54 protein-coding genes (1 of these 54 running past the window's edge) are annotated in these 57,671 nt (G+C 37.6%); 53 read left to right on the top strand and 1 reads right to left on the bottom strand.

Going from position 1 to position 57,671, the window contains the following annotated elements:
- A protein-coding gene (gene rpmB / locus MKY90_RS19625; RefSeq protein ID WP_000124776.1) for a 50S ribosomal protein L28 crosses the window boundary here: on the bottom strand, window positions 1-137 show its 5' portion. It extends 52 nt beyond the left edge of the window; only the first 137 of its 189 coding nucleotides appear in the window; its start codon is at window positions 135-137; the stop codon falls past the left edge of the window.
- 378 nt (window positions 138-515) lie between these two features.
- Between rpmB and MKY90_RS19620 the strand changes: the two genes are divergently transcribed.
- The 53 genes from MKY90_RS19620 (at window position 516) to MKY90_RS19360 (ending at window position 57,660) form a co-directional block, all read left to right on the top strand.
- Entirely contained in the window at window positions 516-878 is a 363-nt protein-coding gene (locus tag MKY90_RS19620) for an Asp23/Gls24 family envelope stress response protein (protein ID WP_002014507.1), read from the top strand.
- 22 nt (window positions 879-900) lie between these two features.
- Window positions 901-2,577 (top strand): DAK2 domain-containing protein, encoded by a 1,677-nt coding sequence (locus MKY90_RS19615; protein ID WP_002014508.1) that lies wholly within the window; start codon window positions 901-903, stop codon window positions 2,575-2,577.
- A 425-nt stretch (window positions 2,578-3,002) separates the two neighbouring features.
- Window positions 3,003-5,051, top strand: coding sequence for an ATP-dependent DNA helicase RecG (gene recG / locus MKY90_RS19610; protein ID WP_063219174.1), 2,049 nt, complete (start codon window positions 3,003-3,005; stop codon window positions 5,049-5,051).
- 88 nt (window positions 5,052-5,139) lie between these two features.
- Complete coding sequence (fapR, locus tag MKY90_RS19605; protein ID WP_000747354.1) at window positions 5,140-5,733, top strand: transcription factor FapR; 594 nt, start codon at window positions 5,140-5,142, stop codon at window positions 5,731-5,733.
- Window positions 5,730-6,722, top strand: a complete 993-nt coding sequence (gene plsX / locus MKY90_RS19600; protein WP_002128828.1) for a phosphate acyltransferase PlsX — start codon at window positions 5,730-5,732, stop codon at window positions 6,720-6,722. Before fapR ends, plsX begins: the two co-directional genes overlap by 4 nt.
- Window positions 6,723-6,736: 14 nt before the next feature.
- Window positions 6,737-7,681, top strand: coding sequence for an ACP S-malonyltransferase (fabD, locus tag MKY90_RS19595; RefSeq protein ID WP_215599386.1), 945 nt, complete (start codon window positions 6,737-6,739; stop codon window positions 7,679-7,681).
- Window positions 7,681-8,421 carry a 3-oxoacyl-[acyl-carrier-protein] reductase gene (fabG, locus tag MKY90_RS19590; RefSeq protein WP_002014514.1) on the top strand — a complete coding sequence of 247 codons (741 nt, stop codon included), beginning with the start codon at window positions 7,681-7,683 and terminating at the stop codon, window positions 8,419-8,421. The genes fabD and fabG overlap by 1 nt, the downstream gene beginning before the upstream one ends.
- A 69-nt stretch (window positions 8,422-8,490) precedes the next feature.
- Window positions 8,491-8,724 carry an acyl carrier protein gene (gene acpP, locus MKY90_RS19585; RefSeq protein WP_002014515.1) on the top strand — a complete coding sequence of 78 codons (234 nt, stop codon included), beginning with the start codon at window positions 8,491-8,493 and terminating at the stop codon, window positions 8,722-8,724.
- A 58-nt stretch (window positions 8,725-8,782) separates the two neighbouring features.
- Complete coding sequence (gene rncS, locus MKY90_RS19580) at window positions 8,783-9,520, top strand: ribonuclease III (protein WP_002033792.1); 738 nt, start codon at window positions 8,783-8,785, stop codon at window positions 9,518-9,520.
- Between the two features lie 148 nt (window positions 9,521-9,668).
- A complete protein-coding gene (smc, locus tag MKY90_RS19575; protein WP_341092382.1) occupies window positions 9,669-13,238 on the top strand; it encodes a chromosome segregation protein SMC in 3,570 nt (1,189 codons plus the stop codon).
- A gap of 14 nt (window positions 13,239-13,252) precedes the next feature.
- Window positions 13,253-14,242 (top strand): signal recognition particle-docking protein FtsY, encoded by a 990-nt coding sequence (gene ftsY, locus MKY90_RS19570; RefSeq protein ID WP_002185064.1) that lies wholly within the window; start codon window positions 13,253-13,255, stop codon window positions 14,240-14,242.
- A gap of 132 nt (window positions 14,243-14,374) precedes the next feature.
- Window positions 14,375-14,707: a putative DNA-binding protein gene (locus MKY90_RS19565; protein WP_002033794.1), complete on the top strand. Its 333-nt coding sequence runs from the start codon at window positions 14,375-14,377 to the stop codon at window positions 14,705-14,707.
- 12 nt (window positions 14,708-14,719) lie between these two features.
- Window positions 14,720-16,069 carry a signal recognition particle protein gene (ffh, locus tag MKY90_RS19560; protein ID WP_002014519.1) on the top strand — a complete coding sequence of 450 codons (1,350 nt, stop codon included), beginning with the start codon at window positions 14,720-14,722 and terminating at the stop codon, window positions 16,067-16,069.
- A 100-nt stretch (window positions 16,070-16,169) separates the two neighbouring features.
- A complete protein-coding gene (rpsP, locus tag MKY90_RS19555) occupies window positions 16,170-16,442 on the top strand; it encodes a 30S ribosomal protein S16 (RefSeq protein WP_000268750.1) in 273 nt (90 codons plus the stop codon).
- A 14-nt stretch (window positions 16,443-16,456) separates the two neighbouring features.
- Entirely contained in the window at window positions 16,457-16,684 is a 228-nt protein-coding gene (locus tag MKY90_RS19550) for a KH domain-containing protein (protein ID WP_002088196.1), read from the top strand.
- Between the two features lie 121 nt (window positions 16,685-16,805).
- Window positions 16,806-17,321, top strand: coding sequence for a ribosome maturation factor RimM (gene rimM, locus MKY90_RS19545; RefSeq protein WP_341092379.1), 516 nt, complete (start codon window positions 16,806-16,808; stop codon window positions 17,319-17,321).
- Window positions 17,321-18,055, top strand: coding sequence for a tRNA (guanosine(37)-N1)-methyltransferase TrmD (gene trmD, locus MKY90_RS19540; protein WP_098167435.1), 735 nt, complete (start codon window positions 17,321-17,323; stop codon window positions 18,053-18,055). The genes rimM and trmD overlap by 1 nt, the downstream gene beginning before the upstream one ends.
- Window positions 18,056-18,201: 146 nt before the next feature.
- Window positions 18,202-18,546 carry a 50S ribosomal protein L19 gene (gene rplS / locus MKY90_RS19535; RefSeq protein ID WP_002014524.1) on the top strand — a complete coding sequence of 115 codons (345 nt, stop codon included), beginning with the start codon at window positions 18,202-18,204 and terminating at the stop codon, window positions 18,544-18,546.
- 100 nt (window positions 18,547-18,646) lie between these two features.
- Window positions 18,647-19,198 carry a signal peptidase I gene (gene lepB / locus MKY90_RS19530; RefSeq protein WP_002066791.1) on the top strand — a complete coding sequence of 184 codons (552 nt, stop codon included), beginning with the start codon at window positions 18,647-18,649 and terminating at the stop codon, window positions 19,196-19,198.
- A gap of 20 nt (window positions 19,199-19,218) precedes the next feature.
- Window positions 19,219-20,109 (top strand): ribosome biogenesis GTPase YlqF, encoded by an 891-nt coding sequence (gene ylqF, locus MKY90_RS19525; protein ID WP_002014526.1) that lies wholly within the window; start codon window positions 19,219-19,221, stop codon window positions 20,107-20,109.
- A 55-nt stretch (window positions 20,110-20,164) separates the two neighbouring features.
- Window positions 20,165-20,938 carry a ribonuclease HII gene (locus tag MKY90_RS19520; protein ID WP_098167436.1) on the top strand — a complete coding sequence of 258 codons (774 nt, stop codon included), beginning with the start codon at window positions 20,165-20,167 and terminating at the stop codon, window positions 20,936-20,938.
- Window positions 20,939-21,131: 193 nt separating this feature from the next.
- Window positions 21,132-22,292 carry an ADP-forming succinate--CoA ligase subunit beta gene (gene sucC, locus MKY90_RS19515; protein ID WP_002014529.1) on the top strand — a complete coding sequence of 387 codons (1,161 nt, stop codon included), beginning with the start codon at window positions 21,132-21,134 and terminating at the stop codon, window positions 22,290-22,292.
- Window positions 22,293-22,311: 19 nt separating this feature from the next.
- Entirely contained in the window at window positions 22,312-23,214 is a 903-nt protein-coding gene (gene sucD / locus MKY90_RS19510) for a succinate--CoA ligase subunit alpha (RefSeq protein ID WP_000115186.1), read from the top strand.
- 88 nt (window positions 23,215-23,302) lie between these two features.
- The gene (gene dprA / locus MKY90_RS19505; protein ID WP_078184340.1) at window positions 23,303-24,172 is read left to right on the top strand and encodes a DNA-processing protein DprA; all 870 of its coding nucleotides are present in this window, start codon (window positions 23,303-23,305) and stop codon (window positions 24,170-24,172) included.
- Between the two features lie 144 nt (window positions 24,173-24,316).
- The gene (topA, locus tag MKY90_RS19500) at window positions 24,317-26,395 is read left to right on the top strand and encodes a type I DNA topoisomerase (RefSeq protein ID WP_002088184.1); all 2,079 of its coding nucleotides are present in this window, start codon (window positions 24,317-24,319) and stop codon (window positions 26,393-26,395) included.
- A 48-nt stretch (window positions 26,396-26,443) separates the two neighbouring features.
- Window positions 26,444-27,748: an FADH(2)-oxidizing methylenetetrahydrofolate--tRNA-(uracil(54)-C(5))-methyltransferase TrmFO gene (gene trmFO, locus MKY90_RS19495; protein WP_002014534.1), complete on the top strand. Its 1,305-nt coding sequence runs from the start codon at window positions 26,444-26,446 to the stop codon at window positions 27,746-27,748.
- 71 nt (window positions 27,749-27,819) lie between these two features.
- Window positions 27,820-28,719: a tyrosine recombinase XerC gene (gene xerC, locus MKY90_RS19490; RefSeq protein WP_078184477.1), complete on the top strand. Its 900-nt coding sequence runs from the start codon at window positions 27,820-27,822 to the stop codon at window positions 28,717-28,719.
- Window positions 28,720-28,761: 42 nt separating this feature from the next.
- Entirely contained in the window at window positions 28,762-29,304 is a 543-nt protein-coding gene (gene hslV, locus MKY90_RS19485; protein WP_002014538.1) for an ATP-dependent protease proteolytic subunit HslV, read from the top strand.
- Between the two features lie 22 nt (window positions 29,305-29,326).
- Entirely contained in the window at window positions 29,327-30,718 is a 1,392-nt protein-coding gene (hslU, locus tag MKY90_RS19480) for an ATP-dependent protease ATPase subunit HslU (RefSeq protein ID WP_002167751.1), read from the top strand.
- Between the two features lie 77 nt (window positions 30,719-30,795).
- Window positions 30,796-31,575, top strand: a complete 780-nt coding sequence (gene codY / locus MKY90_RS19475) for a GTP-sensing pleiotropic transcriptional regulator CodY (RefSeq protein WP_002014541.1) — start codon at window positions 30,796-30,798, stop codon at window positions 31,573-31,575.
- A gap of 354 nt (window positions 31,576-31,929) precedes the next feature.
- On the top strand, window positions 31,930-32,631 hold the full coding sequence (gene rpsB / locus MKY90_RS19470; protein ID WP_002088178.1) for a 30S ribosomal protein S2: 702 nt from the start codon (window positions 31,930-31,932) through the stop codon (window positions 32,629-32,631).
- A gap of 103 nt (window positions 32,632-32,734) precedes the next feature.
- Window positions 32,735-33,622, top strand: coding sequence for a translation elongation factor Ts (gene tsf / locus MKY90_RS19465; protein ID WP_002088177.1), 888 nt, complete (start codon window positions 32,735-32,737; stop codon window positions 33,620-33,622).
- A gap of 66 nt (window positions 33,623-33,688) precedes the next feature.
- On the top strand, window positions 33,689-34,411 hold the full coding sequence (gene pyrH / locus MKY90_RS19460) for a UMP kinase (RefSeq protein WP_002014544.1): 723 nt from the start codon (window positions 33,689-33,691) through the stop codon (window positions 34,409-34,411).
- A 3-nt stretch (window positions 34,412-34,414) separates the two neighbouring features.
- Window positions 34,415-34,972, top strand: a complete 558-nt coding sequence (gene frr, locus MKY90_RS19455) for a ribosome recycling factor (protein ID WP_000531506.1) — start codon at window positions 34,415-34,417, stop codon at window positions 34,970-34,972.
- Between the two features lie 85 nt (window positions 34,973-35,057).
- On the top strand, window positions 35,058-35,834 hold the full coding sequence (locus tag MKY90_RS19450) for an isoprenyl transferase (RefSeq protein WP_002014545.1): 777 nt from the start codon (window positions 35,058-35,060) through the stop codon (window positions 35,832-35,834).
- Window positions 35,835-35,851: 17 nt separating this feature from the next.
- On the top strand, window positions 35,852-36,643 hold the full coding sequence (cdsA, locus tag MKY90_RS19445) for a phosphatidate cytidylyltransferase (protein WP_002088171.1): 792 nt from the start codon (window positions 35,852-35,854) through the stop codon (window positions 36,641-36,643).
- A gap of 23 nt (window positions 36,644-36,666) precedes the next feature.
- Complete coding sequence (dxr, locus tag MKY90_RS19440) at window positions 36,667-37,809, top strand: 1-deoxy-D-xylulose-5-phosphate reductoisomerase (protein ID WP_002014547.1); 1,143 nt, start codon at window positions 36,667-36,669, stop codon at window positions 37,807-37,809.
- A gap of 17 nt (window positions 37,810-37,826) precedes the next feature.
- The gene (rseP, locus tag MKY90_RS19435) at window positions 37,827-39,083 is read left to right on the top strand and encodes an RIP metalloprotease RseP (protein ID WP_002088169.1); all 1,257 of its coding nucleotides are present in this window, start codon (window positions 37,827-37,829) and stop codon (window positions 39,081-39,083) included.
- A gap of 109 nt (window positions 39,084-39,192) precedes the next feature.
- Window positions 39,193-40,893, top strand: a complete 1,701-nt coding sequence (locus MKY90_RS19430) for a proline--tRNA ligase (protein WP_002128803.1) — start codon at window positions 39,193-39,195, stop codon at window positions 40,891-40,893.
- A 124-nt stretch (window positions 40,894-41,017) separates the two neighbouring features.
- On the top strand, window positions 41,018-45,319 hold the full coding sequence (locus MKY90_RS19425; protein WP_060749551.1) for a PolC-type DNA polymerase III: 4,302 nt from the start codon (window positions 41,018-41,020) through the stop codon (window positions 45,317-45,319).
- 333 nt (window positions 45,320-45,652) lie between these two features.
- Entirely contained in the window at window positions 45,653-46,123 is a 471-nt protein-coding gene (gene rimP / locus MKY90_RS19420; RefSeq protein ID WP_002088165.1) for a ribosome maturation factor RimP, read from the top strand.
- Window positions 46,124-46,140: 17 nt separating this feature from the next.
- Window positions 46,141-47,247 carry a transcription termination factor NusA gene (gene nusA / locus MKY90_RS19415; RefSeq protein ID WP_002014554.1) on the top strand — a complete coding sequence of 369 codons (1,107 nt, stop codon included), beginning with the start codon at window positions 46,141-46,143 and terminating at the stop codon, window positions 47,245-47,247.
- An 11-nt stretch (window positions 47,248-47,258) separates the two neighbouring features.
- Window positions 47,259-47,531, top strand: coding sequence for an RNase P modulator RnpM (gene rnpM, locus MKY90_RS19410; protein WP_002088161.1), 273 nt, complete (start codon window positions 47,259-47,261; stop codon window positions 47,529-47,531).
- Window positions 47,532-47,843, top strand: coding sequence for a YlxQ family RNA-binding protein (locus tag MKY90_RS19405; protein WP_002033679.1), 312 nt, complete (start codon window positions 47,532-47,534; stop codon window positions 47,841-47,843).
- Window positions 47,844-47,847: 4 nt separating this feature from the next.
- Entirely contained in the window at window positions 47,848-49,914 is a 2,067-nt protein-coding gene (gene infB / locus MKY90_RS19400) for a translation initiation factor IF-2 (RefSeq protein WP_002014558.1), read from the top strand.
- The gene (locus MKY90_RS19395; RefSeq protein ID WP_063219178.1) at window positions 49,911-50,192 is read left to right on the top strand and encodes a DUF503 domain-containing protein; all 282 of its coding nucleotides are present in this window, start codon (window positions 49,911-49,913) and stop codon (window positions 50,190-50,192) included. Before infB ends, MKY90_RS19395 begins: the two co-directional genes overlap by 4 nt.
- A 15-nt stretch (window positions 50,193-50,207) precedes the next feature.
- Complete coding sequence (rbfA, locus tag MKY90_RS19390; protein WP_000776437.1) at window positions 50,208-50,564, top strand: 30S ribosome-binding factor RbfA; 357 nt, start codon at window positions 50,208-50,210, stop codon at window positions 50,562-50,564.
- Window positions 50,565-50,654: 90 nt separating this feature from the next.
- Window positions 50,655-51,578, top strand: coding sequence for a tRNA pseudouridine(55) synthase TruB (gene truB, locus MKY90_RS19385; RefSeq protein ID WP_002014562.1), 924 nt, complete (start codon window positions 50,655-50,657; stop codon window positions 51,576-51,578).
- A 43-nt stretch (window positions 51,579-51,621) separates the two neighbouring features.
- A complete protein-coding gene (ribF, locus tag MKY90_RS19380; protein WP_002128800.1) occupies window positions 51,622-52,593 on the top strand; it encodes a bifunctional riboflavin kinase/FAD synthetase in 972 nt (323 codons plus the stop codon).
- Window positions 52,594-52,693: 100 nt separating this feature from the next.
- Window positions 52,694-52,963, top strand: coding sequence for a 30S ribosomal protein S15 (gene rpsO / locus MKY90_RS19375; protein WP_001229392.1), 270 nt, complete (start codon window positions 52,694-52,696; stop codon window positions 52,961-52,963).
- Between the two features lie 161 nt (window positions 52,964-53,124).
- Window positions 53,125-55,278, top strand: a complete 2,154-nt coding sequence (gene pnp / locus MKY90_RS19370; RefSeq protein ID WP_002033682.1) for a polyribonucleotide nucleotidyltransferase — start codon at window positions 53,125-53,127, stop codon at window positions 55,276-55,278.
- A gap of 154 nt (window positions 55,279-55,432) precedes the next feature.
- Window positions 55,433-56,332: a polysaccharide deacetylase family protein gene (locus MKY90_RS19365; RefSeq protein WP_063219179.1), complete on the top strand. Its 900-nt coding sequence runs from the start codon at window positions 55,433-55,435 to the stop codon at window positions 56,330-56,332.
- An 86-nt stretch (window positions 56,333-56,418) separates the two neighbouring features.
- Window positions 56,419-57,660 carry a M16 family metallopeptidase gene (locus MKY90_RS19360; RefSeq protein ID WP_002088150.1) on the top strand — a complete coding sequence of 414 codons (1,242 nt, stop codon included), beginning with the start codon at window positions 56,419-56,421 and terminating at the stop codon, window positions 57,658-57,660.
- The last annotated feature ends 11 nt before the right edge of the window (window positions 57,661-57,671 follow it).

The raw sequence follows: 57,671 nt of genomic DNA, 5'->3' as shown, positions 1-57,671 counted from the left end.
CGTTGAACTTTTCCGTCGATGCGTACGCGAACTTTTTGAAGGTTAGCGCCCCATTTACGTTTTGTAGCGTTCATTGCGTGAGAACGAGAGTTACCAGAACGAGCTTTTCTTCCAGTGATAGCACAAACACGAGCCATTTATATTTCCCTCCCTTAACTACCGTAACATACGTAATTTTTCAATATTAGTCTTTTATGCGATGCTAAAAACACTACTATAATTTAACACAACTAAAAAGAGAATGCAACACCGTAGGAAAAAGAAATCAAGAAAAAATACTTGACACTATATGTCAATGAAGAAAAGGTGAAATCAAGAAAAATTGCTTGACATATTATAGTGGTACATGTTGTATAATAACAATGGACTATTTTGCTCATCATAAAAAAATGTAATTTAAAACATAAAATATGAGAGTGAAAAAGAAAGAACGATGGAATTTTCTTTAAAAAGATTATATGATAGTAACTAAAGTAGTCTAGCTCACTTTCACCATTTATGAAGGGGGAAACGAGATGTCAATTGAAATTAAAACGAAGTACGGTCAAATTGATATTAGTACAGATGTAATTGCAACAATTGCTGGAGGTGCCGCAGTAGATTGCTACGGTATCGTAGGTATGGCATCAAAAAATCAGTTAAAAGATGGATTAACAGAAATTTTACGAAAAGAAAACTTCACTAGAGGCGTTATTGTTCGTAAAAATGAAGATGAAGTACATATTGATATGTATATTATTGTGAGCTATGGTACGAAAATTTCAGAAGTAGCACATAACGTGCAGACTAAAGTGAAATATACATTAGATCAAACTGTAGGACTAGCAGTAGATTCTGTAAACATCTACGTACAAGGAGTTAAAGTAATAAACTTGTAATGTGCATTAAGGAGGAAAATCTGTGTCAATTCAAAAAATTGATGGAAAACGTTTATCACAAATGATCATTCAAGGAGCCAATAATTTAACAAATAATGTTCAGCTTGTTGATGCATTAAACGTATTCCCAGTTCCAGATGGCGATACCGGTACAAACATGAACTTATCAATGACTTCAGGCGCACGTGAAGTGAAAGCAAATCCTTCGCAGCATGCTGGTAAAGTCGGTGTAAGTTTAGCCAAAGGATTATTAATGGGAGCTCGTGGTAACTCTGGGGTTATTTTATCTCAGTTATTCCGTGGTTTCTCTAAATCCATTGAACAAAAAGAAGAATTAACGACAGTTGATTTTGCTGCAGCTTTAGAAGCTGGAGTAGAGGCAGCTTACAAAGCGGTTATGAAACCAATTGAAGGAACGATTTTAACGGTTGCAAGAGAAACGGGTAAATATGCAGTGACAGTTGCGAAAAAACAGCGCGACTTTGTTTTGTTTATGGAAGACGTTGTAAAAGAAGCAAACGCATCGTTAAATCGTACGCCAGATTTATTACCTGTATTAAAACAAGTTGGCGTTGTAGATAGCGGTGGTAAAGGTCTTGTTGTTGTATATGAAGGATTTTTAGCTGACTTAAAAGGAGAAACGATTTCTTCTGATATGCCTGCCCAACCATCTATGAATGACATGGTACGTGCAGAACATCACCGTAGTGTACAAAGCCAATTGAGTACAGAAGATATTAAGTATGGATATTGTACGGAGTTCATGGTGAAATTAGAGCCTGGAAAAATGAAGGAACATAATTTCTCTGAACAAAAATTCCGTGAAGATATTAGTGTGTACGGAGATTCACTACTTGTTGTATCGGATGATGAGGTTGTAAAGGTTCATATTCATGCGGAACATCCTGGAGATCCTATGAACTATGGACAACGTTACGGTAGTCTAATTAAGATCAAAGTAGAAAATATGCGTGAACAGCATACTGCTTTATTAGATGAACCTAGCATGGTACCTGAACAAACGAATCAGCCAATAGAGAAACAACCGTATGGTATTGTAACTGTAGCTATGGGATCGGGTATTAAAACTCTATTTGAGAGCATTGGTGCAACGAAAGTTATCGAAGGTGGCCAAACGATGAATCCGAGTACGGAGGATATTGTGAAGGCGATTGAAGAGGCGAATGCTGAAAAAATCATCATCTTACCAAATAACGGGAATATCGTGATGGCAGCAGAACAAGCAGCGTCAGTTGTAGAACAAGAAGTTATTGTTATTCGTTCAAAAACAGTTCCTCAAGGTATGGCTGCAATGTTAGCATTTAATCCAGTTGGAACGCTAGAAGAGAATGAAGAAAACATGAAAGAAGCTTTAGCTCATGTGAAAACAGGTCAGATTACGTATGCTGTTCGTGATACGGAAATTGACGGTGTAGCGATTCAAAAAGATGATTTCATGTGTATTGCAGATGGGAAAATTGTATCTACAAATGCTGAGAAAGTAGGAGCTGCAAAGCAATTACTAGAAGCGCTAATTGATGAGGATTCTGAAATCGTAACGATTCTACAAGGTGAAGATGCAACAGATGAAGAAGTGGCTAAATTAGTTGCGTTTGTAGAAGAGAACTTTGAAGATGCAGAAGTAGAAGTACATGCAGGGAACCAACCGGTGTATTCTTTCATCTTCTCTGTAGAATAAGAAAAGATTCGATTTGAAAATAAATGGGTTACTTACTTGCTAATGGATAAGAAATAGTGATATGAAGTTTATTACTAGTTTTTATTCAAAAGGCTAGCATATTGACGATAGAAAAGAGCCTTGCTGCTAATAGTGAGGCTCTTTTCTTACGTATTGTACAACTTTGTTTTATCCCGCTATTTGTGGGCAGTAAAACTTCCACTCCCCTATATTCGGCTGGAGCAAAGAAGTTAAGTGGGAGATTAACTGCCCGTAAGCGCCCACTGATTATAGTTTCACTTTATATAGAGGGATTAGAGTAGTTTCTCTTAGAATGCCTATGATAGAATATATAAGGTGAAAGAGAGCGATTACAGATGTCAATGATAATAATGGATAATCAATAGAATGAATCAAAGAAAATAATGTGACGGAGCGTGAGAATCTTGAATGAAGTTGTACAAGTTCCTGTTACGGATGTAAAGGGAATCGGAGGAGAAACATCTGAGTTGTTACACGAGATGGGAATTTATACAGTTTCTCATCTATTAGAACATTTTCCGTACCGCTATGAAGACTATGCGATGAAAGATCTTGCTGAAGTAAAGCATGACGAGCGTGTAACGGTTGAGGGGAAAGTTCATAGTGCTCCTTTACTGCAATATTATGGAAAGAAGAAGTCACGTCTTACAGTTCGTGTTCTCGTCGGTCGTTATTTAATTACAGCTGTATGTTTTAATAGACCATACTATAAACAAAAGTTAAATTTAGATGAAACGGTAACGATTACTGGTAAATGGGATCAGCATCGCCAAACAATTGCTGTATCAGAACTGAATTTTGGACCAGTTGTACGACAACAAGAAGTAGAACCTGTATATTCAGTGAAAGGAAAACTGACAGTAAAACAGATGCGCCGGTTTGTTGCACAAGCATTTAAGGAGTATGGAGATTCTATAGTCGAAGTGTTACCAGATGGTTTGTTAAGTCGATATAAATTATTATCACGCTATGAAGCGCTCAGAGGGTTACATTTTCCAGTGGGACAGGAAGACTTAAAGCAAGCGCGTCGCCGTTTTGTATATGAGGAGTTTTTCTTGTTTCAGTTGAAAATGCAAACATTACGGAAAATGGAAAGGGAAAACTCGAAAGGGACGAAAAAGGAAATTTCATTAGTAGAATTGCAAGAGTTTACTGATGCGCTTCCGTTTCCATTAACTGGTGCACAACGCCGGGTTGTAGATGAAATAATGAAAGATATGATATCTCCGTACCGAATGAATCGATTATTGCAAGGGGATGTAGGTTCTGGGAAAACAGTTGTTGCTGCGATTGCTCTTTATGCGGCGAAATTGGCTCATTATCAAGGTGCTTTGATGGTTCCTACAGAAATTTTAGCCGAGCAACATTATCAGTCGCTCGCGGAGACGTTTTCACATTTCGGTATGAAGGTTGAATTGCTAACAAGTTCTGTTAAAGGTGCGAGACGTCGAGAAATTTTGTCGAGCTTAGAACAGGGAGAAGTAGACATCCTTGTTGGAACGCACGCTTTAATTCAAGACGAAGTTATATTTCATAGGTTAGGTCTCGTTATTACCGATGAACAGCATCGATTTGGTGTGGCGCAGCGCCGGGTTTTACGTGAGAAAGGTGAAAGCCCAGATGTATTGTTTATGACGGCGACCCCAATCCCGCGTACGTTAGCTATCACTGCATTTGGAGAGATGGACGTTTCTATTATCGACGAAATGCCAGCTGGTAGAAAGGTAATCGAAACGTACTGGGCAAAACATGATATGTTAGATCGTGTCCTTGGCTTTGTGGAGAAAGAGATAAAAAAAGGAAGACAGGCATATGTTATTTGCCCTCTTATTGAAGAGTCTGAGAAGCTTGATGTACAAAATGCTATCGACTTACATAGTATGCTGACTCATCATTATCAAGGGAAATGCCAAGTTGGATTAATGCATGGGAGACTATCATCTCAAGAAAAAGAAGAGATAATGGGACAGTTTAGTGAAAATAAAGTGCAAATTCTTGTGTCGACAACAGTTGTTGAAGTAGGCGTGAATGTACCAAATGCGACTGTTATGGTTATTTATGACGCGGAACGTTTCGGTTTATCACAGCTCCATCAGCTGAGGGGGCGTGTTGGGCGTGGTAGTGAACAATCATATTGTTTATTAATTGCGGACCCGAAATCAGAAACGGGAAAAGAAAGAATGCGCATTATGACTGAAACAAATGATGGATTTGTATTGTCAGAAAAAGATTTAGAGTTACGAGGTCCTGGGGATTTCTTTGGAAGTAAGCAAAGTGGTCTACCAGAATTTAAGGTTGCTGATATGGTACATGATTATCGGGCGTTAGAAACAGCAAGACAAGATGCAGCGATACTAGTTGATTCAGAAGCGTTTTGGCATAATGATCAGTATGCTTCGCTGCGTACTTATCTTGATGGGACAGGTGTGTTCCAGGGAGAGAAGCTCGATTAAAAGTAGTCTGCAAAAGTTTTTGTTGCATTCTACTTTTAATGATTATATACTACTTTTAGTACCTAGTCATAAAAATGGATGGTGCGGTATGAAAAAAAGAAGAAGTAAAAAAGAAAGACAAGAATTATTACAACAAACAATAGAAACGAATCCTTTTATAACGGATGAAGATTTAGCGGAAAAATTTCAAGTGAGCATACAAACTGTTCGTCTTGATCGTATGGAATTATCTATTCCTGAATTAAGAGAACGAATTAAGCATGTGGCTACAAAACAACATGAAGAAGACGTGAAATCTTTACCGTTAGAAGAGGTTGTCGGAGAAATTATTGATATAGAATTAGATAGACATGCGATTTCTATCTTTGAAGTAAAGGTAGAACATGTATTTAAAAGAAATCAAATTGCTCGTGGGCATCATTTGTTTGCACAAGCAAACTCACTAGCTGTTGCGGTTATTGATGAAGAATTAGCTTTAACTGCAAAGTCCACCATTCGATATATTCGTCCTGTAAAATTAGGAGAGCGTGTTGTTGCAAAAGTACGTGTTGAAGATGTGGAGAATGATAAAGGACGGACGGTTGTCAAAGTGCGTAGTTTTGTTGGAGAAGAACTTGTCTTTACAGGCACTTTTGAAATGTATCGATCTAGTAATTATAGTGAGGAAGGTAACAACTTATGAAAATCGCAATAGATGCAATGGGCGGCGATCATGCACCAAAGGCTGTAGTATTAGGAGCAATGAAAGCTATTAAGGAATACTCAGATTTACATATTACGTTAGTAGGGAAAGAAGAGGGAATTCGTCAATATTTAACGAGTGAAGAGCGAATTACTATACTTCATACGGACGAAAAAATTGAATCGACAGACGAACCAGTAAGAGCGGTTCGTCGGAAAAAACAAGCTTCAATGGTACTAGCGGCGCAGCAAGTAAAAGACGGCGTAGCGGATGCTTGTATATCAGCAGGTAGTACAGGAGCTTTGATGGCAGCTGGATTGTTTGTTGTTGGTCGTATGGAAGGAATTGAACGACCAGCTTTATCACCTACAATGCCAACTGTTGATGGAGAAGGCTTTGTTATGTTAGATGTTGGAGCCAACGTTGATGCAAAACCAATTCATTTATATCAATATGCAGTAATGGGCTCTGTTTACGCAGAGAAGGTAAGAGGAATTAAAAATCCACGCGTTGGACTTTTAAACGTTGGAACAGAGGATGGTAAAGGAAACGAGCTTTCAAAACAAGTCTTTGCTATGCTCAAGGATGCACCAATTAATTTCGTTGGAAACGTTGAATCAAGAGATTTATTGCAAGGTGTAGCAGACGTTGTTGTATGTGATGGTTTTACGGGTAATGTAGCGCTAAAATCATTAGAAGGAACAGCACTTGCGTTATTCTCTATGTTAAAAGAACAATTAATGAGTTCGTTTACGAGCAAATTAGCAGCAGCGGTATTAAAACCAAAACTTATGGTATTGAAAGATAAAATGGATTATTCGGAGTATGGTGGAGCGGCGTTGTTTGGATTGAAAGCTCCTGTCATTAAGGCTCATGGTTCTTCTAATGACCAATCGATATTTAGTGCGATTCGTCAAACGAGAGAAATGGTAGCGAAAGAAGTAATTCCTACAATTTCAAGTGTAATGGAGAAGGAGCCGCTTCAATAAGAGGAGGATTTGAAATGGGAAAAATAGCATTTCTTTTTCCGGGCCAAGGTTCACAGGCAGTTGGAATGGGTAGACAGTTAGCGGAGAATAATAAAGAGGTTGCGAAAGTGTTTGCAAAAGCGGATGAGGTTTTGCATGATTCTCTTGCAGAAGTGATTTTTGAAGGACCGCAAGAAAAGTTAACATTAACAACAAATGCGCAGCCGGCACTATTAACAACGAGCTTTGCAATTTTAACAGCTTTGAAGGAGTATGATATTACACCTGATTTTGTCGCAGGACATAGTTTAGGTGAATATAGCGCTCTTGTAGCTGCTGGTGCATTAACATTCGAAGACGCTGTATATGCTGTAAGGAAACGCGGGGAATATATGGAAGAAGCTGTTCCAGGCGGGGAAGGTGCAATGGCAGCTATTTTAGGTGCGGATCCGGATATGCTGAAACGAGTTACAGAAGAAGTAACAAGTGAAGGATATGCAGTACAAATTGCTAATATGAATAGTACGAAGCAAATTGTTATTTCTGGAACAAAGCAAGGAGTAGAGCTTGCTTCTCAAAGAGCGAAAGAAAATGGTGCTAAAAGAGCAATTCCGCTCAAAGTAAGTGGACCGTTTCATTCCTCGCTTATGAAACCAGCTGCTGAGAAATTCCAAAGTGTTTTAAATGAAATTACAATTCAAGACACGAATATTCCTGTTATTGCAAATGTTACGGCAGATGTTATTACGCGTGGTACAGATATTCAAGCAAAGCTAATTGAACAGCTCTATTCGCCTGTATTATGGTACCCATCTATTGAGTATATGGTGAATCAAGGGGTAGATACATTTATTGAAATCGGACCTGGAAAAGTACTTGCTGGTCTTATGAAGTCGATTGATTCTTCAGTGAAAGCATATGCGGTATATGATGAAGAGACATTAAAAGATACCATTTCAAATTTGAGAGGAGAAAGCTGATGTTAAAAGGGAAAGTAGCATTAGTAACTGGTGCTTCACGTGGGATTGGTCGTGCGATTGCTATTGATTTAGCGAAACAAGGGGCAAATGTTGTAGTAAATTATGCTGGTAATGAGCAAAAGGCGAATGAAGTAGTTGATGAAATAAAGAAATTAGGTTCAGATGCCATTGCAGTAAGAGCAGATGTTGCAAATGCTGATGATGTTACTGCAATGGTGAAACAAACTGTAGATACGTTTGGACAAGTTGATATTCTTGTAAATAACGCTGGTGTAACAAAAGATAATTTATTAATGCGTATGAAAGAAGAAGAATGGGATACAGTTATTAATACAAACTTAAAAGGTGTTTTCTTATGTACGAAAGCAGTATCGCGCTATATGATGCGTCAACGTCATGGACGTATTATTAATATCGCTTCTGTTGTTGGTGTAACAGGAAACCCAGGACAAGCAAATTATGTTGCTGCTAAAGCTGGTGTAATTGGATTAACAAAAACATCAGCAAAAGAATTAGCGAGCCGAAATATTACTGTAAATGCAATTGCTCCAGGGTTTATTGCAACTGATATGACGGATGTATTAGATGAAAATATAAAAGCCGAAATGTTAAAATTAATTCCTGCAGCTCAGTTTGGAGAAGCACAAGATATCGCAAATACTGTAACGTTTTTTGCTTCTGATCAAAGTAAATATGTTACAGGTCAAACGTTAAATGTTGATGGCGGTATGGTAATGTAATAAAAGAATCGATTTCACCTAGTTTTTTTGGACAATATTTTATATAATATTTGAGGGGAGGTGAATAGAATGGCAGATGTTTTAGAGCGTGTAACCAAAATTGTCGTTGATCGTTTAGGAGTAGAAGAAACTGAAGTAGTACCAGCTGCAAGCTTCAAAGAAGATTTAGGCGCAGACTCCCTAGATGTAGTAGAACTTGTAATGCAATTAGAAGATGAATTCGAAATGGAAATTTCTGATGAAGATGCTGAAAAGATTGCTACTGTTGGCGATGCTGTGACTTACATAGAGAGTCATCTATAATGCTTAAGTGAAGTCCCGTTTTTTAACGGGGCTTCTCGGCTTATATCTGGAGGGACCTATGCCGTACCGAAAACATAGAGAAAAAAAATACGAAGCAAAATATCGTGAAGCTTTTAAAGTATTTCAAGAAGAGATAGGTATTACGTTTACAGATGAAAAATTATTGATTCAAGCGTTTACGCATTCATCGTATGTGAATGAGCATCGAAAAAAACCGCATGAGGACAATGAGCGTCTTGAGTTTCTTGGCGATGCTGTATTGGAACTCACTGTATCACAGTATCTGTTTCAAAAATATCCGACAATGAGCGAAGGAGAGTTAACAAAACTACGTGCAGCTATTGTATGTGAGCCATCTCTTGTTCGTTTTGCAAACGAAATGTCATTTGGTAGCCTTGTTTTATTAGGGAAAGGTGAGGAAATGACGGGTGGACGTGAACGACCAGCTTTATTAGCGGATGTCTTTGAAGCGTTTATTGGTGCCCTTTATCTTGATCAAGGGCTAGAAACAGTTTGGGGTTACTTAAAAGAAGTTGTATATCCAAAAATTAATGAAGGTGCTTTTTCTCATGTGATGGATTATAAGAGTCAATTGCAAGAATTGATTCAGCGTGATGGTAGTGGCAATGTTGAGTATCAAATTTTGCAAGAAAAAGGACCGGCCCATAACCGAGAATTTGTGTCCCGTGTAACTTTAAATAATGAGGCATTAGGTCTTGGAAGTGGTAAGTCAAAAAAAGAGGCAGAGCAACAAGCTGCTGCAGAAGCATTGAAAAAATTAAAAGAACAATCATGAGGAATCCCCCTTTGAATGAGGGGGATTCCTTATGCATAGAATGAAACTTTCCTTTTATTTATAAATAAAAGGAGTGGGAAATCCGTATAGTAGTTTGTTTTCGTACAGACAACGTTTACAACAACGGAGAATAGGAGGAAGGCCTTTCGTGTTTTTAAAAAGATTAGAAATAGCAGGATTTAAGTCTTTTGCTGAGCGTGTATCTGTCGATTTTGTTCCAGGTGTAACTTCTGTAGTAGGACCTAACGGGAGCGGGAAAAGTAATATTACTGATGCAATTCGCTGGGTACTTGGTGAACAATCTGCAAAGTCATTACGCGGTGCAAAGATGGAGGATATTATTTTTGCCGGCAGTGATACGAGAAGAGCGGTTAATGTTGCTGAAGTTACATTAACTTTAAATAATGAAGACCAACGCTTACCGATTGAGTATAACGAGGTGTGTGTAACGCGTCGTGTATCTCGTTCGGGTGATAGTGATTTTTATATTAATAAACAATCTTGTAGATTAAAAGATATTATTGATTTATTTATGGACTCTGGTATGGGAAGGGAAGCTTTTTCGATTATTAGCCAGGGGAAAGTCGAAGAGATTTTGAGTAGTAAATCAGAAGAACGTCGTGGTGTATTTGAAGAAGCTGCGGGTGTGCTGAAATATAAACTTCGTAAAAAGAAAGCTGAAGGGAAATTGGCGGAAACACAAGAAAACTTAAATCGTGTACAAGATATTATTCACGAATTAAGTAGTCAAGTAGAACCACTAGAAAGACAAGCTTCTATTGCGAAAGATTATCTTGAGAAAAAAGAAGAATTAGAGAAAGTAGAAGCTGCGCTTATTGTACATGAAATTGAAGAATTACATGAAAAGTGGGAAGCGCTTCGAAATCAATTTGGGCATAATAAAGATGAAGAAGCTAAAATGTCGGCGAACTTACAAAAAAGTGAAGAAGAGCTTGAGGAATTACGCGGGCAATTACAAGCCGTTGATGAATCTGTAAATTCCTTACAAGAAGTTCTACTTCTGTCTAGTAAAGAACTAGAAAAACTAGAAGGGCAACGCGAGCTGTTAAAGGAAAGAAAGCAAAATGCAACGACACATTGTGCGCAGCTTGAAAAGCTAATTGTTGAGTTAACAGAGAAAACTACAAGTTATGATGGCGAAATTGAAACAAGTACAGAAGCTTTAATGCAATTTGTGAATCAAGTAAAAGAATTGGAGAAGAAATTGCATGATAACGAGCAATTACTTGCGACTTTTGCTGAGAATTTAGAGGAACAAATTGAGAATTTAAAAGGTGACTATATTGAACTTTTAAATCAACAAGCAAGTCTTCGTAATGAATTATCTATGATTGAAGAACAATCAAAACAGCAAAACTCTAAAAACGAACGACTTGATGAAGAAAATGAAAAGTATGTACAGATGCGTGTGGAAATTACAGCGAAAAAGGCGAAACTTGTAGACAGTTATGAGCAAGCGAGAGAGAAAATAGCTGGCATTATTTCTAACATACAGAAGACAGAAACGGCACTTGGGAAATGTAAGTCACAGTATAGTGAAAATGAAACGAAACTGTATCAAGCGTATCAATTTGTGCAACAGGCGCGCTCTCGTAAAGAAATGTTAGAAGAGATGCAAGAGGACTACTCTGGCTTCTATCAAGGGGTACGTGAAGTATTAAAGGCTAGAGAAAATAGACTACAAGGTATTGAGGGAGCTGTTGCAGAACTTCTGACTGTGCCGAAAGAATATGAAATCGCAATGGAAATCGCCCTTGGGGCAGCGATGCAACATATCGTAGTACAAACAGAAGAGCATGCTCGTAATGCAATTGCATTTTTAAAGCAAAATAAACATGGCCGTGCAACGTTTTTACCTCAAGCTGTTATTAAAAGCCGATTGCTATCATTTGATCAATTACGCATTGTGAATCAGCATCCATCGTTTGTCGGTGTAGCGGCAGAACTTGTGCAGTACAATAATAAATATGAGAATGTAGTTTCAAGTTTATTAGGTACAGTTGTTGTTGCGAAAGATTTACGCGGAGCAAATGAGTTAGCGAAACAACTGCAATACCGCTATCGTATTGTAACACTCGAAGGTGACGTAGTGAACCCGGGTGGTTCTATGACGGGTGGAGCTGTAAAACAGGCGAAATCCTCTTTATTGGGACGTCAACGTGAACTTGAAGAGTGGACTAAAAAACTAACTGACATGGAAGAAAAAACAACGAAGCTAGAAAACTTTGTTAAAGCAGTAAAGCAAGAGATTCAAGAAAAAGAAGTACAAATACGAGAGCTACGCCAAGGTGTAGAGACCGAACGTGTAGATGAACAGAAGCTAAGAGAAGAAATTAATCGTTTAGAATTAGATGAACATCGTATTAATGATCGTTTATCGATTTACGATTTAGAGATTGAAGGATTTTTACAAGATCAAGTAAAAATGCAAGGGCGCAAAGAAGAGTTAGAAAAGATTTTAGCGACCCTTCAAGCTGAGATTGGGGAATTAGATAGCAAAATCGTCGTTTTAACGAAACAAAAAAGTGAACAATATTCTTCAAAAGAAAAAGTTCAGAAGGAAATGACGGAGCTAAAAGTACAAGCTGCTGAACAACAACAACGTTTGTCTAATCAAAAAGAAAAAGTCGAACGATTGACGAAGGAAAAAGAAGAGACTGATGCGACGCTTGTAAAAACGAAAGAAGATTTAGCGTTCTTAAAGCAAGAGATGACATCTAATTCAAGTGGCGAAGAACAAATTACGAATATGATTGAGAAGAAAGCGTATAATCGTAATCAAACTTCGGAGTTAATTCGTTCTCGTCGTGAACAACGCGTATCATTGCAAGAAAGAGTCGAGCATTTAGAGCGCGGTGTGAAAGAAACAATAGGTAAACATAAATATATTCTTGAGATGCTGAAAGATCAAGAAGTGAAAATTAACCGACTTGATGTAGAGCTGGAAAATAGATTGCAACATTTACGTGAAACATATACTATTTCATTTGAAGCAGCAAAACTTAAGTATACAATGATGATGCCTGCAGAAGATGCACGTAAAAAGGTGAAACTAATTAAACTATCCATTGAAGAGTTAGGCGCAGTAAATTTAGGGGCAATTGATGAGTATGAACGTGTAGCAGAGCGCCATACATTCTTATTAGAGCAAAGAGATGACCTAGAAGAAGCGAAATCGACATTGCATCAACTTATTATGGAAATGGATGAAGAGATGAAAAAACGCTTTTCTACTACATTCGAAGGGATTCGAACAGAGTTTCAATCTGTATTCTCTGAATTATTCGGAGGTGGAAGAGCGGATTTAGTAATGACAAACCCAGAAGATTTACTAAATACGGGTATTGATATTGTAGCGCAACCACCAGGGAAGAAACTACAAAATTTAGGTTTACTTTCAGGGGGAGAGCGTGCTTTAACGGCAATTGCGCTCTTATTTGGTATTTTAAAAGTACGCCCAGTTCCATTCTGTGTTCTAGATGAAGTGGAAGCAGCTCTTGATGAGGCAAACGTTGCTCGTTTTGCGCAGTATTTAAAGAAATTTAGTGATGAAACGCAGTTTATTGTAATTACACACCGAAAAGGTACAATGGAAGAGTCTGATGTATTGTACGGTGTAACAATGCAAGAATCAGGGGTGTCGAAGCTTGTTTCTGTTCGTTTAGATGATGGCGAAGAACTTGTTGCAAGTAGATAGGAAGGATGGGAAGTATGAGCTTTTTAAAAAAATTAAAAGAAAAAATTTCAAAACAAACGGATACGGTAACAGAGAAGTTTAAACAAGGATTAGAAAAAACGAGAAATTCATTTGCTGATAAAGTAAATGAATTAGTGTACCGTTACCGCAAAATAGACGAAGATTTCTTTGAAGAATTAGAAGAAATTTTAATTAGTGCGGATGTCGGAGTTTCGACAGTGATGGAATTAATTGATCAGTTGAAAGAAGAAGTGCAACGTCGTAACATTCAAGATCCGAAAGAAGTACAGGCTGTTATTTCTGAAAAGCTAGTGGGCATTTACAAAGGTGACAGCGATTTTAGTAATGAAGTTAATATACAAGAGGATCAATTAACAGTAGTTTTATTTGTTGGTGTGAATGGTGTGGGGAAAACGACGACGATTGGTAAGCTCGCGCATAAATTTAAATCAGAAGGTAAGTCTGTCCTATTGGCGGCAGGAGATACATTCCGTGCTGGGGCGATTGAGCAATTAGAAGTATGGGGCGATCGTGTTGGTGTAGAAGTAATTAAACAAGGGTCAGGATCTGATCCAGCGGCTGTTATGTATGATGCTGTACAAGCGGCAAAGGCCCGTAAAGTGGATGTATTGCTATGTGATACAGCGGGACGCTTACAAAATAAAGTAAACTTAATGAATGAGTTAGAGAAAGTGAAGCGTGTAATTGAGCGTGAAGTACCAGGGGCTCCTCATGAAGTATTACTTGTTATTGATGCAACAACAGGGCAAAATGGTTTAAGCCAAGCGAAAACATTCCGTGAAGCAACGAATGTTACTGGTATTGTTTTAACGAAGTTAGATGGAACTGCTAAAGGTGGTATCGTCTTAGCGATTCGTAACGAAATGGATGTTCCGGTGAAATTTGTTGGGCTAGGAGAGCAAATGGATGATCTGCAACAGTTTGATCCAGAACAATATGTTTATGGTTTGTTTGCGAACGTAGTAGAAACAGAAGAAGTGTAAGTGAAAGAAGCGGTATTTCCGCTTCTTTTTTTATAAAAATATGTGATGTTAAGAAAAAAACTTGACACTCTTTTATACTCCATGTAAACTAAGTCATGTAAAGGGAAATCACTTAACAAAGGATGATCCAACATGCTCGAGAAAACAACGAGAATGAACTATTTATTTGATTTTTATCAATCGTTGTTAACGCAAAAACAAAGAAGTTATATGTCGCTTTATTATCTAGATGATTTATCTCTTGGTGAAATTGCGGAAGAATTTGATGTAAGTCGCCAAGCCGTGTATGATAACATTAAACGGACTGAAGCGATGCTTGAAGAATATGAAGATAAATTAGTATTACTTCAAAAGTTTCAAGAGCGACAGCGACTTGTTGCAAAGCTAAAACAGCTACTCAGCGAAGAAGAGCATGTGAATGAAGAAATGAAACAAGTTGTTGAAGCTATCGAAAAATTAGATTAGGAGGGCGGCAATATGGCATTTGAAGGATTAGCCGACCGACTTCAACAGACAATGCAAAAAATCCGCGGCAAAGGAAAAGTTTCTGAAGCCGATGTAAAAGAAATGATGAGAGAAGTTCGTCTAGCTCTTTTAGAAGCGGATGTTAACTTTAAAGTAGTAAAAGATTTTATAAAGCGTGTGTCTGAGCGTGCTGTCGGACAAGATGTAATGAAAAGTTTGACACCTGGACAACAAGTAATTAAAATCGTACAGGAAGAACTTACAGAACTTATGGGCGGAGAGCAAAGCAAAATTGCTGTTGCTAATAAGCCACCTACTGTTATAATGATGGTTGGTCTGCAAGGTGCGGGTAAAACAACGACGACAGGTAAGCTTGCAAATTTGCTTCGTAAAAAGCATAATCGTAAACCGATGCTTGTTGCAGCGGATATTTACCGTCCAGCAGCGATTAAACAGCTTGAAACATTAGGGAAGCAATTGGACATGCCTGTTTTCTCCTTAGGAGATCAAGTAAGTCCGGTTGAAATTGCGAAACAAGCGATTGCGAAAGCAAAAGAAGATCATCACGATTACGTTTTAATCGATACAGCGGGTCGCCTGCATATTGATGAAGAACTAATGGGGGAATTAGCAAAAGTCAAAGAAGTTGCGAAACCGGATGAAATTTTCCTTGTTGTCGATGCGATGACAGGACAAGACGCGGTAAATGTAGCACAAAGTTTCCATGAACAGTTAGGATTAACAGGTGTTGTATTAACGAAATTAGATGGTGATACGCGCGGTGGTGCGGCATTATCTATTAAGGCTGTAACAAATACACCAATTAAATTCGCTGGTATGGGTGAAAAACTAGATGCAATTGAAGCGTTCCATCCAGAACGTATGGCATCCCGTATTTTAGGGATGGGCGACGTCTTAACATTAATTGAAAAAGCGCAAGCTACAGTTGATGAAGAGAAAGCAAAAGAACTTGAGCAAAAAATGCGTACGCTTTCGTTTACGCTTGACGATTTCCTAGAACAACTTGGACAAGTGCGTCAACTTGGACCGCTTGACGAATTGTTAGGAATGCTTCCTGGTGCAAATAAAATTAAAGGGCTGAAAAATGCACAAGTTGATGAAAAACAAATTGGGCATATTGAGGCAATTATTCGTTCTATGACTAAAGTAGAACGAGAACAACCGGAAATAATCAATGCTAGTCGTAAAAAGCGCATTGCCAAAGGTAGCGGTACAACGGTACAAGAAATCAATCGTCTAATCAAGCAATTTGATGATATGAAAAAAATGATGAAGACGATGACGGGAATGCAAAAAGGTAAGAAAAAAGGACTAGGTGGATTGAAGTTTCCATTCATGTAAGGAAAAAAGATGGCTCTGTTAAGAAAAAATACTTTACAAAGCAATAGTCTTTTTGCTAATATAATTATCTGTGTGAAATAAATTCGGAGGTGCTTTATAAATGGCAGTTAAAATTCGTTTAAAACGTATGGGAGCTAAAAAAACTCCTTTCTATCGTGTAGTTGTTGCAGATTCTCGTTCTCCTCGTGACGGACGTTTCATTGAGGAAATCGGTACTTACAATCCGGTTGCTCAACCAGCGGAAGTTAAGATCAACGAAGAAGCAGCATTAAAATGGTTAGGAAATGGTGCTAAACCATCTGATACAGTTCGTAACCTTTTCTCTAACCAAGGTATCATGGAGAAATTCCACTTATCTAAACAAGGTAAGTAATTGAGGCAATGACAATGAAGATGTTAGTCGAGACAATTGTTAAACCTCTTGTGGATCATCCTGGAGATGTAAAAGTTACACAGGAACTTTGCAACGGAGAAATAAAGTATCGATTAACTGTACATCCTGAGGATGTTGGAAAAGTCATTGGAAAGCAAGGGAAAGTTGCGAAAGCGATTAGAATGCTCTTGTATTCAGTGGGACATCATAATGATGAGAACGTCACACTGGAAATTCAATAAACGTAAAAAGGGCGAGGAGTTATTTCCTCTCCCTTTTTTAACATTTAAAGAGAAATTGCATGGTCCATATATAAAATGGAAATGCTTAATTTATATAGAAACCAGGGGTGACATACTAATTATGACAAAATGGTTTAATGTAGGGAAAATTGTAAATACTCATGGCGTAAAAGGAGAAATTCGTGTTATTTCTCGTACTGATTTTCCAGAAGAGCGATATAAAGTAGGGAACACGTTATACATATGGGATGAGAAAGGTGCAGACTACCTTACAGTGAAGGTGACTTCTCATCGTCAACATAAGACATTTGATTTATTAACACTTGAAGGATACAACAATGTAGATGAAGTAGAGAAGTTAAAAGGTTCTTTAATAAAAGTACCAGAAAAGCAGTTAGGCGAACTAGCTGAAGGTGAATACTACTACCATGAAATTATTGGTTGCAACGTTGTAACGGAAGAAGGCGAAGCGTTAGGGACAATCAAAGAGATTCTATCTCCTGGTGCGAATGACGTTTGGGTGATTAAACGTCCAAAGGGTCAAGATTTGTTAATTCCTTATATTGATGACGTTGTACTTCAAGTTAACATTGAAAATAAATTAGTAACCATTCATGTAATGGAAGGGCTACTATAATGAAAATTGACATTTTAACATTGTTTCCAGATATGTTTACGGGTGTATTTGGTTCTTCAATTTTAAAGAAAGCACAAGAAAAAGAAGCGGTAGAGCTTCGTGTTGTCAATTTTCGTGAGTATACAACTAGTAAGCATAATAGTGTAGATGATTATCCGTATGGTGGGGGCGCTGGTATGGTATTAACCCCACAGCCTATCTTTGACGCAGTAGAAGAGTTAACGAAGGAAACAGACTGTAAGCCGAGAATCGTCTTAATGTGTCCACAAGGAGAGCGTTTCACGCAGAAGAAGGCAGAAGAGCTTGCTGGAGAAGAGCATGTTATTTTTGTATGTGGCCATTATGAAGGATACGATGAACGAATTCGTGAGCATCTTGTAACAGATGAGATTTCTATTGGGGATTACGTATTAACGGGTGGAGAATTGGCTTCTATGGTAGTCACTGACAGTGTTGTACGTCTTTTGCCAGGAGTGCTTGGGAATCAAACGTCACAAGTGGAAGACTCTTTTAGCACAGGTTTGTTAGAACACCCACATTATACACGTCCTGCTGATTTTCGTGGTATGAAGGTACCGGATGTACTAATGTCAGGAAATCATAAAAACATTGATGAATGGCGCCATAAAGAGTCACTACGTCGTACATACACACGTAGACCGGATTTACTGGAAGAACGAGAATTATCTAAGCAAGAAGAGAAATGGCTGGAACAGATTAAAGAAGACCGATAAGGGCTTGATATATTTTCTATTGCAACAGTCCTAGCAATATGCTATTATAACATTTGTGCTGCTGAAATCAGTAGCCGTATTAACGATGTTCCGCTGTAATTTAATAAGACTTTATAAGAGCATCTGTTTAAAGGAGAGAATTTAATATGCAACAATTAATCACAGAAATCACAAAAGGCCAATTGAAAACTGACCTTCCTTCATTCCGTCCTGGAGACACTTTACGTGTACACGTAAAAGTAGTTGAGGGAACTCGTGAAAGAATTCAGCTTTTCGAAGGTGTTGTAATTAAACGTCGTGGTGGCGGAATCAGTGAAACATTCACAGTTCGTAAGATTTCTTACGGTGTAGGTGTTGAGCGTACATTCCCAGTTCACACGCCAAGAATCGCGAACATCGAAGTACTTCGCCGTGGTAAAGTACGTCGTGCTAAGTTATACTACTTACGTAACCTTCGCGGTAAAAAAGCACGTATTAAAGAAATTCGATAAGACATGTATGGGAGCTTGTAAATACACAAGCTCCCTTTTTCCAATCTATATGAAATTTTGGTATAATACGAGCAGCTTACATAACAGTGGAGGGGAAAGCATGAAGAAAGAGAAGAGCTCACTTTGGGAATGGATCAAAGCAATTTTGATTGCTGTTGTATTAGCGGGCGTAATTAGACAGTTTTTCTTTGCCCCAATTCTCGTAGACGGTGTATCGATGTCGCCGACTTTACATGACCGTGATCGAATGATTGTTAATAAAATTGGCTATCACATAGGTGATCCGAAACGCTTTGATATTATTGTATTCCGAGCGACGGAAGAAAAAGATTATATTAAGCGTATTATTGGCCTGCCAGGCGACGAAATCGAATACCGTAATGATAAACTATATGTTAACGGGAAACCTTATGAGGAGCCGTATTTAGATAAGCAGAAAAAACAACTTGCTGACGGACCGCTTACATATGATTTTACTCTTGAAGAAATGACAGGAAAGAAAACTGTTCCAGAAGGTCAATTATTTGTTTTAGGCGATAATCGTCGTTTTAGTAAAGATAGCCGTTCGATTGGTACAATTTCAATGGACCAAGTGATTGGTAAAGCAAATATGCTATATTGGCCGTTAAAAGATGCGCGTATTGTGAAATAAAAGAAAAAGAAGGTGGCAACATGGTAATTCAATGGTTCCCAGGACATATGGCAAAGGCTAGACGCCAAGTAACAGAAAAATTAAAGTTAATTGATGTTGTAATTGAGCTTGTAGATGCTCGATTACCTTTATCTTCTCGTAATCCAATGATTGATGAAATTATTACACATAAACCAAGGCTTGTTGTTTTAAATAAAGCGGATATGGCGGATGATCGTCTTACAAAGCAGTGGATTGCATATTTTGATGAAAGAGGTCAAAAGGCAATTTCAATTAATGCGCAAGCTGGACAAGGTATGAAAGAAATTGCAGCAGCTTGTAAAGTTCTTGTCAAAGAAAAATTCGATAAAATGGTTGCTAAAGGCATTAGACCAAGAGCAATTCGTGCTTTAATTGTAGGTATTCCAAACGTTGGTAAATCTACACTAATTAATAAATTAGCGAAGAAGAATATAGCAAAAACAGGAGATCGTCCTGGTGTGACAACGGCCCAGCAGTGGATTAAAGTTGGGAAAGAAATGGAATTATTAGATACACCAGGTATTTTGTGGCCTAAATTTGAAGATGAATTAGTTGGTCTTCGTTTAGCGACGACTGGTGCAATTAAAGATTCTATATTAAATCTACAGGATGTAGCTATTTATGCGTTACGTTTTATGGAAAAACATTATCCGGAACGTTTAAAAGAGCGATATAATTTAAATGACATTCCAGAAGAAATTGTGGAGTTATTTGATGCAATTGGAAAAAATAGAGGTTGCTTAATGGGCGGCGGAATGATTGATTATGATAAAACATCTGAGCTTATACTTCGTGAGCTTCGTGGTGGAAGATTAGGAAAAATGACATTTGAAACACCAGAAGAGTTTGCAGAGCAGGTAGAAGATGCGGAAAAAGTAGAAGAAGTATAAGACGTGCGTTTGTACGTCTTTTCTTTTTGGTTACGTTTAAAAGGAGTGTAAATAGATGCAAAAAATGACTATTCATGAAGCGGAATGTTTGCTGCAAGAAATTATGAATGAAGAAGACGAGCGTTTTCAAATGTTAGTGAAAGATGAGCGAAAAGGTGTTCAAAAACTAATTTTGAAGTGGTATAAACAAAAAGAGTTAGCGCAAAAAGAAAGAGAAAAATTTCTAGAAATGTCAAAGTACGAAAATGAGTTACGTGAAAAAGGGCTCACATACATTGCTGGTATTGATGAAGTGGGTCGTGGGCCGTTAGCAGGACCGGTTGTGACGGCGGCAGTCGTCCTTCCGGAAGATTTTTATATTCCAGGATTAAATGACTCGAAAAAATTAAGTGAAGCGAAACGTGAGCGTTTTTATGATGAAATTAAAGATCATGCAATTGCGATTGGAGTTGGAATTATATCACCACAAGTTATTGATGAAATAAATATTTATCAAGCGACGAAGCAAGCGATGTTAGATGCCGTTGCTAATTTATCATGTACACCAGAATATTTATTAATCGATGCGATGAAGCTTCCTACATCAATTCCGCAAACATCAATCATTAAAGGTGATGCGAAAAGTGTCTCTATTTCAGCTGCATCTATTATTGCGAAAGTGACGAGAGATCGCATGATGAAAGAGTTAGGAGGAAAGTATCCTGCATATGGATTCGAACAACATATGGGATATGGGACGAAACAGCATTTAGAAGCGATTGAAGAACATGGAGTATTAGAAGAACATCGAAAATCATTCGCGCCAATTAAAGATATGATTCAAAAATAAGCTGTATATTCACAGCTTATTTTTTATTTTGGTATATAAACATTATTATTTTCGAAAAAGAATAAAGCGATTTCAGTTTTCTGACACTTTATTGTAGACAGCGTGCCAATCATCTTATACAATGGCAATGTAATGTTTTTTAAACATTAAAAAACTTTTCGAGTAAAACAGGAAAACAGGGGAGGATGGGACCATGAATATCCATGAGTACCAAGGTAAGGCAGTCCTTAGAAGCTATGGGGTTAGCGTTCCGAACGGGAAGGTTGCATTTACAGTAGAAGAAGCTGTAGAAGCAGCGAAAGAATTAGGAACGGAAGTATGTGTAGTTAAAGCGCAAATTCACGCTGGTGGACGCGGCAAAGCTGGCGGTGTAAAAGTTGCGAAAAATTTAGAAGAAGTTCGTACATATGCAGAAAGCATTTTAGGAACTACACTTGTGACGCATCAAACAGGTCCTGAAGGTAAGGAAGTAAAACGCTTACTTATCGAAGAAGGTTGCGATATTAAAAAAGAATATTATGTAGGTCTTGTATTAGATCGTGCAACTTCTCAAGTTGTTTTAATGGCATCTGAAGAAGGTGGAACAGAAATTGAAGAAGTAGCAGAAAAAACGCCTGAAAAAATCTTTAAAGAATATATTGATCCAGCAGTAGGTTTACAAGGTTTCCAAGCGCGTAGAATCGCGTTTAACATCAATATTCCAAAAGAACTTGTAGGGCAAGCTGTGAAGTTTATGATGGGCTTATACAGTGCGTTTATCGAAAAAGATTGCTCTATCGCTGAGATTAATCCACTTGTTACAACAGGTGACGGTAAAGTTATGGCGTTAGATGCAAAATTAAACTTTGATTCTAATGCGTTATATCGCAATAAAGACATTTTAGAACTTCGTGATCTTGAAGAAGAAGATTCAAAAGAAATTGAAGCTTCTAAATATGATTTAAACTACATTCCTTTAGATGGAAATATCGGTTGTATGGTTAATGGTGCAGGTTTAGCAATGGCTACAATGGATATCATTAAACATTACCATGGTGACCCGGCTAACTTCTTAGATGTTGGTGGCGGCGCAACAGCTGAAAAAGTTACAGAAGCATTCAAAATTATCCTTTCTGACAAAAATGTAAAGGGTATCTTCGTTAACATTTTTGGTGGCATTATGAAGTGTGATGTTATCGCAGAAGGTGTTATTGAAGCGACGAAGCAGGTAGGTCTTGAGTTGCCTTTAGTTGTACGTCTTGAAGGTACAAACGTAGAGCTAGGAAAGAAAATTTTAAATGAGTCTGGTTTAAATATTGTTGCAGCAGAATCTATGGCAGACGGTGCACAAAAAATTGTTTCACTAGTGGGCTAATAGAAAGCGGGGGAGAAAAATGAGCGTATTAGTTAATAAAGATACAAAAGTTATTGTTCAAGGTATTACAGGTTCTCAAGGGTTATTCCATACAAAGCAAATGATTGAATACGGTACGAAAATTGTAGGTGGTGTAACACCAGGTAAAGGTGGCACTGATATTGAAGGCGTACCAGTATTTGATACAGTAGAAGATGCTGTGAAAGCAACAGGCGCAAACGCTTCAGTTGTATACGTTCCACCCGCTTTTGCGGCTGATGCAATTATGGAAGCTGTTGATGCAAAGATTGATTTAGTAGTATGTATTACTGAAGGAATCCCTGTATTAGATATGGTAAATGTAAAGAGATATATGGCGGGTAAACATACACGTTTACTTGGACCAAACTGCCCTGGTGTCATTACACCTGACGAATGTAAAATTGGTATTATGCCAGGATATATTCACAAAAAAGGTCATGTTGGTATCGTATCTCGCTCTGGTACATTAACGTATGAAGCTGTACATCAGTTAACGCAAGAAGGTATTGGCCAATCTACTGCTGTAGGTATCGGGGGAGACCCTGTTAACGGTACGGACTTTATTGATGCGTTAAAAGCATTTAATGAAGATGAAGAAACGCATGCTGTAATTATGATTGGTGAAATCGGCGGTACGGCAGAAGAAGAAGCAGCAGAATGGGTACAAGCTAATATGACAAAACCAGTTGTAGGCTTCATTGGTGGTCAAACAGCGCCTGAAGGCAAACGTATGGGTCATGCTGGGGCGATCATTTCTGGCGGCAAAGGAACTGCTGCTGAAAAGATTAAAACAATGGAAGCTTGTGGTATTAAAGTAGCGGAAACACCAGCTGTTATGGGTGAAACATTAATCTCTGTTTTAAAAGAAAAGGGATTATTTGAGACTTGTAAAAACTACTAATCTTTTTGAAAGACACCTTCTTATTAGAGGGTGTCTTTTTACACGTTTTTTGTTTACATAATAAAAATTATGGGTAAGGAGAATTGGGATGAAAAGAGAACGTTTATTGCACCTTCATTACATGTTGGCGGATCATTGGAAGGCGATGGAGAGACTACTATATGTTGATCCAGAACTGAAGGGAATATACACTTTTAGTCCGAAACAATTTGAATATTACGCTGGAATATCCTCGGAAAAATCTTTAGAACTAGTAAATTTTCTTCAAATTTCAAATCTCCAACAATATGTATCCCAGTTAGAAAAAAAGAGAATATTTTATATAACAATATGGGATAAGGACTATCCACAATTACTGCGAGAAATACAAGATCCCCCTTTTGTTTTATACGGAAAAGGAGAAAGAGATTTTCTAAATAAAGTAAATAAATTAGCGATTGTTGGAACGAGAGAACCGTCTTTATATGGAAAGGAGAGTATGAAGTTTATTTTACAACCTTTACTTGAAAAAGAATGGCTTATTGTTAGTGGGTTTGCAAGAGGGATAGATACAATTGCTCATGAAGTTACAGTAAGGCAGCATTGCCCGACCATTGCAATATTAGGACATGGATTATCTTATATGTATCCAAAGGAGAATAGAGATTTATATGACACGTGGAAAGATTATATATTGTTATTGACAGAGTATCCGCCCCATTATGTGCCGAAAAAATGGTATTTCCCAAAAAGAAATCGAATTATTAGCGGTATAAGTAAAGGTGTTTTAGTTGTAGAAGCAAAAACGAGAAGTGGATCCCTTATTACTGCAGACCTTGCGCTAGAACAAAATAGAGAGGTGTTTGCGCTTCCTGGACCTATATTTATAGAGAGTGCAGCGGGAACGAATCATCTAATTCAACAAGGCGCAAAGCTAGTAAGAAATGCGGAGGATATCCTTGAAGAAATTTTAAATTAACCATATATTTTTATGTTTTTATTAAACAATTATTGACAAATGGTAGATTGTCGCTGTATGGTATATTCATTCTTGATTGACAAAAACAAGAGAAATCAATAAGATTGATGAAGACTTGAATCCACCTCTTAAGGAGGCACTAGCATGTCAGATTACCTCGTAATCGTGGAGTCGCCTTCTAAGGCGAAGACCATTGAAAAATATTTAGGGAAAAAATACAAAGTCGTCGCGTCCATGGGACATGTCCGCGATTTACCTAAAAGCCAAATGGGGATAGAAGTAAAGAATAACTTCACCCCGAAGTATATTACCATTCGTGGTAAGGGTCCCGTTTTAAAAGATTTAAAATCAGCGGCAAAAAAAGCAAAGAAAGTCTATCTCGCGGCCGATCCGGATCGTGAAGGAGAAGCAATTGCTTGGCATTTAGCAAATACGTTAAATGTGGACGTTGAATCAGATTGCCGAGTTGTATTTAATGAGATTACAAAAGATGCAATAAAAGAATCATTTAAATATCCTCGTGCAATTAATATGGATTTAGTAGATGCACAACAGGCAAGGCGTATACTCGATCGTCTTGTTGGTTACAATATTAGTCCTTTATTATGGAAGAAAGTAAAAAAAGGATTAAGTGCAGGACGCGTACAATCTGTAGCAGTTCGTTTAATCATCGAACGTGAAAAAGAAATTCAAAGTTTTGAACCTGAAGAATTCTGGACAATTAAAACAGAATTTGTGAAAGGGAAAGACACATTTGAAGCAAGCTTTTACGGTGTAGATGGTGAAAAAGTTCAATTAACGAACGAAGCACAAGTGAACGAAATAATCGAAAAGATGAAAGACAATGCGTTTTCGGTTGAAAATGTAACGCGAAAAGAGCGAAAGCGTAACCCTGCATTACCGTTTACAACATCTTCCTTGCAACAAGAGGCAGCGCGTAAGTTAAATATGCGAGCAAAGAAAACAATGATGCTTGCACAGCAGCTGTATGAAGGGATAGATCTTGGAAAACAAGGGACTGTAGGTCTTATTACGTATATGAGAACTGATTCAACACGTATCTCAGAAACAGCTCAAACAGAGGCTCGTGATTACATTACTGAGGCGTTTGGTGCGGAATACATAGGAACAGAGAAGAGGAAAGAAACGAAAAAGTCGAAAGCACAAGATGCGCATGAGGCGATTCGTCCTACTTCGGTAATGAGAAAGCCAGAGGAACTAAAAAGTTTCTTAAGTCGTGATCAACTCCGTTTGTATAAACTGATTTGGGAGCGATTTGTTGCAAGTCAAATGGCATCTGCTATAATGGATACTGTTACAGCGAAACTCATTAATAACAATGTTCAGTTCCGTGCAAGTGGATCAGTTGTAAAGTTCCCAGGATTTATGAAAGTGTACGTAGAGTCGAAAGATGATGGTGCGGAAGAAAAGGATAAGATGTTGCCACCGTTAGAAGTAGGTGAAACTGTATTTTCAAAAGATATAGAACCAAAGCAACATTACACACAGCCTCCGCCGCGTTACACAGAGGCTCGTCTAGTAAGAACACTTGAAGAGCTTGGAATTGGGAGACCGTCTACTTATGTACCGACACTTGAAACAATCCAAAAACGAGGATACGTTGCTTTAGATAATAAACGCTTCGTTCCGACTGAGCTTGGTGGAATAGTAATCGAACTTATTTTAGAGTTTTTCCCGGAAATTATTAACATTGAATTTACTGCCAATATGGAGCAAAGCCTTGATGAAGTAGAAGAAGGAAATGCAAATTGGGTGAAAATTGTTGATGATTTCTACGTAGGATTTGAACCGCGCTTAGAAAAAGCGGAAAAAGAAATGCGTGAAGTGGAAATTAAAGATGAACCAGCTGGGGAAGACTGTGAATTATGTAGTCACCCGATGGTCTTTAAAATGGGTAAATATGGGAAATTTATGGCTTGTTCAAATTTCCCGGAATGTCGTAATACAAAACCGATTGTAAAAGAAATCGGTGTTACTTGTCCGAAGTGTGATAAAGGGCAAATTATTGAACGCCGTAGTAATAAAAAGAAACGCCTTTTCTACGGATGCGGTACGTATCCAGAATGTGACTTTGTATCTTGGGATAAGCCGATTGGTCGTAAATGTCCGAAGTGTGAAGGTATGCTCGTAGAGAAAAAGTTAAAAAAAGGCGTGCAAGTACAATGTATTTCGTGTGATTATGAAGAAGAACAACAAATGTGAGCGTAACTGCTCACATTTTTTTCGGGAAGAAAAGGAAAGGTGATATATATGACAACACAAGTAGTAAACGTCATTGGCGCAGGTCTTGCAGGAAGCGAAGCAGCTTACCAAATTGCAAAGCGTGGTGTCCAAGTAAAATTATATGAAATGAGACCAGTAAGGCAAACACCAGCTCATCATACAGATAAATTTGCTGAATTAGTATGTAGTAACTCACTTCGCGCAAACACATTGACAAATGCTGTTGGTGTTATTAAAGAAGAAATGCGTCTAATGGATTCTGTCATTATTCGTGCAGCTGATGAGTGCTCTGTACCAGCAGGAGGTGCTTTAGCTGTAGACCGTCATGAATTCGCGGCGAAAGTGACTGAATATGTGAAAAATCATCCGAACGTAACTGTAATGAATGAGGAAATCACTGAAATTCCAGAGGGACCAACTGTTATCGCGACAGGTCCACTTACGTCTCCGGATCTTTCTGCACAATTAAAAAAACTAACAGGTGAAGATTATTTTTATTTCTATGATGCTGCAGCGCCAATCGTTGAGAAAGACAGCATTGACATGAATAAAGTATATTTAAAATCCCGTTATGATAAAGGTGAAGCGGCATATTTAAACTGTCCAATGACAGAAGAAGAGTTTGATCGTTTTTATGAGGCTTTAATTGCTGCTGAGACAGTGCCTTTAAAAGAATTTGAAAAAGAAATTTTCTTTGAAGGTTGTATGCCAGTAGAAGTTATGGCAAGTAGAGGAAGACAGACGTTAGTATTTGGACCGATGAAGCCTGTTGGGTTAGAAGATCCGAAAACAGGGAAAACACCGTATGCGGTTGTTCAGTTACGTCAAGATGATGCAGCAGGAACATTATATAATATTGTAGGCTTCCAAACACATTTAAAGTGGGGGCCACAAAAAGAAGTGTTACAGCTAATTCCAGGACTAGAAAACGCAGAGATTGTACGTTATGGTGTAATGCATCGTAATACGTTTATTAATTCGCCTAATTTACTTCGTCCAACATATCAATATAAACAACGTGATGATTTATTCTTCGCTGGTCAAATGACTGGTGTAGAGGGTTATGTTGAATCAGCAGCATCAGGATTATTAGCGGGTATTAACGCTGCTCGACTTGTAAAAGGTGAAGAGCCAGTTGTATTACCACCTGTAACTGCAATGGGAAGTATGGCAAATTATATTACTGCGACAAATGCGAAAAACTTCCAGCCAATGAATGCAAACTTCGGTTTATTTACACCGTTAGAGAAGAAAATTAAAAAGAAACAAGAGCGAAATGAAGCATATGCTACACGCGCTTTGGAAACAATTCAAAATTTTGTAAATATTTAATTAAATTTCTTGCAAAGGCTACTAAGTTGTGATACGATTTAGTAGCCTTTATTGAGGTGAATTATATGGATGTGAATGTGAAGAAATTGTTACAATTATTCGTTGGTTATTTACAAATTGAAAGAAATTATTCAAAATATACAATTGCAAGTTATCAAAATGATTTAGAACATTTTGTGCAATTTATGGAGCGAGAAGGCATATCCTCTTTTTTAGATGTTACATACGCGGATGTTCGTTTATACTTGACGACGTTGCACGATCAGAAGTTAGCCCGTAAATCTGTCGCAAGGAAAGTATCAAGCTTACGAAGTTTATATCGTTTTTTGATGCGTGAAGGTTATCAAAAAGATAATCCGTTTGCACTTGCGTCACTTCCCAAGAAAGAATTGTCAATCCCAAAGTTTTTATATGCTGAAGAGTTAGAGGAATTGTTTGAAGTTTCTGATACAGGGGCACCATTAGGTCAAAGGAATCAAGCTTTATTAGAGTTGATGTATGCAACTGGGATTCGTGTAAGCGAATGCGTTAATTTGCAACTTACCGACATTGACTTTGCAGTGGGAACAATTTTAGTGATGGGAAAAGGGAAAAAACAAAGATATATTCCGTTCGGAAGCTATGCACAAGATGCTTTAATTACTTATATAGAGAACGGGAGAAAACAGTTAGCTCAAAAGACTGAAGAACAATCTCATATGGTATTTTTAAATGCGAAAGGTAAGCCGTTAACAGATCAGGGTGTACGTTATGTTTTGAACGAACTCATTAAGAGAGCTTCACTTACAATGCGGATAAGTCCCCATATGTTAAGGCATACATTTGCTACACATATGTTGGATGAAGGAGCGGATTTACGTACTGTGCAGGAGCTATTAGGTCATGAGAATTTGTCAACCACACAAATTTATACGCATGTCTCTAAAGAAAGATTGCGTTCTGTGTACATGAAGCATCACCCGCGGGCATAAATTGCTTTTAAGGCTATAAAAACATATAAAGGAGTTTTTTCTATGGGAAATTTCCACGCTACAACGATATTTGCAGTTCATCATAATGGAGAATGTGCAATGGCTGGAGATGGTCAGGTAACGATGGGAAATGCTGTTGTAATGAAACATACAGCTCGCAAAGTTCGCAAACTTTTCCAAGGGAAAGTTTTAGCTGGTTTTGCAGGATCAGTTGCTGATGCATTTACTCTTTTTGAAATGTTTGAAGGGAAATTAGAAGAGTATAATGGCAACTTGCAGCGCGCTGCAGTTGAGATGGCGAAACAATGGCGTGGTGATAAAATGCTACGTCAGCTAGAAGCAATGCTCATTGTCATGGATAAAACAACGATGCTCCTTGTTTCAGGTACAGGAGAAGTGATTGAACCAGATGATGGTATTTTAGCAATTGGTTCAGGCGGACATTATGCACTTGCTGCTGGTCGTGCTTTAAAGCAACATGCAAGTGAACATTTAACAGCGAAACAAATTGCGAAGGCCAGTTTAGAAATTGCAGGCGATATTTGTGTTTATACGAACCACAACATAATTGTTGAAGAATTGTAGAATCGTAAGGGAGGCATTTTATATGCATTTACATTTTACTCCGCGTCAAATTGTGGAAAAATTAGATCAATACATCATCGGTCAAAAAGATGCAAAGAAAGCGGTTGCTGTAGCTCTACGAAATCGATACCGTCGCAGTAAATTAGTTGAAAATTTACGTGATGAAATTGCACCTAAAAACATTTTAATGATTGGACCGACAGGTGTTGGTAAAACAGAGGTAGCACGGCGAATGGCGAAACTCGTTGGAGCACCTTTTATTAAGGTTGAAGCGACGAAATTTACAGAAGTTGGATATGTGGGTCGAGATGTAGAGTCGATGGTCCGTGACCTTGTTGAAACGTCTGTTCGCATTGTGAAAGAGGAAATGGTAGTTAAAGTTCAAGATAAAGCAGAAGAGCAAGCGAATCAACGTCTTGTTGAAATTTTAGTGCCGAGTCCGGAGAAGCAATCTGGATTTAAAAATCCATTAGAAATGCTTTTTGGTGGTAATCAAAATTCAAACCAAACATCTGATGCACAGGAAGATGATGAAATCGAAAAGAAACGTCAAGATGTGGAAAGAAAGCTTGCGGCAGGCCTTCTTGAAGATGAAGTGATATCGATCGAAGTGACGGAACAACAGTCTTCTATGTTTGATATGTTGCAAGGAACTGGCATGGAGCAAATGGGAATGAATTTCCAAGATGCACTAGGAAGTATCATGCCGAAAAAAACGAAAAAACGTAAACTTTCTGTAAAAGAAGCAAGAAAACTCTTGACAAATGAAGAGGCACAGCGCTTAATTGATATGGATGAAGTTACACAAGAGGCTGTTTATCGTGCTGAACAGCTCGGGATTATTTTTATCGATGAAATTGACAAAATTGCTGGTAAGCAGTCGAATAGCGTAGATGTATCGCGTGAAGGTGTGCAACGTGACATTTTACCGATTGTAGAAGGATCGAATGTAGCAACGAAATACGGATCAGTAAAAACGGATTATATTTTATTTGTTGCAGCTGGAGCGTTCCATATGTCTAAACCGTCGGATTTAATTCCGGAATTGCAAGGGAGATTTCCGATTCGAGTAGAATTAACAAAATTATCGGCGGATGATTTTGTTAAAATATTAATCGAGCCTGACAATGCGCTAATTAAACAGTACACGGCGTTATTAGCGACTGAAGGTATAGAAATTGAATTTTCAGACGAAGCTATTCGTAGGATTGCTGAGATTGCTTATCAAGTTAATCAGGATACAGATAATATTGGAGCGAGAAGACTTCATACTGTTATGGAGAAGCTCCTTGAAGATTTATCGTTTGAGGCATCTGAAATTACGTTAGAGAAAATAACGATAACACCTCAATATGTTGAGGAAAAATTAGCGACAATAGCTAAAAATAAAGATGTGAGCCAGTTTATTTTGTAATAGTGTCATCAGGTGACTCGCCCTAGTTTCCAAGTGATGAAAAAATATGTAAGTAACATGTAGGAGGAAATTTTGAAATGGAATTATTAGCAAAAACGAGAAAATTAAATGCGTTATTACAGAGCGCAGCAGGAAAGCCTGTAAACTTTAGAGAGATGTCTGACACAATGTGTGAAGTAATTGAAGCGAACGTGTTCGTTGTAAGTCGTCGCGGTAAATTATTAGGATATGCGATTCACCAACAAATCGAAAACGAACGTATGAAGCACATGCTTGCAGAGCGTCAATTCCCAGAAGAGTATACGCAAAGTTTATTCAATGTTACAGAAACATCTTCAAATTTAGGTGTGGATAGTGACTACACAGCATTCCCAGTAGAAAATAGAGAATTATTCGGTCAAGGTTTAACTACAATCGTACCAATCGTTGGTGGCGGTGAGCGTCTAGGTACACTAGTATTAGCTCGTCTTGGTCAAGAGTTCTTAGACGATGATTTAATTCTTGCTGAATACAGCTCAACTGTTGTAGGTATGGAAATCTTACGTGAAAAAGCAGAAGAAATCGAAGAGGAAGCACGTAGTAAAGCTGTTGTTCAAATGGCGATTAGCTCATTATCTTACAGTGAGTTAGAAGCAATCGAGCATATCTTCGAAGAATTAAATGGAACAGAAGGTTTACTTGTTGCAAGTAAAATTGCTGATCGCGTAGGAATTACTCGTTCGGTAATCGTAAATGCACTACGTAAATTAGAAAGTGCTGGTGTTATTGAGTCTCGCTCTTTAGGTATGAAAGGAACATACATTAAAGTGCTAAACGACAAGTTTCTACAGGAACTTGCTAAATTAAAAACAAACTAATTTATAAAAAAACTCTCCTCGCTTGAGGAGAGTTTTTTGTTTTTTTAAGTGAATGATTTTGCTTACGTAAGGCGTCATGACAACATTCATTAGAAAACTATTAATTAACCTTCAATTCCTTGCTTAAAGGAATTGAAGGTTGGTAATACTAGGATTTGAGCGTGAAAAAAAGAAAGTTTTACATTGTTCGCATTTTCGACTTGATTGTAATATTTCAGTATGATATAGTAAGCAGTGGTGTCAGTACAAAGTACACACGTTTACTGATTTAAGTGTTGGTGCTACGTTCGTAGTTTCGCTTAGAGATGAAGTAAACGGAGGATATCAAAAAAACCATTTAGGAGGAACTAAATTATGTCAGTAATTTCTATGAAACAATTGCTTGAAGCTGGTGTTCATTTCGGACATCAAACTCGTCGTTGGAACCCAAAAATGAAGCGTTACATCTTCACAGAGCGTAACGGTATCTACATCATCGACTTACAAAAAACTGTGAAAAAAGTTGAGGAAGCTTACAGAACGATGCGTGACATCGCTGCTGAAGGTGGAGACATTTTATTCGTAGGTACTAAAAAACAAGCACAAGAAGCTATTAAAGAAGAAGCAACTCGTGCTGGTATGTACTTCGTTAACCAACGTTGGTTAGGTGGAACTTTAACAAACTTCCAAACAATCCAAAAGCGTATCAAGCGTCTTAAAGATATCGAAAGAATGCAAGAAGATGGTACTTTCGAAGTACTTCCTAAGAAAGAAGTTGTTCAACTTAAAAAAGAGTTAGAGCGTCTTGAGAAATTCTTAGGCGGTATTAAAGATATGAAAGGTCTTCCAAGTGCATTATTCATAGTAGACCCTCGTAAAGAGCGTATTGCAGTTGCTGAAGCACGCAAATTACACATTCCAATCATCGGTATCGTTGATACAAACTGTGATCCGGACGAAATCGATCACGTTATTCCAGCAAACGATGATGCAATTCGTGCTGTAAAACTTCTTACATCTAAAATGGCAGACGCGATCCTTGAAACAAAACAAGGTGAAGAAACTGTTACTGCGTAACAAATTTGGAAAGGTGATAAGGGGTTCGGCCTTTTATCACCTTTTTTAAGGTATAAACACCTTTATAAAAGGTATAAATACATATTTTAGGAGGATGAAAAATATGGCAATCACTGCACAAATGGTAAAAGAACTTCGCGAAAAAACTGGCGCAGGTATGATGGACTGCAAAAAAGCTTTAACAGAAACTAACGGCGACATGGAGAAAGCAATTGACTTCTTACGTGAAAAAGGTATTGCGAAAGCTGCTAAAAAAGCAGACCGCATCGCTGCTGAAGGTTTAACTTTCATCGAAACAAACGGTAACGAAGGTTTAATCTTAGAATTAAACTCTGAGACTGATTTCGTTGCGAAAAACGAAGGTTTCCAAGCGTTAATTAAAGAATTAGCTGCTCACTTATTAGCTAACAAACCTGCTAACGTTGAAGAAGCTATGGCTCAAACAATCGAAGGCGGCAAAACAGTAGAAGAGCACATCAACGAAGCAATCGCTAAAATTGGTGAAAAACTTACACTTCGTCGTTTCGAAATCGTATCAAAAACTGATGCTGATGCATTCGGCGCTTACCTACACATGGGTGGACGTATTGGTGTATTAACAGTTCTTGAAGGTTCTACTGACGAAGCAGCTGCTAAAGATGTAGCAATGCACATCGCAGCAGTTAACCCTAAATACATCGACCGCGATGCTGTAACAGCTGAAGAAGTTGAGCATGAGCGTCAAGTATTAACACAACAAGCTTTAAACGAAGGCAAGCCTGAAAAAATCGTTGCGAAAATGGTAGAAGGCCGTCTTGGCAAATTCTTTGAAGAGATTTGCTTACTTGACCAAACATTCGTTAAGAATCCTGACATGAAAGTTCGTCAATTCGTTGAGTCTAAAGGCGGAACATTAAAAGGATTCGTTCGCTACGCTGTTGGTGAAGGTATCGAAAAACGCGAAGACAACTTTGCTGAAGAAGTAATGAACCAAGTAAAAGGTAACAACTAATACAGATTAGGGAACACATTGTGTTCCCTTTTTTAAAATAAAGATGTAAGCAATTGGAGGTTCATTATGAGTAAACCGAAATATAATCGTGTCGTTTTAAAGCTGAGCGGAGAAGCTTTAGCTGGCGAGCAAGGATTTGGAATTAACCCAGCTGTTATTAAGTCAGTTGCGGAACAAGTGAAAGAAATTGCAGAACTTGATGTAGAGGTTGCTGTTGTTGTTGGTGGCGGTAACATTTGGCGTGGGAAAATTGGAAGTGAAATGGGCATGGATCGTGCAGGAGCAGATTACATGGGCATGTTAGCAACAGTTATGAATTCATTAGCTCTTCAAGATAGCTTAGAGAATATTGGAATTCAAACTCGCGTACAAACTTCAATTGAGATGCGTCAAGTGGCAGAGCCTTACATTCGTCGTAAAGCAATTCGTCACTTAGAGAAAAAACGTGTTGTTATCTTTGCTGCAGGTACAGGTAACCCATACTTCTCTACAGATACAACAGCAGCATTACGTGCAGCTGAAATCGAAGCGGACGTTATTTTAATGGCGAAAAATAATGTGGATGGCGTATATAGTGCAGATCCATCTATTGACCCAACAGCTACGAAATACGAAACACTTACTTACTTAGATGTATTAAAAGCAGGTTTAGGTGTAATGGATTCTACAGCTTCTTCTTTATGTATGGATAATGATATTTCATTAATTGTATTCTCGGTTATGGAAAAAGGTAACATTAAACGTGCCGTTTTAGGCGAAAATATTGGAACAGTTGTAAGGGGGAAATAAATTATGGGACAACAAGTATTGAAGTCTTCAAATGAAAAAATGGAAAAAGCAGTTGCTGCTTATTCTCGTGAATTAGCAACAGTTCGCGCTGGTCGTGCAAGCTCGTCTGTATTAGATAAGGTACAAGTTGATTACTATGGTGCACCAACACCAGTTGTGCAATTAGCGAACATTACAGTTCCAGAAGCACGTTTGCTTGTAATTCAACCTTATGATAAAACTTCTATCGGTGATATTGAAAAAGCAATTTTAAAAGCAGATTTAGGCTTAAACCCTTCTAATGATGGAACTGTAATTCGTATTGCATTCCCTGCATTAACAGAAGAGCGTCGTCGCGATCTTGTAAAAGTTGTGAAGAAATATGCTGAGGAAGCAAAAGTTGCTGTTCGTAACGTACGTCGTGACAGTAATGATGACCTTAAGAAGCTTGAAAAAGCTGGCGACATTACAGAAGATGATTTAAGAGGATATACTGAAGATATCCAAAAAGAAACAGATAAATATATTGCAAAAGTTGACGAAATCGCAAAAAACAAAGAAAAAGAAATTATGGAAGTGTAATAGCGATAATTTCGCAAATATGACCCTCTTCTTAAGGGGGTCTTTTTACACTTTTAGGCATACGTCTGCTTGTTGGAGGGTATGAATGATGTTTAAAAAGTTTCCTTTTTTTAAAAGTAAAAAGGTCACATCGTTTGATCATCTCATTGAAAAAGTGAAAAAAGGATATATCCCAGAACATATTGCTATTATTATGGATGGTAATGGAAGATGGGCAAAGAGAAGAGCCATGCCTCGCATTGCTGGTCATCATGAAGGTATGCAAGTTGTGAAGAAAATCACAAAATTTGCAAGTAAGCTTGATGTGAAAGTATTAACTCTTTATGCTTTTTCGACTGAGAACTGGAAAAGACCGAAAAAAGAAGTTGATTATTTGATGAAGCTTCCAGAAGAATTTTTAGGTGCATTTTTACCAGAGTTGATTGAAGAAAACGTACAAGTCCGAGTAATAGGGCAAAAAGATCGTCTTCCTACGCATACGCGCAGAGCGATGGAAAAAGCCATGGAAGATACGAAAGAGAATACGGGATTAATTCTTAATTTCGCGTTAAACTATGGAAGTCGAGATGAAATCGTTTCTGCTGTGCAACATATGATGAAAGATAGTGAGGAAGGAAAAATTCGTTCGGAAGAAATAAGTGAAGAAAAGATTTCTTCTTACTTAATGACGAGTTCTTTACCTGATCCAGAGTTGTTAATCCGTACAAGCGGAGAGCTACGTATTAGTAATTTCATGTTATGGCAAATTGCTTATTCGGAATTTTGGTTTACAGATGTGTATTGGCCAGATTTTACCGAGGAACATTTGCTAAATGCGATTACAGACTTTCAACATAGAGGGCGCAGATTCGGAGGCGTGTAGAAAGAGAGGGTTTGGTAGTGAAACAGAGAATTATTACTGGAGTGATTGCTGCCGCGCTATTCATTCCCATCGTAATTTACGGTGGCGTGCCTTTTACAGTTTTAGTGTATGCACTTGCTTCTATAGGTTTATATGAATTAATTCGTATGAACAAGCTTACGCTTATTTCGGTACCAACAGTTTTAGCTGCAGTATTATTGTGGATTATTTTAATTCCGAGTAGTGCATCAGAACTGTTTACGTGGATTGGGTTAGGTAAATTAGAAATCACATTTGTGATTGTTTTATTACTTTTATCATATACAGTCCTTTCTAAGAATACATTTACTTTTGACAATGCTTCATTTTTACTTATGGCAACGACATATGTTGGAATGGGATTCTTATATTTAAATGAAACGAGAATATTAGGAATCAAATATGTGTTCTGTGCACTATTTGTCATATGGGCAACTGATTCAGGTGCATATTTCATAGGGAAAGCATTTGGAAAAAGAAAATTATGGCCAGAAATTAGTCCGAATAAAACGATTGAAGGTTCATTAGGCGGTATTGTTTGTGGAATTGTTGTTGCACTTGTTTACAATATGTTCTTCCCAGTTGAAGCGAATGTAGGAGTTTTAATCGTTCTGACGATTATCATTTCTATTTTTGGACAAATTGGTGATTTAGTGCAATCTGCATTTAAACGCCATTATGGTGTAAAGGATTCAGGTACAATTTTACCTGGACATGGTGGTATTTTAGATCGAACAGATAGTTGGTTATTTGTGTTACCAATTCTATACTTCTTATTACAATACAATTAATAAATGAACGAGGGGTTGGAGTCATGAAAAACATTAGTTTACTAGGTGCAAGCGGATCAATCGGTACACAAACATTAGATGTGTTACGCTCGCACCCAGACCAATTCCGTCTCGTTGCTTTTTCTGTAGGGAAAAATGTTGATTATGCAGTAAAGGTAATTCAAGAATTTTCCCCGCAAATTGTCTCTGTGCAAAGAGAGGAAGATGTTTTAAAATTACAAGCTGTTTCTGGTAATACAAAAGTAGTATATGGTAGCGAAGGCTTATTAGAAGTAGCGCTGCACCCAGATACAGAAATTGTAGTGAATGCTGTTGTAGGTAGCGTAGGGTTGTTACCGACACTCCGCGCAATTGAGGCGAAAAAAACAATTGGAATTGCAAATAAAGAAACGTTAGTAACTGCAGGGCATCTTGTAATGGAAGCAGCACGAAAACATAATGTATCGTTACTTCCAGTAGACAGTGAACATTCAGCTATTTTTCAATGCTTGAATGGTGAAAATGAAAAAAGAATCTCTCGCTTAATTATAACTGCTTCAGGCGGAAGTTTTCGTGATAAAACGAGAGATGAATTGCATCAAGTGACCGTAGAAGATGCACTTCGTCATCCAAACTGGTCAATGGGTTCGAAAATTACAATTGATTCTGCTACAATGATGAATAAGGGGCTAGAAGTAATTGAAGCACACTGGCTTTTTGGTATCCCTTATGAGCAAATCGATGTTGTTCTACATAAAGAAAGTATTATTCATTCTATGGTTGAATTTGAAGATCGTAGTGTAATGGCACAGCTTGGCTCACCTGATATGCGAGTACCGATTCAATACGCGCTTACATATCCTGATAGATTGCCTCTTTCAGACACGAAACAGTTAAATTTATGGGAAATGGGAACATTGCATTTTGAGAAAATGAATCAAGAGCGTTTCCGTTGTCTACGTTTTGCGTATGAAGCTGGAAAGACAGGTGGAAGTATGCCGGCTGTAATGAACGCGGCAAATGAAGTAGCTGTTGAAGCTTTTTTACAAAAGAGAATTGGTTTCTTAACAGTGGAAGACCTCATTGAAAAAGCAATGCACCATCACACTGTCATTGCACGTCCGAGCTTAGAGGAAATTCAGGAAATTGACGCAGCCACAAGACGGTTTGTGATGGAACAAATTTAGCAAAGGTGGTTATGGAATTGAATACAGCGATTGCCTTTATATTAATTTTCGGTGCACTCGTATTTTTCCATGAGCTAGGGCATCTATATTTCGCAAAAAGAGCAGGTATTTTGTGCCGCGAGTTTGCGATTGGTTTTGGTCCGAAAATATTCTCATTTGAAAAGAATGAAACGGTGTATACGATTCGATTACTGCCCCTTGGTGGCTATGTAAGAATGGCTGGCGAGGATGCGGACACAGTTGAGTTAAAACCTGGAAAAAAGGTTGGACTTGTATTAAATGAAAAAGACGAAGTTGTGAAATTAGTTTTTGACGGACATGAAAAATATCCAAATGTTCGTGTCATTGAAGTCGAACAAGCTGATTTAGAGCATAATCTTACAATTTTGGGTTATGAAGAGTACGAGGAAGAGCTGCAAACATTCCGAGTAAATGAAAAAGCTCGTATCATTTCTGCGGGAGAAGAAATTCAAATCGCTCCGTACAATAGACAATTTGGCTCTAAAAAATTGGGCCAACGTGCTCTAACAATCTTTGCAGGTCCTGCAATGAACTTTATTCTAGCATTTGTTATTTTTGTGATTCTTGGATTTGTACAAGGAGTTCCTGTTGACAAACCAATGGTCGGAAAAGTAATGGAGAATAGTGCTGCAGAACAAGCTGGATTAAAAGAAAACGATACGATTCAAGCAATCAATGGGAAAAACACTAGTACATGGAAAGATGTTGTAACGATTGTACGTGAAAACCCAAATAAAGAAATTACGTTACATGTAAAGCGTGATAGTGAGCAATTTAATGTGAAAGTAACACCAACGCTTGATAAAGAAGGAAAAGACGAAGTTGGTAGAATTGGTGTTTATTCTCCTGTAGAGAAAACAGTGATGGGTTCTATTAAATCAGGGTTTGAACAAACATACGAATGGACGAAACTAATTTTTGATTCGCTTGTGAAATTAGTAACGGGTCAATTTTCTATTAATGAGTTGTCAGGTCCAGTAGGAATTTATAATCTAACAGATCAAGTTGTAGATTATGGATTTACGCGTGTACTAAGTTTAGCGGCAGTTTTAAGTATTAACCTTGGTTTATTTAATTTATTACCAGTCCCAGCTTTAGACGGTGGACGTTTGTTCTTCTTCTTAATTGAAGCATTACGAGGAAAACCAATTGATCGTCAAAAAGAAGGAATGGTTCACTTTATTGGGTTTGCATTATTAATGTTGCTTATGTTAGTTGTAACATGGAATGACATCCGTAAGTTTTTCTTGTAAAATAAGAAGAAGTTTATAATGAAATAGAGCTCATAGAATAAAATCCCTCACCTAACTCGAGGTGAGGGATTTTATTGCGTGTAAGAGTAAAATGAAGAGGTGCGAATAAATGAAACAAAGTATGGTATTCAGTCCTACATTACGTGAAGTTCCAGCAGATGCTGAAATTAAGAGTCATCAATTATTACTTCGCGCAGGGTTTATGCGTCAAAATGCTTCTGGTATTTATAGTTTTCTACCATTTGGTTTAAAAGTGTTACACAAAGTAGAACGTATTGTTCGTGAAGAAATGGAGCGCGCAGGGGCAGTAGAACTATTAATGCCAGCTATGCAAGCTTCTGAATTATGGCAAGAATCAGGCCGTTGGTATTCTTACGGATCAGAATTAATGCGTATGAAAGATCGTAATGCTCGCGAGTTTGCGCTAGGGGCAACTCATGAGGAAGTAATTACAGATCTTGTACGTGATGAAATTAAATCATACAAAAAACTACCATTAACATTATATCAAATTCAAACAAAATTCCGTGATGAGCAAAGACCACGTTTCGGTTTATTACGCGGAAGAGAATTTTTAATGAAAGATGCGTATTCTTTCCATGCAACACAAGAAAGTTTGGATGAAGTATATAGCGGTTTATACAAAGCGTATTCTAATATCTTTGCTCGTTGTGGTTTGAATTTCCGTGCAGTTATCGCTGATTCTGGAGCAATGGGTGGAAAAGATACACACGAATTTATGGTGTTATCGGATGTAGGTGAAGATACAATTGCGTATTCTGATACATCTGATTATGCGGCAAATATTGAAATGGCTCCTGTTGTTGCTACGTATACGAAGAGCGATGAAGCCGAAAAAGCACTTGAAAAAGTAGCAACTCCAGATCAAAAAGCTATTGAAGAAGTATCTGCATTCTTAAATATCGCAGCGGAAAAATGCATTAAATCTATGGTGTTTAAAGTAGATGCGAAATTAGTAGTAGTACTTGTTCGTGGCGATCATGAAGTCAATGATGTAAAAGTGAAAAATGTATACGGAGCTTCAGTCGTTGAGCTTGCTTCACATGAAGAAATAAAAGAGTTATTAAACTGTGAAGTGGGTTCTTTAGGACCGATTGGTGTTACAGGGGATATCGAAATTATCGCTGACCATGCTGTAGCATCAATTGTCAACGGATGTTCAGGAGCGAACGAAGAAGGGTTCCATTATGTAAATGTAAATCCAGAACGTGACTTTAAAGTAAGTCAATATACAGATTTACGCTTCATCCAAGAAGGAGACCAATCTCCAGATGGAAATGGAACAATTCTTTTCGCACGTGGAATTGAAGTTGGTCATGTATTCAAATTAGGAACTCGTTATAGTGAAGCAATGAACGCAACGTTCTTAGATGAAAACGGAAAAACAAAACCACTTATTATGGGTTGTTACGGTATTGGTGTATCTCGTACAGTGGCAGCAATTGCAGAGCAGTTTAATGATGAGAATGGTTTAGTTTGGCCAAAATCTGTTGCACCGTTCCATGTGCATGTAATTCCAGTAAATATGAAATCTGATGCACAACGTGAAATGGGTGGAAATATCTATAACTCATTACAAGAGCAAGGATACGAAGTATTACTAGATGATCGTGCAGAACGTGCAGGTGTTAAATTTGCAGATGCAGATTTATTCGGCCTTCCAGTTCGCGTGACAGTTGGTAAAAAAGCAGACGAAGGTATTGTAGAAGTGAAAGTACGTGCTACAGGCGAGTCTGAAGAAGTGAAAGTAGAAGAACTTCAAACATATATTGCTAATATTTTAAAATAAGAAGAGGTACCTCGTAATGAGGTACCTTCTCTTTCTTTGTAAACGTATTTTGTAAAAGAAGAAGGAAGAAATCTTTCTTTGTAGTACGTTTCAATTTATAATAGCAAATGGAAGGAGAGTGCTTATGTCATTAACAAATGAACAACAAGAGCGATTTCAAATTTTGCTCCAACAGTTGCAAATACCAGAAGACCTTATAAATCAATATTTACATGGCGGTGGTATTGAAAAGCTAGTTATTGATAAAGCGAATAAAAGTTGGCATTTTGACTTACAAGTGCCACGTATTTTGCCGACAGAATTATATGAGTTGCTAGAAACAAAGCTTAAGCAATCATTTTCTCATATTGCAAGAACAACATTTGCATTAGAAGCAGAGAATAAACAATTTACAGAAGAAGAAGTGAAGGCATATTGGCCGCTTTGTACAGAACGAATTACATTTTCACCTATGTTCGCGTACTTAAAGAAGCAACTTCCGCAGGTCAATGGCGTGAAGTTGCTATTAAATGTGAATAATGAGCTGGAATCTACTACTTTAAAGAAAAACGTTGCGAAACCAGTAGGTGATCAATACGAAGCTTTTGGATTCCCGCGTTTTCAGTTAGACACACATATAAAGCAAAATGCAGAAGAAATGCAAAAGTTTCGTGAGCAAACACAGGAAGAAGATCGTCAACGAGTTATACAGGCTATGGAAGAGATGGCTAAAAGGCAAGCTGAAGAAAGTGATGTTGTTCACGAAGGACCAGTTGTACTTGGTTATCTTATTAAGCCAGATGAAGAGATTACGCCGCTGCGTGAAATTCAAGATGAAGAAAGAAGAAAAACCGTTCAAGGGTATGTTTTCCATGTAGAGACGAAAGAACTTCGTAGTGGACGTACATTATTAACTTTAAAGATAACTGACTATACGGACTCTATTATGATTAAGATGTTCTCACGTGATAAAGAAGATATCCCGATGTTACAATCCTTGAAAAAAGGAACTTGGGTAAAAGCGCGTGGTTCAGTTCAAAATGATACATTCGTGCGTGATTTAGTTATGATCGCAAATGATATAAATGAAATAACGGGACCTTCTCGTAAAGATAAAGCAAAAGAAGGGGAAAAAAGAGTAGAACTTCATCTTCATACTCCAATGAGTCAAATGGATGCTGTTACTTCTGTTTCTAAGCTCGTTGCCCAAGCCGGAAAATGGGGGCATGAGGCTATTGCAGTTACAGACCATGCTGTTGCACAGTCGTTCCCAGAAGCATATTCTGCTGGTAAAAAGGCTGGAGTTAAAGTTCTATATGGTGTAGAAGCAAATTTAGTTAATGATGGTGTGCCGATAGCATATAACGAAGCACATCGTCTACTTGCAGAAGAAACATATGTTGTCTTTGACGTTGAGACAACAGGGTTATCTGCTGTATATGATACAGTCATTGAGTTAGCTGCTGTAAAGATAAAAGGTGGAGAAATTATTGATCGCTTTGAATCTTTCGCAAATCCTCATCAGCCATTATCGGCGACGATTATTGAATTAACAGGTATTACAGATGATATGTTAACTGATGCACCAGAAGTGGACGAAGTGTTTAAAAAGTTTGAGGAATGGATGGGTGACCATACACTTGTTGCTCATAACGCAAGCTTCGATATGGGCTTTATTAACGTAGGTTTTAAAAAGGCTGGGATAGAAAAAACGAAAAATCCAGTTATTGATACGTTAGAACTTGCACGGTTCTTATTCCCAGAAATGAAAAATCATCGATTAAATACGATGTGTAAAAAGCTTGATATTGAATTAACGCAACATCACCGTGCGATTTATGATACAGAAGCAACAGGATATTTACTTGTGAAGATGTTAAAAGATGTGATTGAAAAGGGATTTGAATATCACGATCAACTAAACGATAGTATGGGACAAGGGGATGCGTATAAACGTGGGCGTCCAAGTCATATGACGTTACTTGCCACATCAGATGTTGGGTTGAAAAACTTATATAAACTTGTTTCATATTCTCACCTGAATTACTTTTATCGTGTACCACGTGTACCACGATCACTATTAAAAAAATATCGCGAAGGCATTTTAGTAGGAACAGCTTGTGACAAAGGTGAAGTATTTGAAGCTATGATGCAAAAAGCGCCTGAAGAAGTAGAAGAAATTGCACAGTTTTACGATTACATTGAGGTTATGCCTCCAGAAGTGTTACGTCATTTAGTGGAACGTGAACTCGTTCGAGATGAAGGACAGTTAAAAACAATAATTTCTAACTTAGTAAAACTAGGTGAGACGTTAGATAAGCCAGTTGTTGCTACTGGGAATGTCCATTATTTAGATCCAGAGGACGCGATATATCGGAAAATTTTAGTCAGTTCGCAGGGAGGAGCTAATCCGTTAAATCGCCATTCATTACCGCCTGTACATTTCCGTACAACAAATGAAATGCTAGATTGTTTTTCATTCTTAGGTGAAGACAAAGCAAAAGAAATTGTTGTGACAAATACACACAAGATCGCATCATTAATTGGTGATGTTCGTCCAGTAAAAGATGATTTATACACACCGAAAATTGAAGGTGCTGATGATGAAACACGTGATATGAGCTATATAATGGCAAGAAGTATCTATGGAGATGAACTACCGGAAATTGTAGAAGCTCGTTTGGAAAAAGAATTGAAAAGTATTATTGGACATGGATTCGCCGTTATTTATTTAATTTCACATAAGCTTGTGAAAAAATCGTTAGTGGACGGTTATCTAGTAGGTTCGCGTGGATCGGTAGGTTCATCATTTGTTGCAACGATGATGGAAATTACAGAAGTAAACCCATTACCACCGCACTATGTATGTCCAAAGTGTAAACAATCAGAGTTCTTTAATGACGGTTCTGTAGGTTCTGGTTTTGATTTACCAGATAAAGAATGCCCAACATGTAATGTTCCATATGTGAAAGATGGGCATGACATTCCTTTCGAAACGTTCCTTGGATTTAAAGGGGATAAGGTACCGGATATCGATTTGAATTTCTCCGGAGAATACCAACCACGCGCCCATAACTATACGAAATTACTGTTCGGTGAAGATTATGTATACCGCGCAGGAACAATTGGTACGGTTGCGGAAAAAACCGCTTATGGGTATGTGAAAGGTTATGCTAATGATCATAACTTAACAATTCGAAATGCAGAGATTGATCGCTTAGTTGCGGGATGTACAGGTGTAAAGCGTACGACCGGACAGCATCCAGGTGGTATTATCGTTGTACCAGATTACATGGATATTTTTGACTTTTCACCAATTCAGTTTCCGGCTGATTCAATAGGTGCTGAGTGGAGAACAACGCACTTTGACTTCCACTCAATTCATGATAATTTATTGAAACTTGATATATTAGGACACGATGATCCGACTGTTATTCGTATGCTTCAAGATTTAAGTGGTATTGACCCGAAAACAATCCCAACGGATGATCCAGAAGTAATGAAAATTTTCTCTGGTCCAGAGTCTTTAGGGGTAACGGAAGAACAAATTAACTGTAAAACAGGTACACTTGGTATACCAGAGTTTGGTACGAAATTCGTAAGACAAATGTTAGAAGAAACGAAACCAACGACGTTTTCAGAGCTTGTCCAAATTTCTGGACTGTCCCATGGTACAGATGTATGGTTAGGTAATGCGAATGAATTAATTTATAACGGTACGTGTACACTGAGTGAAGTTATCGGTTGTCGTGATGACATCATGGTATATTTAATTTATCAAGGCTTGGATCCATCATTAGCCTTCAAAATCATGGAGTCGGTGCGTAAAGGTAAAGGTGTACCAGAAGAATGGGAAGAGGAAATGAGAAATAACAATGTACCAGGTTGGTATATTGATTCATGTAAGAAGATTAAGTACATGTTCCCTAAAGCCCATGCGGCTGCTTATGTACTTATGGCTGTACGTATTGCATACTTTAAAGTACATTTCGCACTTTTATTCTATGCGGCATATTTTACAGTTCGTGCAGATGACTTTGATGTAGAGGCGATGGCGAAAGGTTCAGCATCCATACGTGTAAAAATTGATGAAATTGCACAAAAAGGATTGGATGCAGCACCGAAAGAGAAGAGTTTATTAACGGTACTAGAAATGACACTTGAAATGTGTGAGCGTGGTTATTCATTCCAAAAGGTTGATTTATACCGCTCGCATGCAACCGAATTTATAATTGATGGGGATACTTTAATTCCTCCATTTAATGCAGTTCCCGGTCTTGGTACAAACGCAGCTTTCAGTATTGTTGAAGCTCGTAAAAATGGTGATTTCTTATCAAAAGAAGACTTACAGCAGCGCAGTAAGGTTTCTAAAACGATTATTGAGTATTTAGATGGTCAAGGTTGTCTAGGAGATTTACCGGATCAAAACCAATTGTCACTGTTCTAATAGGTAGGAAAAATCTTTGCAAATCAACATTTGCTATGGTATACTATAAACCGAGATAACCATGTCATGTATATTTTGTGAAAAAGAGAGTGGGGAAACCCACTCTTTCGTGTTACTATCTACATTTTGCTTATGTAGATAGTAAAGATATTTCTGTCGTATATACATATTTTGTTACAAGTTTTACTTCTTAAATTTGGTAATACTAAGACAGATATTCCCTGCTTAACGGCAGGGGCTTTTGTTAGCTAACGAGAAAGAATAAGATAGACCGTCTTTATGAACGGGATCTTTTCTTGTAAATGGTACATGGCGGCAGGAAGGAGGCTGTTTATGGATAAGAAAGTCACAGAAATTGTAGAAGCATTTGCGCAGCCAATCGTTGAAGAGTTAAATCTTGAACTTGTAGATGTAGAGTATGTGCAAGAAGGACAAGACTGGTTCTTACGCGTATTCATCGATTCTGAAAAGGGAGTCGAAATTGAAGAATGCGGTGCGGTAAGTGAACGTTTAAGCGAAGCTTTAGATAAAGAGGATCCAATTCCTCATCTTTACTTTTTGGATGTATCATCTCCTGGAGCGGAACGTCCATTGAAGAAAGAGAAAGACTTCCAGCAAGCGGTAGGAAAACAAGTGGCAATTAAAACATATAAGCCGATTGATGGTGAGAAGATGTTTGAAGGAAAGCTACTTTCCTACGACGGTAATACAATTACACTACTATTAACAATTAAAACACGTAAAAAAGAAATCCAAATTCCAATGGATAAAGTTGCAAATGCGCGACTTGCTGTTACGTTTTAGTAAGAAGGGGGATCTTCATGAGCACTGAGTTGTTAGATGCTTTGCTCGTATTAGAGTCAGAAAAAGGTATTAGCAAAGATATTATTATTGATGCGATTGAAGCAGCATTAATCTCTGCTTATAAACGCAATTTTAACCAAGCACAAAACGTTCGTGTGAGCTTTAACCCAGAAGTGGGAACAATTCAAGTTTTAGCACGTAAGGACGTTGTAGATAATGTGTTTGATCCACGTCTTGAAATCTCTGTAGAAGAGGCAAGACAAATTAATCCAAACTACCAAGATGGTGACGTACTAGAAATTGAAGTAACGCCAAAAGATTTTGGTCGTATTGCAGCGCAAACTGCAAAACAAGTTGTAACACAACGAGTTCGTGAGGCGGAACGTGGTGTAATTTATTCAGAATTTAGTGATCGTGAAGAAGACATTATGGTTGGTATTGTACAGCGCCAAGATGCTCGTTTCATCTATGTAAGCTTAGGTAAAGTAGAAGCTTTATTACCTGTAAGTGAGCAAATGCCAAATGAGCAATATAAACCACATGATCGTATTCGCGTATTTATTACAAAAGTAGAAAAGACAACAAAAGGACCACAAATTTACGTATCACGTACACATCCTGGTCTTTTAAAACGTTTATTCGAAATGGAAGTTCCAGAAATTTATGATGGAACTGTAGAAATTCGCTCTGTAGCACGTGAAGCAGGCGACCGTTCTAAAATTTCTGTATATGCAGAGAATATCGATGTTGATCCAGTAGGTTCTTGTGTAGGACCGAAAGGACAACGTGTACAACGCGTTGTAGATGAACTAAAAGGTGAAAAGATTGACATCGTTCGCTGGTCGAATGACCCAGTTGAATATGTTGCAAATGCTTTAAGTCCATCACAGGTTGTTAAAGTACTTGTAGATGAAGCAGAGAAAGCAACAACTGTTGTTGTTCCAGACCACCAGCTTTCATTAGCGATTGGTAAGCGTGGACAAAATGCGCGTCTTGCAGCTAAATTAACAGGCTGGAAAATTGATATTAAAAGTGAGTCTGATGCGAAACAACTTGGTATTGTGACAGAAGAAGATAGCGTAATCGCATTCGGATTCGATTCAGCTGAAGACGAAATCGAATAGAGGTGATGAGTATGAGCAATCGAAAAGTTCCGTTACGAAAATGTATTGCGACGCAAGAGATGAAATCAAAACGAGAGCTAGTTCGCATTGTTCGTTCCAAAGAGGGCGAAGTGTCTATTGATTTATCAGGAAAAAAATCAGGACGAGGTGCATATTTATCAAAAGATAAAGAAAGCATTATTCAAGCCCAAAAGAAAAACATTTTGGAACATCATCTAAAAGCGAAAATCGACAGTTCTCTGTACGAAGAGCTTCTTGAGCTTGTTGAGAAGGAGTCGAAATAAGTGTCTGATTGGAAATCATTTTTAGGACTAGCAAACCGCGCTCGAAAACTTATTTCGGGTGAAGAACTCGTTTTAAAAGAAGTACGAAGTGGCAAAGCAAAGCTAGTATTGCTTTCTGAAGATGCGTCAGCGAACACTACAAAACGTATCATTGATAAAACCACGTACTACAACATACCAATGAGAAAAGTCGAAAATCGACAACAATTAGGGCATGCGATTGGGAGAGACGAGCGAGTCGTTGTAGCTGTTTTAGATGAAGGCTTTGCGAAAAAGCTACGTAGCATGCTCGATACAAATTACCGGGGGTGAAGGTATGAGTAAAATTCGAGTACATGAATATGCAAAAAAAAATAATATCTCAAGTAAAGATCTTATGACAAAACTAAAAGAGATGAATATCGAGGTTTCGAATCATATGACAATGTTAGAAGATGAAGTAGTAAACAAATTAGATAATCAATATAGCGCTGGAGCGGAAAAACCTTCTGTTGCAGATGAGTTTGAAGTAGAAGAGAAAGTTGTTCGCAGTAAAAAGAACAGCAATAAGAATAAGAAAAAAGGCAAAGCAAATGAAGATAAACGTCAAGATAACTTTGCTGGAAGACAACAAACACCAATAGTAGAAACACCAGATAAAATCACTTTCTCTGGAAGCCTTACAGTAGGTGACCTTGCTAAAAAGTTAAGCAAAGAGCCATCTGAAATTATTAAAAAGCTCTTCATGCTAGGAATTATGGCGACAATTAACCAAGACTTAGATAAAGATACAATTGAGTTAATTGCTACTGATTACGGTATTGAAGTAGAAGAAGAAGTAGTTGTAAGTGAAACTGAATTTGAAACATTCATCGATGAGCAAGATGATGAAGAAAACTTAAAAGAACGTCCAGCTGTTGTTACAATTATGGGACACGTTGACCATGGTAAAACAACATTGCTTGACTCTATCCGTAATTCAAAAGTAACTGCTGGCGAAGCTGGTGGAATTACTCAGCATATCGGTGCATACCAAGTTGATGTAAATGATAAGAAAATTACGTTCTTAGATACACCAGGTCACGCGGCATTTACAACAATGCGTGCTCGTGGTGCACAAGTAACAGATATTACAATTCTTGTTGTTGCAGCTGATGACGGTGTTATGCCACAAACAGTTGAAGCGATTAGCCATGCGAAAGCAGCTGGAGTACCAATTATTGTTGCTGTGAATAAAATGGATAAACCAGCGGCAAATCCTGATCGTGTAATGCAAGAATTAACAGAATATGAATTAGTTCCAGAAGCTTGGGGCGGAGACACGATTTTCGTACCAATTTCTGCAATTCAAGGCGAGGGAATTGACAACTTACTAGAAATGATCCTTCTTGTGAGTGAAGTAGAAGAATATAAAGCAAATCCAAATCGCTATGCAGCTGGTACTGTAATTGAAGCACAGCTTGATAAAGGTAAAGGAACTATCGCGACATTACTTGTTCAAAACGGTACACTTCGAGTTGGAGATCCAATTGTTGTTGGAACATCATTCGGTCGTGTTCGTGCAATGGTAAGTGATATTGGTCGTCGTGTAAAAGTTGCTGGTCCATCAACTCCTGTTGAAATTACAGGTTTAAATGAAGTGCCACAAGCGGGAGATCGTTTCATGGCATTCGCTGATGAGAAGAAAGCTCGTCAAATTGGTGAATCACGTGCACAAGAAGCGTTAGTTGCACAACGTGGTGAGAAATCTAAATTCAGCCTGGAAGATTTATTCCAACAAATCCAAGAGGGCGATGTAAAAGAAATTAACTTAATTGTGAAAGCAGACGTACAAGGTTCTGTAGAAGCAATGGCAGCATCACTTCGTAAAATTGATGTTGAAGGCGTAAAAGTAAAAATTATCCATACAGGCGTAGGTGCGATTACAGAATCTGATATTATTTTAGCTTCTGCATCTAATGCAATTGTAATTGGATTTAACGTACGCCCTGATGTGAATGCGAAGCGTACAGCTGAATTAGAGAAAGTTGATGTTCGTTTACACCGTATTATCTATAAAGTAATCGAAGAAATTGAATCAGCAATGCAAGGTATGCTGGATCCAGAATTCGAAGAAAAAGTAATCGGTCAAGCGGAAGTTCGTCAAACATTCAAAGTAACAAAAGTTGGAACAATCGCAGGTTGTTACGTAATAGACGGTAAAATTACACGTGATAGTGGCGTTCGTATTATCCGTGATGGCGTAGTAGTCTTCGAAGGAAAACTTGATACGTTAAAACGTTTCAAAGACGACGTAAAAGAAGTTGCACAAAACTATGAGTGTGGTATTACAATTGAGAGATATAATGATCTTAAAGAAGGGGACATCATTGAAGCATACGTTATGGAAGAAGTGAAGCGATGATTATCGCTTCACTCTCATTCGAGTGTATGATTTACGATGTGCATTCTTTAAAAGAGAAACGAGCAATTTTGCAACGTGTGTTAACTCGTGTGAAACAGCGCTATAATGTAGCTGTTTCTGAAGTTGGGCATCAAGATGTATGGCAACGTACAGAAATTGCAATTGTTTCCGTATCCTCAAATCGTGTTGTCTGTGAAAAAGAAATGAATCGTGTACTTGAGTATATCGATTCATTTCCTGAAATTGAACGTACGATAACACATTTTGAATGGTATTGAATGAGGTGAAGAGTTATGAAATTACGTGCGAACCGTGTGGGCGAGCAAATGAAAAAAGAATTAGGCGACATTATCAGTCGTAAAATTAAAGACCCACGTATTGGATTTGTTACAGTAACAGATGTACAAGTGAGTGGAGATTTACAAATTGCTAAAGTATACATTTCTGTTTTAGGTGACGAAGAACAGAAAGAAAATACATTAAAAGGTTTAGCGAAGGCAAAAGGCTTTATTCGTTCAGAAATTGGCCAACGTATTCGTCTTCGTAAAACACCAGAAATTACCTTTGAGTTTGATGAGTCTATCGGATATGGTCATCGAATTGATACACTTTTACATGAAATTAATAAAGACGGTAAACGTGAAGAATAATGGATAGACATTTGTCTATCCATTTTTTCAATGTAAAATAAGTTTTGCATAATTGCAATTACTACAAAAGAATAATGATGAGGTGAGTATATGGAAGGTGTAGTATTATTACATAAGCCAAAGGGAATGACATCACATGATTGTGTGTTCAAATTAAGAAAGATATTGCGTGAGAAACGAATTGGTCATACAGGGACACTGGATCCAGATGTAACAGGAGTATTACCTATTTGCGTTGGGCGTGCAACAAAAATTGCGCAATTTTTAACAAGTGAAACAAAAACATACGAAGGTGAAGTGACATTAGGATTTTCAACAACAACAGAAGATGCTTCTGGTGAAGTTGTGGAGAAACAAGATGTAAATCGTGTCATTACACGTAAAGAAGTAGAAGAGGTACTAGCGGAATTAACAGGGACAATTGAACAAATGCCGCCGATGTTCTCAGCTGTAAAAGTTAACGGAAAAAAACTATACGAATATGCAAGGGCAGGACAAGAAGTTGAACGTCCAGTTCGTACAATTACAATTCATGAATTTGTATTACTTGATGAACGTGAAGTTTTTGAAGGGGAAAATATTTCATTTCGTTTCCGTGTAACGTGTAGTAAAGGAACATATGTAAGAACACTAGCAGTAATGATAGGTGAAAAACTTGGATTTCCATCACATATGTCTCACCTTGTAAGAACAGCATCTGGTGAATTTTTACTAGAAGATTGCATATCATTTGAAGAAATTGAAGAAAACGTGCAAAATGGAACAGTAGAGTCTATTTTCATCTCAATTGATGAGGCGCTAAGTAAGTTTCCAAAAATGGTTGTAGATGAAAAGCAAGCTGAAAAAATAAAGAACGGTATGTTCTTAAACAATGAATTAGAAACAACAGCACCATTTATTACAGTATTTGATAAAAATGATCGTTGCTTAGCAATTTATGAGCATCACCCAAAACACCCTGGAATGCTAAAGCCAATGAAAGTACTTGTGAATAATCAAGAACTAAAGCTATAATGAATTATTGGAAGGATTATTACAGAAAAAGGTGAATTCAAGCGTGAAACTTATTCATTTAACTCATCCACATGAACAAAATAAAATAGAATTACCACCTACTGTAATGGCATTAGGATATTTTGATGGCATTCATTTAGGACATCAACGTGTGATTCGAACAGCGAAAAAAATAGCGGATGAAAGAGGATGTAAAAGTGCTGTCATGACGTTCCATCCACACCCATCTGTTGTATTAGGAAAAAAAGAAGCGCATGTGGAGTATATTACACCGATGCGCCTTAAAGAAGAAATCATCGCAAGTTTAGGAATTGATATCTTATATGTGGTGAAATTCGATGAGCCATTTGCTGGATTATTACCACAGCAGTTTGTCGATGAGTATATTATTGGTTTAAATGTAAAGCATGTAGTAGCAGGCTTTGATTATTCATATGGACGTTTAGGAAAAGGGAAGATGGAGACTTTACCATTTCATGCAAGAGGGGAGTTTACACAGACCGTGATCGAAAAAGTTGAATATCAAGAAGAAAAAGTAAGTTCTACTTCATTACGAAAGTTAATTCGAAACGGTGAAATGGAACAAATTCCATCTATTTTAGGGAGAGCTTACACGGTAGAAGGAACAGTTGTACACGGTGATAAGCGTGGACGTCAAATTGGTTTCCCAACTGCAAATGTAGGTTTAAGTGATGAATATTTGTTGCCACCTGTAGGTGTATATGCGGTAAGATTGAAGGTTCATGATGAATGGCATGATGGTGTATGTAATATCGGATATAAACCAACTTTCAAAGAGAATGAGCGTCAATTATCTATTGAAGTGCATTTATTTGAATTTAATAAAGACATATACGATCAAAGTGTTACAGTGGAATGGCACATGCGTATAAGAGAAGAAAAAAAGTTTAATGGAATTGATGAGTTAGTTGCTCAAATCGCTCAAGATAAAAAGGTTGCCCAAGAATATTTTGCGAGCGTAAAGAATATACTTGCTTTTTCAAATGAAAAGTAGTATTCTATGTTATGTACTTTATGACAACCATTACTTGGCATTGCGACTCACCGATGCTTGCTAGGTAACTGGGGGTTTAATTAATAGGAGGTGAAATAGGATGGCTTTAACACAAGAGCGTAAAAATGAAATCATTGCACAATTTAGAACTCATGAGACTGATACTGGTTCTCCAGAGGTTCAAATTGCTGTCCTAACGGAGCAAATTAACACTCTAAACGAGCACTTACGTACTCACAAGAAGGATCATCATTCACGTCGTGGTCTATTAAAGATGGTTGGTAAACGTCGTAACTTACTTACTTACCTTCGTAATAGCGATATCACACGTTACCGTGAATTAATCACAAAGCTTGGCTTACGTCGATAGTCAAAGAAGCGGGAATATTCCCGCTTTTTTGTTAGGTAAAAATATATCTTCTACTCTTTATAGCTTACTTAATTTTCGGCAATACTAGAGGAAAGAATATTATGATATACTATCCATTTACATAGAAGAATTGAATATTTTAAATTGAGAGGGGTACTTAAATGAGTCAGGAAAAGCAAGTCTTCTCGATAGATTTAGCTGGTCGTCAGCTAACAATTGAAACAAGTCAGCTTGCAAAACAAGCAAACGGAGCAGTATTAGTAAGATACGGCGACACAGCAGTTCTATCTACAGCAACTGCATCAAAAGAGCCAAAAAATGTAGATTTCTTCCCGCTTACAGTAAACTATGAAGAGCGTTTATATGCAGTTGGAAAAATCCCAGGCGGTTTTATTAAGCGCGAAGGCCGTCCAAGTGAAAAAGCAATTTTAGCAAGTCGTTTAATTGACCGTCCAATCCGTCCACTTTTCGCAGATGGTTTCCGTAATGAAGTACAAGTTGTCAGCATCGTAATGAGTGTTGATCAAGACTGTTCTTCTGAAATGGCAGCTATGCTTGGTTCTTCATTAGCATTATCTATTTCAGATATTCCATTTGAAGGTCCAATCGCAGGTGCGACAGTTGGTCGTATTAATGGCGAGTTCGTTATTAATCCAACAGTAGAACAGCAAGAACAAAGTGATATGCACCTTGTTGTAGCTGGTACGAAAGATGCAATTAACATGGTTGAAGCAGGAGCGGATCAAGTACCTGAAGAAACAATGTTAGAAGCAATTATGTTTGGACACGATGAAATTAAACGTCTAATTGCATTCCAAGAAGAGATTGTACAAGCTGTCGGTAAAGAGAAAACAGCAGTGAAACTTTATGAAGTGGATGCTGATTTGAACCAAGCTGTACGTGAAATGGCTGAGACAGATATGCATTCTGCAATTCAAGTGCACGAAAAACATGCACGTGAAGATGCAATTAGCGTAGTGAAAAAGCGTGTAATTGAGCATTACGAAGCTGAGGAAGCTGATGCTGATACATTAGGACAAGTAAGTGAGATTTTATATAAAATTGTAAAAGAAGAAGTACGTCGTCTTATTACAGTTGAAAAAATCCGCCCAGATGGTCGTAAAGGTGACGAAATTCGTCCTTTAGCATCAGAGGTTGGCATTTTATCTCGTACACATGGTTCTGGTCTATTCACACGTGGACAAACGCAAGCATTAAGTATTTGTACATTAGGTGCATTAGGCGATGTGCAAATTTTAGATGGTCTAGGTGTAGAAGAGTCAAAACGCTTTATGCACCATTATAATTTCCCTTCATTTAGTGTTGGTGAAACAAGACCAATGCGTGGACCGGGTCGTCGTGAAATTGGTCACGGAGCACTAGGAGAACGTGCTCTTGAACCTGTACTTCCATCTGAAAAGGATTTCCCATATACAGTTCGTCTTGTATCTGAAGTATTAGAGTCAAATGGTTCTACTTCACAAGCGAGTATTTGCGGTAGTACATTAGCGATGATGGATGCGGGTGTACCACTTAAAGCACCAGTTGCTGGTATTGCAATGGGTCTAGTGAAATCTGGTGAGCATTATACAATTTTAACAGATATTCAAGGAATGGAAGACCATTTAGGTGATATGGACTTTAAAGTAGCAGGTACTGCAAAAGGTGTAACTGCACTACAAATGGACATTAAAATCGATGGTTTATCTCGTGAGATTTTAGAAGAAGCATTACAACAAGCGAAAGTTGGTCGTATGCACATTCTAAATCACATGTTATCTGTTATCGCTGAACCTCGCATTGAGTTATCTGCGTATGCTCCGAAGATTATTACAATGGCAATTAACCCAGATAAAATTCGTGATGTTATTGGACCAAGTGGTAAACAGATCAATAAAATCATTGAAGAAACTGGCGTTAAAATTGACATCGAGCAAGATGGTACAGTATTCATTTCATCAATTAATCAAGAGATGAATGAAAAAGCGAAGAAAATTATCGAAGATATCGTTCGCGAAGTACAAGTAGGCGAAATCTACTTAGGAAAAGTTAAACGCGTTGAAAAATTCGGTGCGTTCGTTGAATTGTTTAGCGGTAAAGATGGACTTGTTCACATTTCTGAACTTGCACTTGAGCGTGTAGGTAAGGTAGAAGACGTTGTGAAAATCGGTGATGAGATTTCAGTTAAAGTTATCGAGATTGACAAACAAGGTCGTGTAAACTTATCTAGAAAAGTATTGCTAAAAGAAGAGCAAGAAAAAGAAGCAGCTAAAGAAGAAGCAGCTAAAGAAGAAAACGCACAAGAGCAACAATAAGTGAAAGCCAGTTTAGCTGGCTTTTTTTGTTATGTAAAAAATGTGATTCATTTAGATTTTTATGTGAGTATAGGTATAGTTTTCATCATAACGCTCAAATTAACAAAGATAAGAAGAAAATGGTTTCTTTTTTATAGTTAATGGGAGGGTTTATATGAAAGCTCGTATATTAGCGTACATATTTATATTTTCTTTATATATGGGTTGTGGCTCTTATTCCGTTTTTGCGCAGGATAACTTGCATGAAGAGATTCAAAAGCATGTAAAACAGTACGAGATTATGCCGCAAAATGCGATGATTGATAAGATTTGGAAGGCGACGCCTGGGTATAATGGAAAACAAGTGGATATAGAAGCGTCCTATAATAATATGAAGAAAATCAAGAAGTTTGATCAAAAACAACTTGAATTTAAGGAAGTATCACCGAGTGTTCACTTAGAAGATTTACCACCAGCTCCCATTTATCGAGGACATCCAAATAAAAAGATGGTGGGATTAACAATTAATGTGGCCTGGGGTAATGAGTATTTGCCACGTATATTAGAGATATTGAAAAAACATGATGTGAAGGCGACTTTCTTTTTAGAAGGACGCTGGGTGAAAGAAAACTTACGATTTGCCAAAATGATTGTCGATGCAAATCAAGAAGTAGGAAATCATTCTTACACACACCCTAATATGAAAACGCTGTCTACAGATGAAATACGAGATCAATTACAAAAAACGAATCGAATGATAGAAGCAGCTACAAATCAGAAAGTGAGATGGTTTGCTCCGCCAAGTGGAAGCTTTCGGGATGAGGTAGTAAAAATAGCGGATGATTTCCAAATGGGGACGATTATGTGGACTGTAGATACAATTGATTGGAGGCGGCCAGAACCGGGTGTGCTATTGCAGAGAGTAATGCGAAAAATACATCCAGGTGCTATTGTACTAATGCATCCTACTTCATCTACAACAGAAGCGCTAGATACTATGATTAAAAATTTAAAGGAACAAGGATATAAAGTGGGGAATATTACAGAATTACTAGATGAAAAACGTGTGGATTAAATACATTTGCATGACATTCATCTCTAAACTTGTTATCATTAAATAATAGCAATTATTTAGAGAAACTGGCATTAGGAGGAAAGTTTTTGATTAAAAAATATACGTGTAAAAATGGTGTAAGAATTGTTATGGAGAATATACCAACTGTACGCTCGGTTGCAATTGGTATATGGATCCACGCAGGTTCAAGAAATGAAAATGAAAAAAATAATGGGGTTTCGCACTTTTTGGAACATATGTTCTTTAAAGGGACAGAAACGCGAAGTGCAAGAGAGATTGCAGAATCATTTGATAGCATTGGTGGACAAGTAAATGCTTTTACTTCAAAAGAATATACATGTTACTATGCGAAAGTGCTAGATGAGCATGCTAAATATGCATTAGATGTTTTAGCAGATATGTTCTTTAATTCAACATTTGATGAGGAAGAACTGAAAAAAGAGAAGAATGTTGTATGTGAAGAAATAAAAATGTACGAAGATGCGCCAGATGATATTGTGCATGATATGTTAACGAAAGCAACATATGAAACGCATCCGCTTGGATATCCTATTTTAGGAACAGAAGAAACGCTTGAAACATTTACAGGTGATACGTTACGTCAATATATGAAAGATCATTACACACCTGAAAATGTTGTTGTATCAATTGCAGGGAATATTGATGAAGCATTTTTACAAACTGTAGAGCAATATTTCGGTAGTTACGAAGGGACAACAAATCGTGAACAAGTACATAGCCCAATCTTCCATTTCAATAAAGTAGCACGTAAGAAGGAAACAGAACAAGCTCATTTATGTTTAGGATATAAAGGCTTGCAAATGGGACACGAAGATATTTATAACTTAATTGTATTAAATAATGTTTTAGGCGGTAGTATGAGTAGCCGTTTATTCCAAGAAGTACGTGAGCAACGTGGATTGGCGTACTCAGTATTCTCTTATCACTCTTCTTATGAAGATACAGGAATGTTAACACTTTACGGTGGAACAGGTAGTAAACAATTAGATACACTGTATGAAACAATGCAAGAAACGTTAAATACGTTGAAAAATACAGGTATTACAGAAAAAGAGCTTGTTAACAGTAAAGAACAATTAAAAGGAAACTTAATGTTAAGTTTAGAAAGTACGAATAGTCGTATGAGCCGTAATGGTAAAAACGAATTGCTTCTTCGTAAACATCGTTCTCTTGATGAGATTATTGAAAGTGTAAACACTGTAACAAAGCAAAATGTAGACGAGTTAATTCGCAATATGTTTACCGATGAATTCTCTGCGGCACTTATTAGTCCAGATGGAAAACTGCCAAAAGGAATGAAACTTTAATCGATCTTGTA

Source organism: Bacillus sp. FSL P2-0099, from assembly GCF_038007445.1.
Lineage (GTDB): Bacteria > Bacillota > Bacilli > Bacillales > Bacillaceae_G > Bacillus_A > Bacillus_A mycoides.
The sequence above is the reverse complement of the archived record's forward strand: the minus strand, read 5'-3'. Positions and strand labels throughout refer to the sequence as shown.

Coding starts and splice junctions, on each gene's coding strand:
- ftsY (WP_002185064.1), top strand. CDS start 13,253: ATGAGCTTTTTAAAAAAATTAAAAGAAAAAATTTCAAAACAAACGGAT.
- rplS (WP_002014524.1), top strand. CDS start 18,202: ATGCAACAATTAATCACAGAAATCACAAAAGGCCAATTGAAAACTGAC.
- rpsB (WP_002088178.1), top strand. CDS start 31,930: ATGTCAGTAATTTCTATGAAACAATTGCTTGAAGCTGGTGTTCATTTC.
- MKY90_RS19450 (WP_002014545.1), top strand. CDS start 35,058: ATGATGTTTAAAAAGTTTCCTTTTTTTAAAAGTAAAAAGGTCACATCG.
- nusA (WP_002014554.1), top strand. CDS start 46,141: ATGAGCACTGAGTTGTTAGATGCTTTGCTCGTATTAGAGTCAGAAAAA.
- hslU (WP_002167751.1), top strand. CDS start 29,327: ATGCATTTACATTTTACTCCGCGTCAAATTGTGGAAAAATTAGATCAA.
- sucC (WP_002014529.1), top strand. CDS start 21,132: ATGAATATCCATGAGTACCAAGGTAAGGCAGTCCTTAGAAGCTATGGG.
- MKY90_RS19395 (WP_063219178.1), top strand. CDS start 49,911: ATGATTATCGCTTCACTCTCATTCGAGTGTATGATTTACGATGTGCAT.
- acpP (WP_002014515.1), top strand. CDS start 8,491: ATGGCAGATGTTTTAGAGCGTGTAACCAAAATTGTCGTTGATCGTTTA.
- rimM (WP_341092379.1), top strand. CDS start 16,806: ATGACAAAATGGTTTAATGTAGGGAAAATTGTAAATACTCATGGCGTA.
- rnpM (WP_002088161.1), top strand. CDS start 47,259: ATGAGCAATCGAAAAGTTCCGTTACGAAAATGTATTGCGACGCAAGAG.
- fabG (WP_002014514.1), top strand. CDS start 7,681: ATGTTAAAAGGGAAAGTAGCATTAGTAACTGGTGCTTCACGTGGGATT.
- MKY90_RS19620 (WP_002014507.1), top strand. CDS start 516: ATGTCAATTGAAATTAAAACGAAGTACGGTCAAATTGATATTAGTACA.
- rimP (WP_002088165.1), top strand. CDS start 45,653: ATGGATAAGAAAGTCACAGAAATTGTAGAAGCATTTGCGCAGCCAATC.
- topA (WP_002088184.1), top strand. CDS start 24,317: ATGTCAGATTACCTCGTAATCGTGGAGTCGCCTTCTAAGGCGAAGACC.
- trmD (WP_098167435.1), top strand. CDS start 17,321: ATGAAAATTGACATTTTAACATTGTTTCCAGATATGTTTACGGGTGTA.
- MKY90_RS19550 (WP_002088196.1), top strand. CDS start 16,457: ATGAAGATGTTAGTCGAGACAATTGTTAAACCTCTTGTGGATCATCCT.
- lepB (WP_002066791.1), top strand. CDS start 18,647: ATGAAGAAAGAGAAGAGCTCACTTTGGGAATGGATCAAAGCAATTTTG.
- rpsO (WP_001229392.1), top strand. CDS start 52,694: ATGGCTTTAACACAAGAGCGTAAAAATGAAATCATTGCACAATTTAGA.
- MKY90_RS19425 (WP_060749551.1), top strand. CDS start 41,018: ATGTCATTAACAAATGAACAACAAGAGCGATTTCAAATTTTGCTCCAA.
- fapR (WP_000747354.1), top strand. CDS start 5,140: ATGAAAAAAAGAAGAAGTAAAAAAGAAAGACAAGAATTATTACAACAA.
- MKY90_RS19365 (WP_063219179.1), top strand. CDS start 55,433: ATGAAAGCTCGTATATTAGCGTACATATTTATATTTTCTTTATATATG.
- pnp (WP_002033682.1), top strand. CDS start 53,125: ATGAGTCAGGAAAAGCAAGTCTTCTCGATAGATTTAGCTGGTCGTCAG.
- MKY90_RS19430 (WP_002128803.1), top strand. CDS start 39,193: ATGAAACAAAGTATGGTATTCAGTCCTACATTACGTGAAGTTCCAGCA.
- infB (WP_002014558.1), top strand. CDS start 47,848: ATGAGTAAAATTCGAGTACATGAATATGCAAAAAAAAATAATATCTCA.
- trmFO (WP_002014534.1), top strand. CDS start 26,444: ATGACAACACAAGTAGTAAACGTCATTGGCGCAGGTCTTGCAGGAAGC.
- frr (WP_000531506.1), top strand. CDS start 34,415: ATGGGACAACAAGTATTGAAGTCTTCAAATGAAAAAATGGAAAAAGCA.
- pyrH (WP_002014544.1), top strand. CDS start 33,689: ATGAGTAAACCGAAATATAATCGTGTCGTTTTAAAGCTGAGCGGAGAA.
- truB (WP_002014562.1), top strand. CDS start 50,655: ATGGAAGGTGTAGTATTATTACATAAGCCAAAGGGAATGACATCACAT.
- sucD (WP_000115186.1), top strand. CDS start 22,312: ATGAGCGTATTAGTTAATAAAGATACAAAAGTTATTGTTCAAGGTATT.
- dprA (WP_078184340.1), top strand. CDS start 23,303: ATGAAAAGAGAACGTTTATTGCACCTTCATTACATGTTGGCGGATCAT.
- dxr (WP_002014547.1), top strand. CDS start 36,667: ATGAAAAACATTAGTTTACTAGGTGCAAGCGGATCAATCGGTACACAA.
- MKY90_RS19520 (WP_098167436.1), top strand. CDS start 20,165: ATGCAAAAAATGACTATTCATGAAGCGGAATGTTTGCTGCAAGAAATT.
- codY (WP_002014541.1), top strand. CDS start 30,796: ATGGAATTATTAGCAAAAACGAGAAAATTAAATGCGTTATTACAGAGC.
- rbfA (WP_000776437.1), top strand. CDS start 50,208: ATGAAATTACGTGCGAACCGTGTGGGCGAGCAAATGAAAAAAGAATTA.
- ylqF (WP_002014526.1), top strand. CDS start 19,219: ATGGTAATTCAATGGTTCCCAGGACATATGGCAAAGGCTAGACGCCAA.
- ffh (WP_002014519.1), top strand. CDS start 14,720: ATGGCATTTGAAGGATTAGCCGACCGACTTCAACAGACAATGCAAAAA.
- rpsP (WP_000268750.1), top strand. CDS start 16,170: ATGGCAGTTAAAATTCGTTTAAAACGTATGGGAGCTAAAAAAACTCCT.
- rncS (WP_002033792.1), top strand. CDS start 8,783: ATGCCGTACCGAAAACATAGAGAAAAAAAATACGAAGCAAAATATCGT.
- tsf (WP_002088177.1), top strand. CDS start 32,735: ATGGCAATCACTGCACAAATGGTAAAAGAACTTCGCGAAAAAACTGGC.
- MKY90_RS19565 (WP_002033794.1), top strand. CDS start 14,375: ATGCTCGAGAAAACAACGAGAATGAACTATTTATTTGATTTTTATCAA.
- plsX (WP_002128828.1), top strand. CDS start 5,730: ATGAAAATCGCAATAGATGCAATGGGCGGCGATCATGCACCAAAGGCT.
- hslV (WP_002014538.1), top strand. CDS start 28,762: ATGGGAAATTTCCACGCTACAACGATATTTGCAGTTCATCATAATGGA.
- fabD (WP_215599386.1), top strand. CDS start 6,737: ATGGGAAAAATAGCATTTCTTTTTCCGGGCCAAGGTTCACAGGCAGTT.